This is a genomic window from Paenibacillus sp. FSL H3-0286 (assembly GCF_045040705.1).
GTDB classification, from domain to species: domain Bacteria; phylum Bacillota; class Bacilli; order Paenibacillales; family Paenibacillaceae; genus Paenibacillus_AQ; species Paenibacillus_AQ odorifer.
In genome coordinates this window covers 6,621,742-6,679,412 of record NZ_CP150285.1, presented here as the reverse complement: position 1 = coordinate 6,679,412, position 57,671 = coordinate 6,621,742, and the positions used below count along the sequence as shown (strand labels likewise).

Sequence of the window (57,671 nt, the reverse complement as noted above, 5' to 3'; positions counted from 1 at the left end):
GGGAAACCATTGAGGAGGATTTGCAAAATGAGTACACATACTGTTCCATCGCTCACCGTTCCGGAGGCTTTTAGCCGTTGGTTGGAAAGTCGGGGATTAATATATCAGCTTTTAGTGGATTTTTTGGGTAGAAAACCATCACTCTCTCTAGTGGCTCAATGGAGCCGCAATCGCCAGATGAGTGTAGCGGCTGAGATGACGGAAGGCGGTCGGGAGCTGAAGCGCTATTTGAGTCAGGAACCGAACAAGCTGCCAATGATATGCGAGAAAGAGAGCAAAGAATATAAACGGCTTATGCAAGAACAGTCCGTTAGTTCTTTTAAATTGCGCGAAGCAGCGATTTTAGGACGCTCGGAGGATTTCTGTAACGTGCTTGCGGATGTGTACACCTCCGCTGGAATTGTATTCAATAAGTGTAATGGTGAAGCCGATGATCATATTGCTATTGAGCTCGAATTTATGGCAGTCATGCATGAGCGTATGCTTTACAATAGCTTTTCAATAAGAAGTGCTATGGAGCTGCTTGATATTCAGGAGTCCTTTTTGGAAAAGCATCTACTGCAATGGACACCGCAGTTCTGTCAGAAACTGAATGCAGCAACGGATAGTCCGCTATATCTAGGCCTCTCACATATGCTTGAGGAATTTCTGCCACTTGATCTGCAAATGCTTCGTTCCTGGAGAGCTTCACTGGAGAGCAGTGCAGCTACAAGCATTTAATATTAGAAAGCCCGGCCTAATTGATAGGTCGGGCTTTTGCGTGCTGGTCAAGTAGAAAAGAAGCGTTGTGTGAAGCACTAAATGATGATTAAATGAAGCACCAACTGAAGCATTAATTGAAGTACCAATCGAAGCGCAGTCTTGTTGCCCAACTGAAGCACCGATAGACTAATTGAGGAATTTATCCCTGGAATATTAGAGTTTCTCGTCATCAGACTAAAAATGAGGGAAAACCTCCCTAAAGTATAGCTGTTTCGGTGGTAATTAAAGAAATCCCCCTTATTATCAGGGAGGAATTCCCTAATTTCGTTCATTTAGAGCGAATATTGGCTTTTTTCAGGGAGTTTTTCCCTAATTAGTTTAAGATCCTCTCCGCACATCGCCCAAACACAGAACGCAGTAAACACAAATGTACGCCGTCCAAACGACCCACGCAGATCACCCGCTGTATACCGCACATCGCAAACGTTCACGGTACATTAGCCTCCACCACGCACAAACGCACATCATCCACCGTTCTCTAATCAGCACCCTAATGGCGTTGAACATTGGCACAGCACACAGTCTATTGGCTAAAGCAAGAATCCGCTGTGCAGCCTTTTACTAAAAAAAGAAGCTGCCTCATAAGTAGAATTCACTACTTTGGAGACAGCCTCTCGTGTGAGCCTATTTACTTGTTCACATCATAGTTCTAATCAATTACCTTTTTGCTGCGGAATTTCATCAGGAATTCATACACGACTGGCACTACTACAAGTGTCAGAAGCGTGGAACTGACCAAACCACCGATTACGGTCACGCCGAGGCCCTTGGAGATAATTCCTGCACTGTTTTCAAGTCCAGTAACCAATGGCAGCAATGCACCGATCGTTGCAAGTGCAGTCATCAGGATTGGACGTAAACGTGTGCCACCTGCTTCAAGCAAGGCTTGACGCGTAGTGAGTCCTTCTTTTTCCTTATGAATAACGCGGTCGATAAGGACAATCGCATTCGTTACTACGATACCAATCAACATCAGCGCACCCATGAGCGAGGACACGTTTAAGGTTTCTCCAGCGATCAGAAGGGCAACGAGTACCCCGATCACTGTGAAAGGAAGTGAGAACAGGATAGCGAATGGTGCTAATCCACCGCCAAATGTAACCACAAGCACGAAGTATACGATGGCAATAGCAGCCGCCATAGCAATTCCTAATTGACCAAACGTATCATTGATCTGCTCGGTTACACCGCCGAAGGTAACAGTTACACCATCAGGCAATTCCATAGCGTCTATTTTTTCTTTCACGCTGTTCGAAGCGCTATTCACGTCACTCGAAATAATTTCGGCAGTAACATCTACCTTCATTTTACCGTCCATACGAGTAATCGAGTCAGGGGAGGAGCCATTTTCAATTTTAGCGACTTGCCCGATTGGCACGGAGATGCCTAGTGGGGAAGTCAAAGTAGCCTCTTCCATTTCTTTAATACTCTTGTACGTTTCTTTATCTGTTTCGATATAGACTTTGTAGTTCTTGCCGTCCAATTCTACTTCTGTGAGCACTGGACGTGTGCCTGCTGGACTCAGCTTCATCGCAATTTGTCCGGCTGTAAGTCCAAGGGAGCTAAGCTTCTGTTGATCCGCTACAATCGTATATTGATCGTAAGCTTCCTTGAGACTTGTTTCTGCGTCTTTGAAATTAGTGGTGTCAGCCTGTACGATTGAGGCAATCTCATCCGCGACTGGCTTCAGCTGATCCAGTTCATCTCCGAATACATTCACGGTCAGAGTGCTTCCACCCATGCCTCCACTCATCAGAGCGGACATGTCACCCCATACACCATCTGGCACTTCTGCGGTCAAACCTTCAATAAGCTTCTCTTTAACAGCTTCAAAATCAGGAGTGTCACTATCATAAACGATGAAAAATAGTCCTGAATTGCTGGATCCACCCATACCCATCGGGCTTCCGCCGCCAATGGAATATTGCATTTTGTCTATATGCTTCTGCGCTAAAATGTATTTTTCAGCTTTCAGACCTTGCTCTTGAACTTCCTCAATCCGTTGTCCAGCCTTTGGTGAATAAGTAAGCATTACGGTTTTATCCTCTTGGGATGGCATAAAGCTTACACCAATAGGTTTGATTAAGAACAAGCTGCCTGCAAGGAGAAGAACGGCAACTCCAAAAGTAACGAGCTTATGAGAAAGACACCAGTTCAGAATCTTTTGATAACCAGCAGAAAGTTTGTCTGGTTTCTCGCTGTGAGTTTTTTTACCTTTCAATCCATTACGGAACAACGAGTGAGCCATTGCAGGAACTAGGGTAATCGCAACTACTAATGAAGCGAGCAGGGCGAAGACCATGGTTAGAGCGAAAGGCAAGAACAGCTCACCAACCATACCACTAACCAAAGCAAGTGGTAAGAACACCGCGATGGTTACAATTGTAGAGGACATGATAGGCACGAACATTTCACGTGTGGCCGCACTGATTAATTCTCTACCCTTCAGTTTCTCACCAGATAAGGAGAGCCGTCGATATATGTTCTCTATGACTACAATCGAGTCATCGACTACCCGCCCAATCGCGACCGTCATCGCTCCCAGTGTCATCATATTAAGCGTAATGTCCATCTGCCGCAGACACAGCACTGCGATCAGCAGGGATAATGGAATAGAGATGATAGAAATAATCGTCGAACGAATATTCCGCAGGAACACCAAAATGATAATTACTGCGAATAAGGCACCAAATACCGCTTTGGACAACATCGTATTTACGGAGTCCTCAATGGGCTTACCTTGGTCAAGTAGAACAGTAAGGTCAATGCCTTTATATTGTGCTTTTAATTCTTCAGTTTTGTCTTTAACGCCATTTACAACATCAACAGTGTTGGCATCATTGGCTTTGACAATCTGAATACCGATCGATTCTTTACCATTTGTACGGGAGATGGATTCGGAATTGCCCACAACCTCAATCGTGGCCAGCTCTCCGAGCTTCACGGTTGGAAGTCCCATACTTGCAGCTCCGCCAGGAACAGCATTTCCAGCACCAGCACCAGCAGCTCCGTTAGCAGCACCAGCATCAACGCCGGCAGCTCCAGTAGCTCCAGTAGCTCCAGTAGCTCCAGCACCAGCAGCGTTAGCGCCAGTTGGCATTACCGGAATGGTCACATTTTTAAGATCCTCAACGGTAGTGATGTTGCCATCCACGACAACTGCCTTTTGAGCCTTGTCCATCTCGAATAGTCCGAGTGGAACACGGAGGGAAGAGCCTTGAATGATACCTTTAACGGTATCTTCGGTCAGTCCATATTGATTAAGCTTATCTTGATTGAATTTGAGTGATACTTCTTTGACGTATTGACCAGAGATTTGGATAGAAGCGACACCCTCAACATCCTCCAGGGCCGGGCGAATATCGTTCTCAGCAATACGGGTCAGTTCCTCAAGATCCTGGGTATCCCCGTTAGAAAGACTGAGGGAGACAACAGGCATTGAGCTAAGACTAAAGCGGGAAATGGAAGGCTTCTGCACATTGTCTGGCAATGAGACTTCATTTAGTGATTCGCGCACTGCTGCTGTAGCATTATCCAGATTTGTTCCATAATCGAATTCAATTTGGATACTGGAGGCATTCTCCAAAGAAGTGGAGGTGATCGTCTTTACACCATCCACATTGCGGAGCTTTTGCTCCAACGGTTTGCTGACATCATTAACGACGCCTTCTGGTGCGGCCCCCGGATAAATGGTTGTTACGCTAAGATAGGGTATACTAATATTAGGCAAGGTTTCTTGCTTCATCGTCAGTCCGCTATATAAACCGGCAAACACAATAATTATCGTCAGAAGCCAAATGGCAAATTTGTTCCTGAGCGAGAAATTAATTAAGCTTTTCATAAGTTTCGTTTCTGCTCCTCTCGGCCCTCTTCTTTACGAAATAGGGCGCCATTATAAAAAATCATAATACTCACTATCCATGACTTTCTCTCTACCGAACTCTTCTTAGAGTCAATTAACGAAATACACATGAATTGTGCGGAATTGAGGCAATTAGCTTCCTCAGCTCTTCCAATTCTGCTGTGAGCTCAGAGCAGGATTGGAGGTTGGACAGCATCCCCTGAATGATTGCTTTTCGCGGGTGAGGGATAAGCACTTCACCTTCCAGAATGTTGAGCGATTCCAGCAGATCGGCTGCTTCTTCGGATGCTATACTATCTAGTTTACTGATCGCAGTCTTCATTTCTTTAATGAGCTGTAATGGATTTTTTCGTTTGTTCTCCTCATTCTCCGCCATCCAGTTTGCTAAAGTAGCAGAGTTGATTAGTGGAGCCTGTTTACTAGTAAGCAAGCCAGACACGATCATATCCATTAAATTCATTAGATGATCCGCCATATCGGCAATAGGTACCTGCGTATCCTTACGAAAAATAACCGCAATATAAGATTTGATGAGACCATGTCCGATCATACATAAATCTCCGGTATAGGGAACGACGTCTTTTCCGTAGAGCAACTCCATTTTTACCTGGAACCATCTTAAGAAGGAAGCGTTGTTTCTACGCAGCCAGTCCGGGACTTCAGTATCAAATCCTTTGCCCGCAACCTCCTGAATTTGACGCTGCAAGAACTCACGTAATTCGTACACATGACTTAGCAGAATTTCTATCTGATTCCTAAGCTTCTCACGTGGTGTTCGTCGGGTTTCCTGTTCTTCACGTAACAAGGGATCCCGAATCATCCGATAACAATAAAGGAAGATACTGCGCTCCAGTTCTTCTTTTGATTTAAATACCAGATATAAACTGCCCTTCGAAATCCCGCATAATTCAGCTATCTCTTGCATGGATGTGGACGAGGAGCCTTTTACAGCGAATAACTGCATAGCAATCTTAATAATCTGCTCCTGCTTATCAACAGTTTTATCATTCATTAAAGGATTAACCTCCTTTCTGACTACCCGGTTCTATAATTGACTAGTTGGTCAGAATAATTATATTCTATACAACCAGGCATTACAAATATCGGAACAGAAGGGTTACAGTTTTGTCGTAAATAGACTTTAAACAGTAATTTGCTAGGAAGAAATGTGTTCTTCATGTAATATATAAAATGTGTCAATTTCGTGTTGCTTGTATGAATAAGAAGGTAGGTAGAGTATGAGAAGAGGACTTCAATCTATAATTATCATTGGGGCATTCATAGCATTTTATTATTTTGGTTTCGGCATTTTTGGGAGTACTGCGGGAACGATTATTAGTATCTTCTCCACTCTGACAGTCATTTCGATTAGCTTGGCTATTTTTATGGAGAACCGTAATCCTTCTACAACAATGTCATGGATCTTATTGCTTGCGTTGATCCCGGTGCTGGGACTGGTCTTCTATTTTCTATTTGGGCAAAATGTGTTCAAACGCCGTAAATATGATAAAAAGGCACAAAGAGACCTTATGGCCTACGAAAGAATTGAGAATGACGCTTTACGTACGCACCAAGATTGGTCAGTCTTTGATCCCTCGCGCCAAAAACTGCTGCTGTTATCCAAAACTTTAGCACGTACTCCTATTTCCTTTGCATCAGAAACACGTATCCTCACTAATGGTGAAGAGACGTTTGGTACGTTATTGTTGGAGCTCCGTCAAGCTAAACATCACATTCATATGGAGTATTACATCTTCCGGGCGGACCACATTGGAACACGCATTAAACAAATTCTGATCGATAAAGCTCGCGCCGGTGTTGCAGTCAGATTTATGTATGATGCCGTTGGCAGTTTTCAGCTTTCCAAAGCTTTTTTGAAGGAAATGAGTGATGCCGGGGTTCAGGTGGCTTCGTATGGAAATTCAACCTCCTTTTTTTCCAGCCGTGTGAATTACCGGAATCACCGTAAGATTGTTGTGATCGACGGCGATGTCGGATTCATGGGGGGTCTCAATGTAGGCGATGAATATTTAAGCCGCAGTAAGACTTATGGATTTTGGCGTGACACACATATGTTGGTTAGAGGCGAAGCGGTACGGACGATGCAAATTATTTTCCTGCAAGATTGGATGCACACTACGGGCGAAAAAATACTGGAGCAAGACTATCTTACTCCGCAGCTTCGCTTTATGACAGGTGATGGTGCCGTACAGATTATTGCTAGTGGGCCGGATAACGAACGTCGTGCGCTCAAAAACATTTTCTTCTCCATGATCACTTCTGCCGAGAAATCGGTGTGGATTGCCAGTCCATATTTTATTCCTGATGAGGACATCTTAACTGCACTGCGTGTAGCTGCTGTTTCTGGTTTAGATGTGCGATTGTTATTCCCGGCTAAGCCGGATAAATGGATTCCGTTTCTGGCTTCACACTCTTATTTTCCGGCGTTGCTGGAAGCTGGCGTGAAGATTTATGAATATGAAAAAGGATTTATCCACTCGAAGCTGCTTATCGTTGATGGTGAAATAGCGACCATTGGCACGGCCAATATGGATATGCGCAGCTTCCACCTTAACTTTGAAGTGAATGCACTACTGATTCAGACGGAGAGCGTTGCTCGTATTGTTGCTGATTTTGAACGGGATTTATTATCTACCAGCTTAATTGAGCATGAGGAATTTATGAATAAGCGTATGGTGATCCGTATACTGGAATCTGCTGCTCGGCTTATGTCACCGTTACTATAACCCAAAAACCACCGCAGAGGGTGTTATCCCTCATCTGCGGTGGTTTTTGCTTTAAAAAGTAGTTAAACCCAAGGTGGTCTGCAACCGGAACAGAATGTACTTGAACCAAGTTACTTCCCCCTGATAAGCTTCAAGAGGCAGAGTATACTCATGGTCCTCGTTATTCCACATTCGATTGAAGTAGGTTTCCATCTCGGTATAAAGAGGCTGATCTTGTTTTACAGATACCCACAGATTGTTCTCCAGGTTGTAGTCATTCAGATTGCGTGTCGTGAAATTGGTGGAACCGCCAAGAATGATGGAATTTCCAGTCTGTTTGGCAATGAAGAGCAACTTTGGATGATATTGCTCTTTGGTCGTATTGTACCAGCGAATAGAGATCTCTCCGTTCGTGCGCTTGTTCAAGTTCATGGCAACTGGACGGTTAGGAATGCCGATTTTATCACGGCCGAAGGCGTTCTGATTGGGGTCCAGTATCAATTTTACCGTAGCCCCTCGTTCGGTAGCCTCTACCAATTCATCGAGAATGGCATCATCGGCAAGGTAGAACATACCCATCCAAATGGTGTCACCCTTCTGCGCAGATTGGAGGGCTTGCCGTGCATATTTATATACCTTTCCTTCCGTTAAATAGCGGACCTCCATAGATTCTTCAGAGTGCTGATCCTTCTCCTTGGTGAAGTCTGGCTCATAAGTGAGTAGTGGCCCTGCATCCGAAAGATTGGCCGCGGCTTGTTCCGTCTGGAGAATATCAGCAATAATTGGGCCTTGTACTTCCAGAGCGATATTGGAATGATAGGCGCTGGCATCATGGATATTTCCTGAGGAGACTAGAGCGGTATTCTCACTAACAACTACCTTACGGTGGTTAGCCTTCACATTAAGTAGCTTCAAATAAGAACGTGCGGTAATATCCGGTCCTCCGCTGGCCATAAGATTGGGAATCCGGCCTTCGCCCGACTGTCCGAACCATTGAATAAAGGTACGCCAGACAGCGGAATAAGCAGGCGTAGAATCGCGTAGAGCATTTACATCGGTCAAAATCACTTTAATCCCCGCAGCCTTCAATTCTTCCAGAAGATGATTGGGTGCAGAGTTGTAATTGGTATTAACCTCATCTGTAATGAAGACGATCTCCATCTCAGGATAAGTTGTTTTTTGTAAAATAAGCTTGTCCGTCAACATTCGGCTGACCGGAGGAAATGACTGATCTTTATGGGTATAATCATTGAAAAGAAAGAGGTCAATCACCAAAAATTCTTTGGACTCCTCGATAATTTGTAGAATCCTCGAAAGAATCTGACTCTCTTGAGTGCCCGTGGCTGTACCGTCCGAATAGGTCAGGTCGTGCCAGAAGGATACATGATTCGTTTTGTATATAGGGCTTTCATAGGAAATGCCGCTGGGTAAAGGTTTGTGCGTCTGGTAAGTCATTACGCCGATTAGCCAGAGGATTAGAATGAAGACAGTCCATAACGCCATTCTGCGGCGGCGTGAACCGGAACGTTTCTTCGTAGTTAAACCGGGAGCGTAGTTTATTTCTTTAGGTTTATAGGGGTGAACGGGTTGCTGACGATCTGAATTCATGGAAGTTCCTCCTGAAATTATTGCAGAGCACTTCCTTGTGATTGTTATGCTCCGGTGTATTACCAACCTATTAACACCTAGTGGAGCGAAATGAAGCAGCCCAAATATCCTTAACAGTAATGAAATAACATTCGGCTAGCTATAATGAGTTTGAGCAATTAGTACGATGTTTATGAAATTAATGATTACGAAACCGGAGAATTGTAATCGCTAACCTCATATTGTAAATTCATCTGTAGGGATATGTTATAATAAATCGAGTTTGGAAATAGGAGGAACGCAGCATGAATCATACGCCAGAAGAGGCCGTGCCATATGATGCGACTAGGCAGTCTGGCGCAGATCATGGCAAGGACCTACCGGCTGCAGAGGCTTCTGACAAAAGATCTTTATTGCCTACATCGAAGACAGGCGAACGCAAAATTGAACATGTACGCCTTTGCCTAAATGAGGAAGTAGGTGGCGTCGGTGTGACTACAGGGTTTGAACATTACAGATTTCAGCATAATGCTCTGCCAGAGCTGAATTTCGACGATATATCATTGCAGACTACGTTTTTGGATCGTAAGCTGCGTACGCCGCTGCTCATCAGCTCGATGACAGGTGGCAGTGCAGCTACAGGAGCGATTAATGCCCGGTTAGCCGCAGCTGCGCAGCGTCGGGGTTGGGCGCTGGGTGTAGGTTCGGTTCGGGCGGCAGTGGAGCGTTCTGAGCTTACGGCAACCTTTTATGTGCGGGATCAAGCGCCTGATATTCCGGTTATCGCCAATATTGGTGCTGTACAGCTGTCCTATGGTTTTGGGATTGAGGAATGTCGCCGGGCTGTGGATATCGCAGGTGCTGATTTTCTTGTACTACATCTGAATGGCCTGCAAGAGGTCTTTCAACCGGAAGGGAACACTGGTTTTGCCTCTTTGCTATCGCAGATAGAGAAGGTATGCCGGGCACTTGAAGTCCCTGTAGGTGTGAAAGAAGTAGGCTGGGGCATTGATGGAGATGCAGCTGCACGTCTTTATAATGCAGGAGCGGCTTTTATTGATGTTGCGGGTGCAGGCGGGACATCATGGAGTCAGGTGGAGAAGTTCCGCAGTGTAGATCCTATACGGCGGGCAGCGGCGGAGGCTTTCGCGGATTGGGGCACTCCAACAGCTGATTGTATCACAGAGGTGCGTGCAGTTTCTCCGCAGGGCGCTTTGATTGGCAGCGGCGGACTGAAACATGGCGTGGATGCAGCGAAAGCATTGGCACTTGGAGCTGATCTGGCAGGCTTTGGCCGCAATCTGTTAGGGCCGGCTGTCGATTCTGAAGAGGCGCTGGATGCTGCATTAGCACAGGTAGAACTGGAGCTGAAAATAGCAATGTTTGGTATTGGCGCTCCAGATTTAGCAACTTTACGTGGAACTTCCCGTTTAATACGTAAATAGGATGGTAAATATTGAAGCGAGGAAGTGAGTAAGATTATGATTAAACTGATCCATATGGATGAGTCGGCCTTTCAATTTTTCTTAGGTCAAGCTACCCGGGATTATGCGGAAGATAAGATCAGCGCCGGTGCTTGGGATCCAGAGATCGCGATGAAGCTGTCTGAGGAAGCTATAACACGCTCTTTGCCAAAAGGGCTGCACACAGATGGTGCTTATCTATATTCCATAGTAGAAATAAGCAGTGATGAACAGGTGGGTTATATCTGGTTTAACGTAAGTGAAGGTCGTGGTGGCCGCGAGGCTTTCATTTATGATTTTTATGTTTTTGAACCGTTCCAGAGTAAGGGTTATGGCAAGCAGGCTATGATCGCACTCGATGAAGAAGCCCGGGAGATGAATGTTACCAAAATCGGGTTGCACGTCTTCGGCCAGAACAATCGCGCTTTTGAGCTATACAAAAAAATGGGGTATATCGTAACTGACATCACGATGTCTAAAGATCTGTAGTCCATAAGTGTGAGGACCTCGAAAGAGGTCTTTTTTTTGTTGTTCTACTGAATTATTATGTAAATAATTGTGATAAATATATTTGATTTAGGATGATTAGGAAAATATGATTAAAAAATAACTTCCTGAAAATGGATTAAGTCATAAAGAGAGAAAAGGGGGGATTAAGGTGAGGCCAAGGACTGTATCGTGGGTGGTTGTTTCCGCAGTAGTATTACTATTACTGGTTAGCTGCAACAGTGGCGATTTACCAGGAAAGAAGAAATCTGAGTCTGAGCAAGTTCAGGCAAGTCCGGTTGCACCGCTAGCCTCTTCAGCTGTAGTTGAAGAACAATCGAAAGTAGCGTTGCCTTCATTGACAGTGGAAAAAAGGCTAGAAGATTTTGATTACATGTGGAAGATTATTGAGGAGAACTATCCTTTCCTAGAGGTGAATAAACGTCTCAATGGAGAGGATTGGCTTGCTAAAAAAGAGGAATACCGCAATAAAATAGCAGCCGTGAAATCGGATGATGAGTTTTTGAGACGAATGAGATTTGTCCTTAGCAGATTAAACAATGGGCATACGAATTTTATATCCAAGGAGGAATATCCTTGGTATCTACATACCTATGTTCAAGCAGGTTTTGGTTATGAACCTTGGATCGACGTGGTTCAACAGCCTAACGTATTGGCCCGTTACAACCAGAAACCTTTAACGGAGCAGCAAAACTCTAATGATATCAATAACGATATGCATAATGGTGGAGATGGAGTAGGAGATGTAACAAAAAAGACTTCTGGGAATGTAAAAAAAGTCATTATAGAGCCCGATCGAATCGCTTATCTCGGTATGCAAAGCTTTGACGGGAGTCTCATGGAGATGGACAGCTCCGAGATCCATGATTTTTTAATAGAGGTAAAGGACTATAAGACATTAATATTAGATATCCGCGGAAATGGGGGAGGAAACAGTAATTATTGGAGAATTCATATTGTTCCTCTGTTGATTAATAAACCTATCGAATATAATACATACTTCCTTTATACAAGAGGCAAATATGCGGAGACTTTTATGCAGGCACGTCAGATCACAGCCGGGCAACAACCTATTTCCGGCATCAAAGATGAGCAACTGCCTAATCTGCCATCTGAGGCTTTAAAGATGTTCAAGACATATAGAAAAATAAATGATGTAGTAACTCCTAATAAATCTGTTGGATTTGAAGGGAAAATCTATTTGCTGGTTGATAGCTCTGTGTATTCATCAGCGGAAGGTCTTGCAGCCTTTGCAAAAGGCACCGGGTTTGCAACGGTTGTAGGCGGCAGGACAGGTGGGGATGGACTAGGGATAGATCCGCTTGTTGTTGCATTGCCAAATAGCGGTTATGTATTCAGGTTTTCCTTTGAAATGGGTCTGAATTCTGATGGAAGTTGTAATGAAGAGGTAAAGACTGTGCCTGATGTGGAGGTTGATCCAGATAAATCTAAGCCATTACTGGACCAGCCGGCGATAAAAAAGGTATTAGAGCTTGCGCGTTCGGACACATCTGCTTGACATCCGGTGTTGCTGGCGAATATGTTCTAATATATAATGGTTTAGATCGTATAGCTTATTCGGATGATCAATTTAGCTGAAAATAGGAGTTGTCATATAAATGGCTTTGAAAGCTGGAATCGTCGGACTTCCTAACGTAGGAAAATCCACATTGTTTAATGCGATAACGCAAGCGGGAGCAGAATCCGCTAACTACCCTTTTTGTACCATTGACCCTAACGTTGGTGTTGTTGAAGTTCCAGATGAACGTCTTGATAAACTGACTGAGCTGGTACAGCCGAACAAGACCGTACCTACTGCTTTTGAATTTGTTGATATTGCTGGTCTCGTGCGTGGTGCGAGTAAAGGAGAAGGACTAGGAAACAAGTTCCTGGCCCATATCCGTGAAGTAGATGCTATCGTGCATGTGGTTCGTTGTTTTGAAGATGAGAACGTTACCCACGTTGATGGAAAAGTAAATCCGATCAGCGACATCCAGACCATTAATCTGGAGCTGATTCTTGCTGATATTGAGAGCATTGAGAAGCGGATTGAGCGTTCCCGTAAGAATATCAAAGGCGGCGACAAGAAATACGCTCAAGAAGTTGAACTGCTAGAACGCGTCAAAGAAGTGCTCTACGAAGATAAACCTGCACGCAGTATAGAATTGTCTGATGACGAGAAGCTTATTATCCGTGATCTTCATTTGTTAACATTGAAGCCAGTGCTGTATGCGGCGAATGTAAGTGAAGATGAAGTGGCAAGTGCTGAGGACAATCCTTATGTACAGCAAGTTCGTGATTTCGCAGCTACTGAAGGTGCAGAAGTGGTTCCGATCAGTGCTAAGGTGGAAGCAGAAATTGCTGAGCTTGAAGGCGAAGATAAAGCTATGTTCCTGGAAGAGCTGGGACTGGAAGAATCCGGCCTTAACCGGTTGATTAAAGCGGCTTATAAACTGCTTGGCTTGTATACGTATTTCACAGCAGGCGTTCAGGAAGTTCGGGCGTGGACGATTCGCCGCGGCACCAAGGCACCTGGAGCTGCCGGTGTGATTCATACAGATTTCGAACGCGGATTTATCCGTGCTGAAGTAGTGGCTTACGCGGATCTTGTGGCAGCTGGTTCCATGAACGGTGCGAAGGAACGTGGTCAACTACGTCTTGAAGGTAAAGAATATTTGGTGCAAGACGGCGACGTAATGCATTTCCGTTTTAACGTTTAAGAAGGTTTAAGTGTACGAATGATAAAGGGGTCATCTCGAGCAGTGGGAGTTTCTATTGCTGGGATGATCCTTTTTAAAAATATAAGCTTTTTATTAAGGTATTGTGCGTACGGAACTGTAGCCATTTCACAATATCTTTGGTATAATATAAAGTCGTATATCTATTTTTATGACAGTACAAATTTGATGTTATATTTGCGAATTTGAAATTGAATCAGGAGAGGTGAATTCCCTTGTTGGACCGATTGCAATCCCTGGCGGACCGCTATGAGAAGCTCAGTGAACTGCTTTGTGATCCGGATGTTGCAAACGACAGTAAGAAACTGAGGGACTATTCCAAAGAACAATCAGACCTACAGCCCGCATTTGAGGCGTATACTGAATATAAGAGTGTAATGGAAGAGCTTGAAGCTGCTAAGCAGATGCAAGGCGAAAAGCTTGATGATGAGATGAAAGAAATGGTCAAGATGGAAATTGATGACCTTTCCAAACGTCAAGTGGAGCTGGAAGAGAGAATCCGCGTATTGCTGCTGCCTAAAGACCCGAATGATGATAAGAACGTAATCGTTGAAATTCGTGGTGCAGCGGGTGGAGATGAAGCAGCATTGTTCGCTTCAGACCTTTACCGGATGTACACTCGTTATGCTGATGCACAAGGATGGCGCGTTGAGTTAATGGATGTTAACGCGAGTGATCTTGGTGGATTCAAAGAGGTAATCTTCCTTATTAACGGCCGTGGTGCATACAGTAAGCTGAAATACGAAAGTGGTGCGCATCGCGTACAACGTATCCCAGCGACCGAATCCGGAGGTCGTATTCATACCTCTACTTCTACGGTGTCTGTGATGCCGGAAGCTGAGGCTTTTGAGATCGAGATCCATGATAAAGATATTCGCGTGGATACCTTCTGTTCAAGTGGTGCAGGCGGACAGTCTGTAAATACGACCAAGTCTGCAGTACGTGTAACCCATGTACCTACAGGCATCGTTGCTACCTGTCAGGACGGTAAGTCACAGAACTCCAATAAAGAAAAAGCGCTGCAAGTGCTTCGTGCCCGTATCTCTGATATGAAACGGCAGGAAGAAGAAGCGAAGTATGCTGGGGAACGGAAGAGCAAAGTAGGTACGGGTGACCGTAGTGAGCGCATTCGGACGTATAACTTCCCGCAGAGCCGGGTTACAGACCATCGTATTGGCCTGACACTGCACCGTTTGGAGCAGGTTATGAACGGAGAAATCACTGAAATTATCTCAGCCCTTTCAATCGCTGAACAAGCTGACTTGATGGATAATATGGATAATGGAGAATAATGCTTTGAACGATGGCGTATATGTCATGTCGGAAGTCAAAAGCATCCGGGAAGCCTTTGCGGAGGCTTCTTCTTTTTTGAGCCGGAGCGGCTGCAATGAACCGCAGCGCAGTGCACAATTGCTGCTGGAGCATGTGCTTGGAGTGTCTGGCGCAGCTTATTACATGGCGCTGGCAGATCCTTTTCCAGCTGCGGTTAAGGAAGCATTTGAGGCGGGAGTTACCCGCCGGGGCGCTGGTGAGCCGGTGCAGTATATCATCGGCGAGCAAGAATTCTACGGGCGGCCTTTTGAGGTGACGCCTGACGTGCTTATTCCGCGGCCGGAGACGGAGCTGCTCGTCGAGGCGATTTTACGTTACGGCGCGGAGCTTTGGCCGGACGGCATCGTAACGCCGGGCGAAGCGGCGCTGGATAGCGCGGGCGGCGCGGGGGACGTGCGCGCCGCAAGACCGCTGACCGCCGTCGATATCGGCGCCGGCAGCGGTGCGATCTCCGTCACGTTGGCGGCGGAAGCGCCGGCGTGGCGGGTCTGCGCCGGCGATATTTCGCCGGCGGCTCTGGCTGTGGCCGAGCGCAACGCTTTGCGCAATGGCACAGCTGTGGACTTTCGGCTCGGCGATCTGCTCGAGCCGTTCGCGGGGATGGAGACGGATATTCTCGTCTCCAACCCGCCATACATCCCCGGCGAGGATATCGCCGGGCTGCAGCGTGAGGTGCGCGACCATGAGCCGCGCACTGCGCTGGATGGCGGAGCGGACGGGCTGGACCCGTACCGCCGCATGATGGAGCAGCTGACGCTGCTCCCGGCACCGCCGCGCCTGATCGGCTTTGAGCTTGGCTTCGGTCAAGCTGAGCAAGTCGCTGCACTCCTTGCGGCAGCGGGCCATTGGACCGAGATTATCACCATTAATGATCTGGCTGGAATCCCGCGTCATGTGCTAGGCATAACGAGATAATATTGCCTGCTATGCAGAGGGTTCATTTTGTCCGGAGTAGAGAAATTGTATTTTCAATCCGACTTCCTTTACAATAGAATTTAGCAGGATTTCTTAGGGGATCATAAAGAAAGCCCAGATATAGAGTAGGGAGGCAGAGCGTGCTTCAGAAGATTAAAAAGATTGATGGTGCTATTGTAGTCGTTCTGTTATTACTCATGGTGGTCAGCATCTTCGCCATATATAGCGTTACTCATGGAAGAGAGAAGCTGGACGGACATCATATTCGTATGATGATGTATTATGCTATTGGTTTTGTAGCTTTTATTGGAATGACCTTTTTGGATTACAGAATATTAGTGAAATATGCGATATATATTTATCTGTTTGGGATAGGGATGCTGGTGCTCGTCAGCTTTTTGGGCGAGACCAAAAATAATGCGCAAGGCTGGTTGACCCTGCCGGGGGGCCTGAGTCTGCAGCCTGCAGAGCTGTTCAAGCTGATATTAATTCTTTTTCTGGCAGCCATGCTTGTCCGCAAGAATAAGAGTAAGCTTCTGTTCTGGCGGGATGTTGTGCCGCTCGGCCTTCTGACCTTGTTTCCGTTCCTTATTGTCCTTACCCAAAATGACCTTGGGAATGCCTTGTCTTACGTTGTGATTCTTGCGGGTCTGTTGTGGATTGGCAATATTAAATACACGCATGCATTAATCGGGCTGGTCATCGTGGCTAGTTCTGCGATTGCGGGAATTATGAGTTATATCCATTATCATGATGAAATTAAAACCTTTCTTACGGATATTGGACGATCTCACTGGATTGAACGTTTTGATCCTTGGCTTGTTCCAGACAAGGCAACAGCCAAAGCCCTTTATCATACTAAAAACGCCAAGCTGGCGATTGCATCAGGTGGAATGAGTGGCGAAGGCTACATGAACGGCAGCTCCGTTCAGACGGATCGGGTGCCATATACGTATTCAGATTCTATCTTTGTGCAGATTGCCGAAGAATTTGGGTTTGTAGGTTCGGCGTTTGTGTTGCTGCTGTACTTTATTTTGATTCACCGGATGATTCTGATTGCGCTGGAGTCTAGGGATAGAGCTGGCCCTTTCCTGATTGTCGGTGTTGTCGCGATGATGTTGTATCAGATTTTTGAGAATATCGGCGCATTTATCGGCTTGATGCCATTGACTGGTATTACGTTACCTTTCATCAGCTTCGGGGGTACATCACTGCTTATCAACATGGCCAGCATTGGTTTGGTAATGAGTGTGCGCCTGCACGGGCAAGAAGTGGAAGAGGATTTTCCTAAACCTACTCCTTATGCAACTGCCAAACAGGTGTAACCATGAAATAAAGTAGAACCGTCAGGTCCTTATTGTTTAATAGGGGTGCTGGCGGTTCTTTTTGATGGAGGACGGCTTCGTCGGATTGGTGTAATACGTAATACGGGCCGTTTCAGGTAAGCAGGCTGGAAGCAATTCGTATTTGTATTTGTATCGTATTCGTATTTGTATTTGTATCCTGACTCGGACTCAGATGCCCTTATACTCGAATATTAACTACGTATTGGATAGTATCGGACCGCAAAGACGTTATTTGATCAAAAAGACTGGATTTACTGCAAAATGGCAAGTAATAACGACTCTGGAGTCCGCAAAAGTTCCCGTGAAGCAATAAATCCATAAATAAAGTCTACGGAGTCCGTTAGGTTTGGATCATAGAGTAAAATCACGTCAGAGTATAATTTTAATAGAAAGATATTTTATAGATTGGCTACATAAATTTGGAATTATATTCACGAATGTTCTACAATAGAAAGGAACGACTTTCCCTGAGAGAGGAGAGTTGAAACCTTAACAGAGTAAGGGGCTTGCAGATGCTTCAAAAGTTCAAAAGGATTGATAAGGTAATCGTTACTGTTCTGATTATGCTGATGGTGATTAGTATTTTTTCAATATACAGTGTAACCAATGGAAGAATAACGCCTCCGATGAAATTGGATGGATTTCATTTACAAATGCTTAAATACTATATTTTAGGTTTTGTAGTTTTTATTGTGCTCGCTTTTGTGGACTTTAAGATATTTGTTAAACATGCACTTTATATTTATCTCTTGGGCTTAGTCTTGTTAGTGTCGGTTAGTTTTATTGGTAAAGTAGAGAACGGTGCTCAATTGGGACTTGAGATCGGTGGACTTAGGTTTCAGCCTGCCGAGCTGTTTAAATTGGTATTGATTCTTTTTTTATCATCGATCTTAATTCGAAAACAAGGGTCTACCTTAACCTTCTGGAAAGGGATTGTTCCTCTCACCATTCTTACGTTCATTCCATTTGGTATAGTCATTATGCAAAATGATTTGGGAAATGCCCTTAGCTACATCGTAATATTGATTGGGCTTCTATGGATCGGGAATATCAAACTGTCGCATGCGCTCATCGGTTTGCTTATAGTGGGTGGGATCGGCCTTGCTGGGATTTTGAGCTACATAAACTATCATGATGAGGCAGTCAAATTTTTTGAAGGCATTGGTAAGGATCATTTAGTGGAGCGGTTTGACCCTTGGCTGGTACCTGATTTAGCGACAGATAAGGCAAGCTATCACACGAAAAATGCCAAAATAGCTATAGCCTCCGGGGGAATGAGTGGAGAGGGATATATGCAGGGCAGCTCTGTGCAGAATAATCGTGTCCCATATACCTATTCGGATGCGATATTCGTGCAGATTGCCGAGGAGTTTGGATTTGTGGGGTCTGCGCTACTGCTCTTGCTCTTTTTTATTTTGCTGCATCGGATGATATTGATTGCTCTCGAGAGTAAGGAGCGTAGCGGACCATTTCTAATCATTGGAATTACGGCTATGCTGTTGTATCAAATTCTTGAGAATGTTGGAGCTTTTATCGGCCTGATGCCGTTGACAGGAATAACACTTCCGTTTATCAGTTATGGAGGCACGTCTCTTCTGATTAATATGGCCAGCATGGGGGTCGTGATGAGCGTGCATCTTTATGGGCAGGATGTAGAGGAAGATTTGCAGCTGCATAAGGAGCTGGCATTGAAGTTATAATTTTAATAGATTCATAGGTTTGCAGTCTCTTATCTCCGGGCATACTACTAGCATGAGAGTTAAGAGGAGAGGGGCTGCAACAAATGAACGATAATCATATGGATAAAAGAGATTCCTTACGTGTAACTTTTAAGTATACTGCCATTTTAATTTGTTTTTTTATGGTCCTCATGATGGCTTGGGAAGGTCAAAAAACCGATGCTGCAGTAGCTGAAGTATCTATTCCCCAAGAATCTATCCGGTTACGTATTCTAGCTAATTCTGACGGAGCGCAAGATCAGCTGGTGAAACGGCAAATTCGCGATAAAATTGTGGAGCAAATGAACCAGTGGGTATCCGCTCTTGAGGATCCACAGAGCTTGGAGCAGGCACGTGCTCTGATTAGAAATCATCTGCCGGAGCTTAACGCGTTGGTTGGATCAGAGCTGGAGAAACGGGGCATTGAATATTCCTATAAAGTGGAGCTGGGCGTAGTCCCTTTTCCAACCAAATTATACGGTGGCACCGTCTATCCTGCTGGGGAGTATGAAGCTGTTCGGGTCACACTTGGTGCGGGCAAGGGGCAAAATTGGTGGTGTGTACTGTTTCCTCCGCTTTGCTTTATCGATGCAGGCTCTGGAGATGCGGCAGCACCTGCTGCTGACAAAGGTACAAAAACAGTGTCCGCTGCTGGTGCGGATAACAGTGCTAAGGTGAAATCAGCAGCTGCAAAAACAGTGCAGGCTGATTCCTCGGCAGGAAGTGCTTCATCAGGAGAAACTGCTGCTGAGCCAGAGGTACGGTTCTTCGTCTGGGAGCTGCTGCAAAACCTTTGGAACTGGATCAGTGGATTATGGTCGTAAGACCCCAGATGTGTTACTATTTTATAAGCAGATCTATCACGGCTCCCTACAGGGGCCGTTTTTTTGCTAAGCTAAATTATATCTTCTAGAAAGCCTGTGATGAGAATGAATGAACACAATAATCCTTTATTCGCCGTTCAGCGGCGGAGTGGAAATAGAGATGAGACTGTATACTGGAAGTTGAATTCCGCTGAGGGAACGAACTCTGAGGTATTTCAGCCGAATGAAGCTGACAAGCTGGCGATAGCGGAGGCAGCAACAATGCTTCGTGAAGGCGGAACCGTGGCTTTTACAACCGAAACCGTCTACGGGCTAGGGGCGGATGCCCGAAATACGGCGGCAGTTGAGGCTGTTTTTGCGGCAAAAGGACGGCCCTCTGACAATCCGTTAATTGTGCATATTGCGGATACGGCAGCTTTGGACGAGCTTGTTGCAGAGGTGCATCCTAAGGCGGCCGCGCTGATGGCAGCTTATTGGCCTGGTCCGCTGACAGTTGTGCTTCCTGTTCGTGAAGGTGTACTGTCGCCCTGTGTGACGGCGGGTTTGGATACGGTTGGTGTGCGGATGCCGGATCATCCGGTAGCTCTAGCACTGATAAGTGCCGCAGGTTGTCCAGTTGCGGCGCCCAGTGCTAATCGTTCGGGTCGCCCGAGCCCGACATTAGCTTCGCATGTGATGGAAGATTTGGCTGGATACATTGATGGCGTCCTTGATGGTGGTGCTGCTGGAGTTGGACTAGAGTCAACAGTCGTGCAGGTACAGCCTGACGGAAAAGTTGCTGTGCTGCGCCCCGGCGGGATTACTTCGGAACAATTGGCTGCAGTGGTGGGAGCAGAGGTAGTAAGCTCAGAGCCCGGTAAAGCTGAGGCAACTGTTTCAGCAACCGCAGCCGCTACTGTCATGGCTAATTCGGGGACGACAATCTCTGTTGTTGATTCCAGTACTGCTGAGCCAATCACAGCTAAAGCAACTACAGCACAATCTTCAGCGGATTGCCTGAATGTTAACAATCGTGAGCCTTTCGAAAGGGCTTCCGCAACTATTGAGCAGCATGGTGCGGATGCTGCTGGCGACAATTCTGCACCGCGCGCGCCGGGCATGAAGTACACGCACTACGCGCCGCGCGGCTGGCTTGCTGTAGTGCGCGGCTCTTCCCCGCAGCGCGTGGCGGACGAAGCCGCAAGTCAACTTCAGGCGGCGCAGCTAAACGGCGAGGTCACGGGCTTACTCCTCTTCGATGAGCATAAGGCCCTTTATCCCGCCGACCCTGCCGCCTGTGTCCTTTCCCTCGGCTCGTTATCCTCGCCGGAGGAAGGGGCTCGCTCCCTATATGCCGCCTTGCGGCGCTTCGATGAAGCGGGAGCGACTTACATCTTAGCCGAGGCTTCTCCGTATACCGGCCTCGGCGCTGCAATCATGAACCGGCTTATGAAAGCCGCCGGCGGATCTGTCATCGACGCCGGATAACCACGGCATTGCTTTTTCGTATATGACTCCCATATGAAGTCATGATTACCCCCTTGTCCGCATATCGTTGTTGTACAAGATATTTCGGACTTGGGGGGTTAAGCATGGGCTTAGGAGATGTATATACCGAATGGGGGCAGATTGTTACCATTACTATAATGGCGGTTGCATTAGGGATGGATGCCTTTTCGCTCGGTGTAGGGATCGGGATGAAAGGTATTCGTCTGCTGCATGTTCTGCAAATGAGTCTGCTCATTGCTGTTTTTCATATGCTGATGCCTCTCCTGGGTTTATTGACAGGAAGTTATGTCGGACACCTGTTAGGTCAAGTAACGACTTATGCTGCTGGAGGTCTTCTAGTTCTTTTGGGCGGGCATATGGTGTACAACTCCTTTCGTCCGGATACAGGAAGCTCACGAGCTATGGATCATCGAACCTTGTGGGGGATGATTCTTCTTTCGCTCAGTGTCAGTATTGACTCTTTCTCCGTGGGTGTATCACTGGGGATGTTTGTGAATGGAGTACTTTTGACCATCTTAGCTTTCGGTGCTTGCGGGGGACTAATGTCGATTCTAGGGTTGCTAATTGGACGGCATGTCAGTCGTGGTCTCGGGGATTATGGAGAAGCGCTAGGCGGTGCAATACTTCTTGGGTTTGGCTTGCTATTCATCTTTTGATACAATAACGGCATTAGAATATTTAATTTCATGGGGGTGCAAAACATGCTGCATATTTTATTCGTCTGCACCGGGAATACATGCCGAAGTCCTATGGCTGAGGGGCTTTTACGAAAGCTCGCGAAGGAACGTGGAATCGACCTGGAAGTGCGGTCTGCAGGTGTATCCGCCATTTCCGGTACTTCTATATCAAGACATGCTGCGGCTATACTGCAGGAAGAAGGAATTCATGATTCAATGGAGTCGTCACAATTGACAGGTCAAGCTGTCGCTTGGGCCGACCTTGTGCTGACCTTGACGGGTGGGCATAAGCAGCATTTATTGCAGTATTTTCCGGATGCTGTAACGAAAACCTATACATTGAAGGAATACGTGCATGATGAAGATGCGGTGACGGAAGATATCAAGGAATTGGACAGCCTTTACGCAGATGCGGAGTTGAGCTTAGCCCTTGGTGGTGAACCGAATGCAACGGATCTGCAGCGGATGATAGAGATTCGCCAGCGTATTCCGAGCTTCGATATTTCTGATCCATTTGGTGGCACGCGTGAGGACTATGAGCTAACTGCTGCTGAGATTCGCACTGCGCTATTCAGTTTGCTGGATAAGCTGGAAACCTTCCGCCATTTGTAAATGGTTGATTTTCAGTTCACTTTGCTTTAAGATGAAGTTACAAATAATCGGTTCCGATGTAACTGGCGACAAATGTGGATCAAACCACGATGGAGCATCGGAATAAACGGCCGGTCGCCTGGGCAAAAGAGCAAATCCGCAGCTACCTGCGGACTGCTCTTTTTTGTTTAAAATAAGCTTGTTTGAAGTTTGAGGAGGTAGAGTGATGGACGAAGTTGTGGAGCTATCATTAACTGAAGCCACCGTCACTGTGTTAAGGGAGTTGGCGGAGGCTGGTAACCTTGGGTCAGGCAAAATTGTTGTCGTCGGAGTGAGCACAAGTGAGGTTGCTGGTGTCCGGATTGGAACTGGTGGTGCACTTGAAGTTGCAGAACAACTGCTTGAAGGTGTTCGTTTAGTAGCAGCGGAAAAAGGATTTCATCCGGTGTATCAGTGCTGCGAGCATTTAAATCGTGCACTTATAATGGAACGCTCTCTGCTAGAGTCACTTGGTCTGAAGGAAGTATCAGCTGTACCTATACGAGGTGCTGGAGGTTCGATGGCTACGGCTGCTTATCACGCTATGAAAGATCCTGTTTTGGCGGAAACGATAGAAGCTCATGCTGGTTTAGATATTGGCGAGACACTGATAGGAATGCATTTACGGCGGGTAGCCGTTCCTTTCCGTCCGACTCTACGATACATTGGAGCAGCCAGAGTGAATGCGGCATGGACCAGACCGCCACTAATTGGCGGGGAACGTGCGGTATATCGTGCTCCAGAACAAAGTGGTTCACAGTTTTGTGATTAACGAACTTTAGTTTTTATATTTTTTGCAGAAACGTAGACCTAAGTCTCTTTATGGCGGGCAAATCGTTTCTACTTAAATACAACATATCTACACACACTAGGGAGGAAATAAGAACATGGAACAATTGCGTAAGAGTGACCCGGCAGTACTGGAAGCGATGGAACTGGAACTGAAACGTCAGCGTGCCAACATTGAGCTTATTGCCTCAGAGAATATCGTTAGCGAAGCCGTAATGGAAGCTATGGGCTCCGTGCTTACGAACAAATATGCAGAAGGTTATCCAGGCAAACGTTATTATGGCGGCTGTGAAGATGTAGATATCGTTGAGAACCTTGCTCGTGATCGTGCAAAAGAATTGTTTGGCGCGGATCATGTCAACGTACAACCACATTCCGGCGCTCAAGCAAATATGGCAGTTTATCTGGCTGCACTTAAGCCTGGCGACACTGTTCTTGGAATGAATTTGGCTCACGGCGGTCATTTGACACACGGTAGCCCAGTTAATGCTTCAGGATTGCTTTATAACTTCGTTGCTTATGGAGTACAAGAAGATACTTTCCTAATTGATTATGATGAAGTACGTAAAGCAGCCTTCAAACACCGTCCAAAAATGATTGTAGCTGGTGCTAGTGCCTATCCGCGTATTATTGATTTCGAAAAACTTGGCGCTATCGCCAATGATGTGGGTGCGCTATTTATGGTAGATATGGCCCATATCGCAGGATTGGTTGCTGCTGGTCTTCATCCGAGCCCGGTTCCTCATGCTCATTTCGTTACAACTACTACGCATAAGACTTTGCGCGGTCCCCGCGGAGGTATGATTATGTGCAGACAGCCATGGGCAGCTGCTATTGATAAAGCGGTATTCCCTGGTTCCCAAGGTGGACCTCTGATGCATGTAATTGCTTCAAAAGCAGTCGCATTTGGTGAAGCATTGCAGCCATCCTTTAAGACTTATGCTCAAAATGTAGTGAAGAACGCTAATGTTCTTGCAGAAACGTTGATCAGCGAAGGGGTTAACATTGTATCCGGAGGTACAGATAACCACTTGATGCTGCTGGATACCCGTAATCTGAACATTACCGGAAAAGATGCGGAAAAAGTACTAGATTCCATCGGGATTACTGTGAATAAAAACGCAATTCCATTTGATCCTACAAGTCCTTTCGTAACAAGCGGTATTCGTATTGGTACACCTGCAGTCACATCCCGTGGTATGGACGAGCAGGCGATGGTCACTATTGGACGTATCATTGCTAATGTTCTAAAGAATCCGAAGGATGAGGCAAACTTGGCAGAATCTGCTCGTCAAGTGGCTGAGTTGACTGACCAATACCCTCTTTATCCAGAATTGAAATACTAAATCTTTGCTTCTAATAAGAAATGATTCTGCCTCCATCCATACCCTCTTCCGGGTTTGATGGAGGCTTTTTTGTTGCATATTGTTCACAAATATTACAGTAGGTATTAGATGAAATTGAATGAAATTAATCATGAAAGTTCATGGAACTTTCAATAAAATTAGTGAAAATAATGTGAATAGTATGAAAAAGCCAAAGTTGCACAACATAATCTAGGTTTTATAAGTGATTGGTTTCCTAATTAAGCCAATCATTACCTTTAAAAACAAGGAAATACAAAGGAATATGTTCAATGTGAGTTCAAGTACCATTCTGAGGTGAAATGCAGCGGCGGGAGTGCTATAATAGACAGGATTTAGCCACTGAGAAGCAAAGCGCTTTCTATGGCTATAGACAAGACTTACAATTACCGGAGGGACAGTAAATGGGAAAATTGGTGATTTGCGATCATCCTTTAATTCAACACAAACTAACATTTATTCGCGACGTTAGAACAAACACGAAGGATTTCAGAGAACATGTTGACGAAGTTGCCACATTGATGGCTTATGAGATTACACGTGATATTCCACTAGAGACCATTACGGTACAAACACCGGTCACTGAGACGGAAAGCAAAGTGATTTCGGGAAGAATGCTGGGGCTTATTCCTATTCTTCGTGCGGGTTTAGGTATGCTTGAAGGTGTACTGAAGCTTCTACCTGCGGCTAAAGTAGGACATGTAGGGCTTTTCCGTGATCCAGACACTCTTCAACCAGTGGAGTATTATATCAAGCTTCCAACGGATGTACAGGAACGTGAGTTGATAGTAATTGACCCGATGCTTGCTACAGGCGGATCCGCAATTGCTGCGATTACCTCACTGAAGAACCGTGGTTGTACACAGATCAAAATGATGAACTTGATTGCAGCGCCAGAAGGTGTTGCTGCAGTTCAGGAAGCTCATCCGGATGTTGATATTTATGTAGCAGCGCTTGATGATCATTTGAATGAACATGGTTACATCGTGCCAGGTCTTGGTGATGCTGGTGACCGTCTTTATGGAACCAAGTAATAAGTAATTAAGTATTAAGTATAGTAATGCGAGAATATTTGATGAGAGGGTAGGGGTTATGTCCAAAATCAAAGTAATGACTATTTTCGGAGTGCGCCCCGAGGCGATCAAGATGGCTCCTCTGGTTCTTGAACTGAAGAAGCATCCTGAGCATATCGAATCAATAGTATGTGTAACAGCACAGCATAGAGAACTGCTCGATCAAGTGTTGGAAGTGTTTAATATCACCCCTGATTACGATTTGGACGTGATGAAGGACCGTCAGACCTTGAATGAGATTACTATTCGTGTGCTTGAAGGTTTGGAACCTGTACTGAAAGAAGTTAAACCTGACCTCGTGCTGGTGCATGGGGACACCTTAACAACGTTTTTAGCTAGTTACGCTTCCTTCCTGCAGCAAATTCAGGTTGGGCACGTAGAAGCAGGACTTAGGACATGGAACAAATTGTCTCCGTATCCTGAAGAAATGAACCGTCAACTCACAGGTGTGTTAGCTGATCTGCATTTCGCTCCAACCGATTTGTCAGCTAACAATCTGAGACACGAGAACAAAAAAGAATCAAGTATTTATATCACAGGCAACACCGTAACTGATGTGTTTCAATATACCGTACAGCCGGATTACCGGCATCCTGTTTTGGATTTTGCTTCAGGAAAAAGACTTATTTTGATGACCGCTCACCGCAGAGAATCTCAAGGTGAACCGCATCGTAATATCTTCCGAGCTATTAAAAGAATCGCTGATGAATTCGAAGATGTCGCCATTGTTTACCCTGTGCATCCGAGTCCTGCCGTTAAGGAACCTGCGCATGAGATACTGGGAGGACATCCGAGAATTAAGCTGATTGATCCGCTGGATGTCGTGGACCTGCATAATTTTTATCCGCATACCCACTTGATATTGACCGATTCCGGCGGTCTGCAAGAGGAAGCTCCTTCTTATGGAGTGCCTGTTCTTGTGCTTCGTGATACAACGGAGCGTCCCGAAGGGATAGAGGCTGGAACGCTGGAACTTGTGGGCACGGACGAGGAGAAGGTGTATCAACGGACACATGCTCTTTTGACTGATAATGAGCTCTATCAGTCGATGAGTCGGGCCGCCAACCCGTATGGAGATGGCAAGGCTTCCCAACGGATTGTCAATGCGATTTTGCACCATTTTGGTGTTAATAAGGAACGTCCTGAAGAGTTTCACAGAATGTTCACAAAAAATAAATAATTTCAATTAAACTAATATCTGATCTGATTAAAATCAACATACAGTGAAACTGTACGGTTTATATGGTTTTGGAACGTTTTGCTGTGATTATTTTCATGTTTTCAAGGGTTTTTAGGCAATGTTCAATGAATTGACAAAGACTCAGGAAATTCAGTAAAATTAGTTGGGATTGTAGCCCATGAAAGAACAAAATAGCAAGGACAGCTTGTTACAGACCGCACTTGTCATTGGAAGTGCAGGCACTTTGCTTGCCGCTTACATTCTTATTGGTTTTTTTGCGGCAAGATGGCTGAAAGACCTGATGGAGGGGCCGAAATATTGGCTCGCCATTGGCACTATAACTGGAATGATTCTGGGAATTGTGAATGTCGCCTTGTTAATTAAAAAATTTTTGGGGGAGCAGAATGGATAATATGACTCCCATGATCAATACCGTCACTAGAGTTACGCTCGTCCTTATGGCAGGACTCTTAATGGGCTGGGTGCTTCATCATGAGACCCGGGCAATTACACTGGGCATGACTCTGGGTCTGGTGGCGGGATTGGTAAACTTTCGTTATCTGGCCGTCAAGGTTCGACGGGTTACGCAGTCGATTGCGAGCAACGAAGGGAATGCCTTCAGCCTCGGTTTTGTTACACGGATTAGCTTCGCAATTTTGGTCACCATGTTCTCGGTCAAGATTGAGCATTTCTCCCTGGTAGCAACTGTTTCGGGCGTATTCATTCCTCAGCTTCTCGCCATTCCTGCGGGGATATATCTGAGTGTGAAGAATAAGCTTTAACCAGATTAAAGAGAAAGGGGGATGATACTATGCATGACATGCCGAAAATATTTGTCGGGGGAATACCGATAGATTTATCCGCCGTGTTGATGCTTCTGATCAGTTGTACAGTGGTGTTTGTTCTGGTTATGCTTTCGGTTCGTAAGCTTTCCGTTGAAAATCCATCCAAGCTTCAGAACTTCATGGAATGGGTTGTGGAATTTGTAGAGGGTGTCATAAGCAGTGCCATGGATCTGAAGAAAGGAAAACCTTACATATCTTTAGGGTTGACATTGATTCTGTTTATCTTTGTTTCCAATCTACTTGGATTGCCTTTCTCCGTTGTAACTGAGGCGCATGGACCTGTAACAGTGTTTGGCCACGTGATTGAAGCAACTAAGAACTTGGCGAATGGTGAGCATGCAGAAATTTTATGGTACAAGTCGCCAACTGCTGACATTAACGTCACTGCAGGACTGGCAATCATAGTATTTGTACTGATGAACTTTCTGGGCATTAAGCTCAACGGCAAACATTATTTCAAACACTACATCGAGCCGTTTCCAATCTTTTTGCCACTGAACATTATCGAAAACCTGGCAAAACCTGTAGCGTTGGCTATTCGTCTATTCGCTAACATTTTCGCCGGAGAAGTACTGATTACAGTCATTTTGAAGCTGGGGATTCTCAGTATTCCGTTCCTGGCTGTATGGCAGGGCTTCAGTATTTTCGTCGGGGCACTACAAGCGTTTATCTTTACAATTCTGACGATGGTTTATATCGCACAGATGACGATTCACGAAGAAGAAGCACATTAATGAACTGCTGCGAAGAGAACGGCTATCGTCTGATTTTCCTTCGTGGGAGATATCTTATATCATTAAACACAAATATGAACCGAAATTAAAGGAGGATATTTACAAATGGAATTTTTAGCAGCAGCAATAGCGGTTGGATTGGGTGCACTTGGCGCAGGTCTTGGTAACGGTATGATCGTTAGTAGAACAGTTGAGTCCATCGCTCGTCAACCAGAAGCGAAAAATGCTTTGCAAACAACAATGTTTATTGGTGTAGGTATCGTCGAAGTTATTCCGTTGGCAGCAACAGTTATCGCATTCCTGATTATGTTTACTTAATAAACCGTAGTTACGGTTTGGCGGGGACGGCCGATGCCATCCGCGCCTTACTTTTGTATACGTCCGCATGACGCGGTAACGGAAGGGAGTGACCTCAGTGGATATTGTTTGGACAAACATAGTATTTTCAATTGTCGCCTTTGGGATTTTATATTTCTTGCTTAGCAAGTATGCGTTCAGCAAACTTTTTGCAGTTATGGAGAAACGCCGTGAGCTGGTAATGCAGCAAATGGACGAAGCTGCGAAGACTAGAGAACAAGCGGTCGCGTATGTGGAAGAGCAGAAGCAAGCGCTGAACAGTGCACGCCAGGAAGCTCAACAGATTATTCAACAATCGCAAATCACAAGCAATCTACAGGTAGAACAAACTTTGGCACAAGCCAAAGCAGATGCAGCACGTGTCAAAGAAGAGGCCGTGCGCGATATCGAGAACGAAAAGAACAAAGCAGTGGAAGAGTTGCGCAGCGAAATTGGAACGGCATCTGTTCGTATTGCTTCTAAACTTCTTAAGAAAGAAGTTAGTGCTAACGGCGAGCAGGAGCAACTTGTGAACCAATACCTCAAAGAGGTAGGAGGCCAATCATGAGCCGCGATACGGTAGTTGCCAAGCGCTACGCTAGAGCATTGTACAGTGCAGCGGTAGAGAAAGGGATTACCCTTGAAGTAGAAGAAGAGCTCAAGGCAGTGGTTGGATTATTACATTCCGACCAAGAGATAAAGCGGTTTATTCTTGCACCGCGCATCTCGGAGTCCGACAAGCTGAAAGTGCTGCGCACAGCGCTTCAAGATAAGCTCTCTCCCATCGTGATGAACATTGTAGAATTGTTAGTAGAGCGAGGCAGAACCGATATTTTTGCCGATCTGCTGGATACGTATATCAAGATTGAAGGAGACGCTCTTGGCATTGGTGATGCTAAGGTATACTCTGTTTATTCTTTAAGTGAAGAAGAAAAAGCAGCTGTAGCTGCAGAATTCGGCCAACTCGTAAACCGTAAAATCCGGATTACGAATGTGGTGGACCCAAGCCTGTTGGGAGGACTGAAAGTTTATATCGGCGATACGCTGTATGACGGCAGTCTGTCTAACAAATTGGAGCGTCTCGAGAAATCCTTTAATGATAAGCATAGAAGATAGGGGTGAGGATATTGGGCATCAGACCTGAAGAGATCAGCACTTTGATCAAAAGTCAAATTGAGGAATATAAAGCCGATATCGAAGTTGCCGAAGTCGGCACCGTCATTCAAGTCGGCGACGGTATCGCCCGTGTCTACGGTCTGGAAAACGCAATGGCTGGCGAATTGCTAGAGTTCTCCAACGGAGTAGTGGGCATGGCGCTCAATCTGGAAGAAAGCAACGTCGGTGTTGTTATTCTGGGTGAGTACAAGGAAATTCGTGAAGGCGATCAAGTAAAACGTACAGGACAAATTATGCAAGTTCCTGTTGGTGAAGCTCTGCTCGGTCGTGTAGTTAACGCACTTGGTATGCCGCTTGACGGCAAAGGCCCAATTGCTACAACTGAATTCCGTCCTGTAGAAAATAATGCACCAGGTGTTATCGATCGTAAATCGGTACATGAACCGATGCAAACAGGTCTTAAAGCCATTGATGCGATGGTACCAATCGGTCGTGGACAACGCGAACTTATCATTGGTGACCGTCAAACAGGTAAGACTGCAATCGCAATTGACGCGATTATCAACCAAAAAGGCAACGGCATGAAATGTATTTATGTTGCCATTGGTCAAAAGCAATCCACAGTAGCACAGGTTGTAGAAACTCTTCGCCGTCATGGCGCTTTGGAATATACAATCGTTGTAACTGCATCGGCTTCCGAGCCGTCTCCATTGTTGTATATTGCTCCATACGCAGGTTGCGCAATGGGCGAATACTTCATGTACAAGGGCGAGCACGTACTGATCATTTACGATGACCTTTCGAAACAAGCTTCGGCTTATCGCGAATTGTCCTTGCTGCTTCGTCGTCCACCGGGTCGTGAAGCATTCCCAGGTGACGTATTCTACTTGCACTCCCGTCTTTTGGAGCGTGCAGCTAAGCTTAGTGATGAGCTTGGTGGTGGTTCATTAACCGCACTTCCATTTATCGAAACACAGGCATCTGACGTATCAGCTTACATTCCTACGAACGTAATCTCGATTACAGATGGTCAAATCTTCCTTGAATCCGATCTGTTCTACTCTGGTCAACGTCCGGCGATCAACGTCGGTATCTCCGTTTCCCGTGTAGGGGGTTCCGCTCAAATCAAAGCGATGAAGAAGGTAGCCGGCTCGCTCCGTTTGGATCTTGCCCAATATCGCGAACTTCAAGCCTTCTCACAGTTCGGCTCAGATCTTGATAAATCTACACTTGCCCGTCTGAATCGCGGGGCACGTATGATGGAAGTTCTGAAACAAGGTGTGAATCAGCCGTTGTCTGTTGAGCATCAAGTGCTTAGCTTGTACACAGCTGTAAAAGGATATTTGGATGATATTCCAGTTAAAGACGTAAAACGTTTTGAAAAGGAATTCCTTGCTTACATGGATAGCAGTGCTGCTGATGTAGCTCAATCCATCAGGGATACAAAAGATTTGACAGCTGATAACGAAGCCGCTCTTAAAGCAGCGATTGATACCTTTAAAAGAGGTTTCGCTACTAGCTAATATAGATGACTTTAACGGATTTTACTAAGTGAGCTTTGGCTCTGCCGAAGCTCAGGCTGTGCTTATGAAGTAGCTTTGACTTCGTCAAAGTTAAGAGAATGCTTACGAAGTTAGCTTTGACTCCGTCAAAGCTCTAAGGTGGTGAAATCATGGCAAGAAGCATGCGTGATATTAAACGTCAAATTAAGAGTGTTCAAAACACAAGACAGATCACAAAAGCGATGGAAATGGTAGCCGCATCCAAGCTGAGAAAAGCTCAGGAGAAGGCAATTGCCGCCCGTCCTTATGCTGAGAAGCTAAAAGAGGTTGTATCGAGCATTGCTGCTGGCACCGAAGGTGTTCAACACCCTATGCTGGTTAGCCGCCCTGTGAAGAAGACTGGTTATCTAATCGTTACCTCTGATAGAGGGCTTGCAGGTGGCTACAACGCTAATATTTTGCGTAAGGTGACGATGCTCATCGCGGAGAAGCATAAGTCCAAAGATGAGTACGCATTATTTGTTATTGGTCGTAAGGGCCGTGACTTTCTACGTCGCCGTGAATATCCGATTGTACAGGAAGTCACTGAGCTATCGGATGCGCCGAAGTTTGCTGACATCAAGTCGATCGCGAATTCGGCAGTACAGCAGTTTGTAGATGGTACGTATGATGAGTTGTATGTTTGTTACAATCAATTCGTCAATGCTATCACCCAGATCCCAACCGTTGAGCGACTGTTGCCTATGGATGGAGTAGGGAATCAAGAGCATCATGAAGCTTCTGCAAACTACGAATATGAACCTTCACCGGAAGGCGTGCTAGAAGTATTGCTTCCAAAGTACGCTGAAACTTTGATTTATAGCGCTATTCTGGATGGCAAGGCCAGTGAGCTGGGGGCGAAAATGACAGCTATGGGCAGTGCAACGAAGAACGCGTCGAAAATGATCGGAGAACTTACCCTTACGTACAACCGTGCCCGTCAGGCGGCAATTACGCAGGAAATTACCGAGATCGTGGCCGGAGCGAACGCGCAGTCTTAAAATACAAGAAAAGTTAAACTAAGTGCTTAACTTGTCTTGTGTTTTACGAGAAACAGTGTCGCTTGCTTAGGGTGCATAGCTCCTTAAGAACGGCACTGTAAGTTCTTCTTAAAATATAAGAAAGTATGGTTTTACACTATACAAAATGCTTATATTTCTACGAGAAACGGTTGTCATCTTTATATGACGACAACGTCGTTTCTTCTTGATGTAACAGCTTTCGAGGAGGGAAAAGAAGATGAACAAAGGACGCGTTGTAAGCATTATGGGTCCGGTTGTCGATATTGAATTTGAACGCGGCCAGTTGCCCGAGATTTTCAACGCTATCAAAATTGAAACCGTCTTGGACAATGGTCGTCAGCTTAACCTAACACTTGAGGTTTCCAATCACTTGGGAGACAATCTGGTACGTTGTATCGCGATGTCTTCTACTGATGGTCTGGTTCGTGGACTGGATGCAATCGATCAAGGAGGTCCAATTTCGGTTCCTGTAGGGGAAGCGACATTAGGCCGTGTATTTAACGTACTTGGTAATCCAATTGATAACGCTGGTGAAGTTCTTGCTGAGAAAAAGAACCCGATTCACCGTCTCGCACCAACATTTGACGAATTGTCAACACAAGCGGAAATCTTGGAAACAGGTATTAAAGTTATCGACTTGCTCGCACCTTATGCTAAGGGTGGTAAAGTCGGCCTCTTCGGCGGTGCCGGCGTAGGTAAAACAGTAACAATCCAAGAATTGATTAATAACATTGCCCAAGAGCACGGTGGTATTTCCGTATTCGCAGGTGTCGGTGAACGTACTCGTGAAGGTAATGACCTTTATCACGAAATGACGGATTCCGGCGTTATTAAGAAGACAGCAATGGTCTTCGGACAAATGAACGAGCCTCCAGGTGCACGTCTTCGTGTAGCTTTGACCGGTTTGACCATGGCGGAATATTTCCGTGATGTGGAAGGCCGCGATACGCTGCTCTTTATCGATAATATATTCCGCTTTACCCAAGCGGGTTCCGAAGTGTCCGCTCTTCTCGGCCGTATGCCATCTGCGGTTGGTTATCAGCCGACTCTGGCTACTGAAATGGGCCAGCTGCAAGAGCGTATCACATCGACTAAAAAAGGTTCAGTTACATCGATTCAAGCAATCTACGTACCGGCGGATGACTACACTGACCCTGCTCCGGCTACAGCGTTTGCTCACTTGGATGCAACAACTAACCTTGAGCGTAAAATTTCCGAGAAGGGGATTTTCCCAGCGGTTGACCCACTGGCTTCCAGCTCGCGTTTGCTCGCTCCAGAAATTGTTGGTGAAGAACATTACAACGTGGCACAAGGTGTTAAACAATTGCTGCAACGTTATACCGAGCTTCAAGATATCATTGCCATCTTGGGTATGGATGAATTGAGTGAGGATGATAAGGTTATCGTAGCTCGTGCTCGTAAAGTTGAACGCTTCCTGTCGCAGCCATTCCACGTGGCTGAACAGTTCACTGGCTTTAAGGGTAAATATGTACCAATCAAAGAAACTGTACGCAGCTTTAAGGAAATCCTGGATGGTAAGCATGATGATCTTCCAGAAGCAGCTTTCCTATTTGTAGGTACGATTGAAGAAGCAGTAGAAAAAGCGAAATCGATGTAACCTGAGCTTAGCTAATGCTTTCGATGCAAGCTTTACTTCGTAAAGCTTAGTGCATGCTTTCGAAGCGAGCTTTACAATGTAAAGCTTTAAGGAGGAATGGAAGTGAATACCTTTTTGTTGGAAATTGTCACGCCGGAGCATCTCGTTTACTCCAAGCAAGTGAATAGCTTGATTGTAAGAGGGGTCGAAGGCGAGTTGGGTATTTTGCCGGGACACATTCCGCTTGTGACTCCACTTCAGGTTGCTCCGTTATCCGTCAAATCGGACGGTGTTACGATCTCCATCGCTGTTCATGGCGGGTTCGTTGAAGTGCATAAGGACAAAGTAACCGTGCTGGCTGAAAGTGCCGAGCTGCCAACAGATATCGATGTTGAGCGCGCCGAAGCGGCTAGAGAACGGGCTCAACGCCGTCTCCAGACTCGGAGCAAACAAGATGATATCGATCACCGCCGTGCGGAATTGGCGCTGCAACGCGCTGTTACACGGATTAAAGTGTCCACTGGAAAAGGACAACAGTAGGATAAAAGCAGTCAAGCCTTAGGGTTTGACTGCTTTTTATTATAGTAATCTATTGAAAAAAGGTTAAAATTTCTTCATTATTTTGGATAATGGCGTTGAATTGTTTAAAAATTTGTAAAAGTACTGGATTCTTTTGCCCTTCACAAGTATGATATAAGAGTCGATTTCCGAGTAATACGAACACGGAGGGTTAGCATGGAGGATATATTGTCGGGTGGGTTGTCTAGCGCAGTTGGAACCAGCAGTATGGTCTCAATGATTGTATCTTTGCTCAGTGTTGTATTATCTTGGTGGGCATTGCAGAACCTTAAGCTCGATTTGGTCATAAGATATCCCAAGAGTCCTCAGGGAAGGCTGCTGCACTTGCTGTTGGCCATTGTACTTGGTCGTTTTGTAGCGGGGTTCTTCCTGGATTACCTGAGCTGGAGTGGGATGATCCGATATATGTTTTAAGGGGATGTAGTTTGGTTATAAGTGTCTTAGGTCGCAGTGGTCAAAAGGTGTCGAATAATAAGGTTTTATTATGTCAACACTGAACTTTAAGGAACATGCCCGAGTAAATGGGCGTATTGATGGAGTAGAGAACTTTTTTGCAATTACTTTAATCTAAAAAAATAATTTAAGAAATAATGGACGCGGAGGGAAACCGAAAATGAGCAAATTTATCGTCCGCGGTGGCAACAGATTGACCGGGAGCGTGAAAGTTAGCGGCGCAAAAAATTCCGTATTACCGATCATAGCCGCCTCTCTATTGGCAGAAGAAGGAGTAAGCGTCATTGTAGACGCACCTCCGCTTGATGATGTGATGACGATATCAAAAATGCTGGAATCTCTGGGTGCAGGGGTTACATATCAGAACGATATTATCCAGGTGGATGCTACAAATATCACATCCTGTGAAGCACCTTATGAATGGGTTCGAAAAATGCGGGCGTCTTTTTTAGTCATGGGCCCACTGTTATCTAGACTTGGTCAGACAAGAATTTCCCTGCCAGGCGGCTGTGCCATTGGTACACGACCGATTGATCAGCATTTGAAAGGGTTTGAAGCACTGGGTGCGGAGATTAGTCTCGGCCAGGGCTACATTGAAGCGAAAAGCAACGGACGCCTGCGCGGTGCCAAAGTGTATTTGGATGTAGCAAGCGTAGGTGCGACCGAAAATATAATGATGGCAGCTACATTAGCCGAAGGCGTGACCGTTATCGAGAATGCGGCTAAGGAGCCTGAGATTGTCGACCTGGCCAATTACTTGAATGGTATGGGCGCAATCGTACGCGGTGCGGGAACAGGCGTTATCCGTATTGAAGGGGTAGAACGTCTGCATGGGGTCAAACATCATGTAATCCCTGACCGTATCGAAGCAGGTACGTACATGGCGGCTGCAGCAATTACCGGGGGCGATGTATATGTGGAAGGCGCAATTGCTGATCACTTAGGTCCTGTTATTGCTAAGATGGAAGAAATGGGTGTAACCATTATTCCCGACGAGAACGGTATTCGTGTAATCAGTGACAAGCCTCTCAAAGCTGTTGATTTGAAGACTTTGCCGTATCCAGGTTTTCCTACGGATATGCAGTCGCAAATGATGGCATTATTGCTGCGTTCTGAAGGTACTAGTGTCGTTACAGAAACCGTATTTGAGAACCGGTTTATGCATGTGGATGAATTCCACAACATGAATGCTGAGATTAAGATCGAAGGTCGCTCGGCGATCGTTACAGGTAATGCACAATTGGTCGGAGCTAAGGTTTGTGCTACGGATCTGCGTGCGGGAGCTGCGCTTATTTTGGCAGGTCTGGTTGCTGAGGGCACTACTGAAGTAAGCGGAACTCATCATATTGACCGCGGGTATGTTCATTTGGCTGAGAAACTGTCCGGATTGGGTGCGGAAATTTGGCGCATCTCCATGGAAGATACTTCAGCGCAAACCGTGAAGGATGAAGTTCTTAAACCGGAAGTATCCAAGAGTGAATCGACTAAAAACGAAGAGGTTAAACCACGCTTTCAGGTTCAACCAACTTGGGTATAATATCAATCATTAGGAGAGACCAGGCTGCAGTTTGCAGCTTGGTCTTTTTTTATGGAATCCTCATTTGATGGGGATTTTTTTGTATGCAATTTAATAGCCTGTGGTCTAGTAATAGATTGAGGACAGGAACTCTCTTTCTCTCAAATTGTGTTCTAGCAGTTGCTGCAAATTCATATCTATAAGAATCACCAGTGATTCACGGAAGGAGCCATAGAGATGAAAGATTTCCGCTACTTGCGAAGAAACAAGACAACGCGCTGGCACTCGCGTCCCCTTGCTCCCCGGCGCAGGCGACTCATCCCCGTTGCCTGGCTCGCAGCGCCTTTCCTGGCGGCGCTGCTGATTCCGCTGGCGGTTGTCCCGCTACACCGGGGACAACCGGCGCCTGTGGCCGTGCCAGCAGTCACGGCCCCTCCGGCGGCGCCGGAGACGGCTGCGCAGGAAGCGCCGCAGCCGGACGTCTCTGTCTATTTGTCACACAGCGGACAAATAGAGACATTGCCGCTGGAGGACTACGTCCGCGGCGTGCTTGCGGCCGAGATGCCGGCCGACTTTGAGCTTGAAGCGCTCAAAGCGCAGGCCGTAGCTGCCCGCACCTTTATCATGCGCCGCCTGGTGGCTGGCGACAGAAGCGGCGTACCCGTTCCGGAGGCGGATGTAACCGATACGGTAAGCCATCAGGCTTACATATCTAAGGACACGCTGGAACGGCAATGGAAGCTCGGCGGAAGAAGCGCCGACCTCGCAAAGCTGCAGCGCGCGGTCCTTGAGACGCGCGGAGTGATCATGACTTATAAAGGGCAGCCGATAACGGCCTCCTTTTTCGCCTCCAGTGGAGGATATACTGAGAACTCAGAAGAGTATTGGAATGCAGCGATTCCCTATCTGCGCAGCGTGACGAGTCCTTGGGAGAAAGAGATTACCCCAAACTATGCAGTGACTAACACCTTTACTGTTGCTGAAATACTTACTAGATTGGGTCTGAACGATAAAGTCATTCCAGCCTCCAAAGAAACTACCAATTCAGGAACTACAACGAAGATTTCATCATCTTCGAGATTACCTATGGAAGTGTTGTCTCTTACCACTGGACATCGGATTAAAGAAATCTCAATTGGAGGCTCTATATTTACTGGACGTGAAGTGAGAGAGAAGCTGGGCCTACGATCCAGCCAATTCAGTTGGAGTCGTAAGGGGAATAAGATCTTAATCACGACCTTCGGAAATGGGCATGGAGTAGGGATGAGCCAGTGGGGGGCAAATGGGATGGCTAAAGAGGGTGGAACTGCTACCCAAATTCTCAAACACTATTATAGTGGTATCTCATTTACACAAATCTCAACTCTTCTGAAAAAATAACTTGAAAGATACGTATAAAAGAGAAAACCCCGGTAACACTGGTTACTGAGGTGATAACCATATGAATGAACAAGACAAAAACAAAACAAACCAAGATGAATCTCTCAAAAAAACTCAGGGAGATTTACCTGGTGCAAAACCTTCTTCATGGAACAGACTGGTATCTAAGCGTTGGGTATTCCCAGCAGTCTACACGGCGGCAGCGGCAATTATACTAACCTTGGTGTGGGTCTATCAGGATGCCGGCCAGAAGCCGCTCAACCAGGACACCGCCGCCACTTCGCAGCAAGTAGGAACTTCCGCTAACGAAGCTGGTACAACAACCGGAGGTCCAGATGCACTTGAAGTTGTTGCTTCAACGGAAAGTATGGCTTGGCCAGTAGCTAATCCAGGTGAAGTAGAAGTAGTTAAGCCGTATTATGATGAGAATGGTACAGAGGACAATCACGTTGCCGCTATGGTGCAATATAACGACAAATTTATTCCTAATGTCGGAATCGATATTGCCCGTGAAGACAACAATACGTTCGATGTTAAAGCAGCGCTCAGCGGTGAAGTGACCAGAGTGGAAGATGTTGCGGTATTAGGTAAAGTGATTGAAATTACCCATCAAGGTAATTTGAAGACTGTATACCAAAGTCTTGGTGAAACAAAAGTTAAACAAGGCGATGTAGTGAAGCAAGGAGATACTCTTGCCACAGCTGGTCGCAGTGAGATCGAAAAGGACCTTGGAAATCATGTACACTTTGAAGTGTACGAAGATGGCAAAGTAGTCAATCCATCGGATTTACTGCCACAGCGATAAAAATTTCTATAGCAGGGGGCGAAAGCCCCCTATTTTTTTGTGTATATAAGGATTTTTAAGGTTGTGTTTGTGATGAGCCTTTTGTTTACGCGGGAAACGGTTGTTGACCTAAAGGGAGAACGACGGCTTTTCATCATGCTAATAACACGGGTTATTAGGTTGTCCATTAAATAAAATGAGCCCTCCATAGCTTGTCATGTCTTGAAAGCGCGAATATATAAGCCCGCCCCTCATATAATGTACCAAACTATCCACAGTTGGGAGGCGGGAGCGTGCACGATTACATCAAGGAACGTACGATCAAAATCGGACGCTGCATCGTGGAAACCAGGCATACGGTCCGGACCATAGCCAAGGAATTTGGCGTTTCAAAGAGCACGGTGCATAAAGATTTAACTGAGCGTCTGCCAGAGATCAACCCTGATCTGGCCGATCAGGTGAAGCACATTCTCGAATATCACAAGTCCATCCGACATCTTCGGGGGGGAGAAGCCACAAAAATCAAATATAAAAAATCGACGGGGAAAAAACGTGAGGTTGCTGTAGCATCAAAGCCATGAGATTTTCGGAAATTTAAGGAAATATTCAGCTTTAATACATTGTGTACTTCCCCTAAAGTATGGTATTTTTAAATTTAGTACTAACTGCTGTTTTTTCAATTAAAATAACACTTTGGGGGCTCTTTCATTATGTTTAGCAAGGATATCGGAATCGACCTCGGCACGGCCAATGTGCTCATACATGTTAAGGGAAGGGGAGTCGTTCTGGATGAACCTTCCGTGGTCACACTTGAAAGTGATACGAAGAGAGTCCTTGCGGTGGGAGAACAGGCACGTCGCATGGTTGGACGTACACCTGGAAATATTATAACAATCCGTCCTCTCCGGGATGGTGTCATTGCAGATTTTGAAATCACAGAAATGATGCTCAAGTATTTTATCGACCGCGTTGGCGGCCGGTCCTGGTACGCACGGCCCCGTATTCTGATTTGCGCCCCTACAAATATTACATCTGTGGAACAGAAGTCCATACGGGAAGCGGCGGAGCGGAGCGGGGCTAAGGAAGTTTTTATGGAGGAAGAGCCAAAAGCCGCTGCAATCGGAGCGGGAATGGATATTTATCAGCCTAGTGGGAACATGGTCGTCGATATCGGTGGCGGAACGACGGATGTAGCCGTACTTTCTATGGGCGACGTCGTTACCGCTTCTTCGATTAAAGTCGCAGGAGACAAGTTCGATGAGGCCATTTTAAGATATATTAAACAAAAGTATAAGCTGTTAATCGGTGAACGTACGGCAGAGGATATTAAGGTTACAATTGGCACCGTGCGTCCAGGCCTGATGCAGGCTGAAATGGATATTCGTGGTCGTGATATGGTAAGTGGACTCCCTCAGACGCTCACTATTACTTCAGGCGAGGTAAAAGAAGCACTATGGGATCCGGTTTCTTCTATTGTGGCAGCTGCTAAGTCCGTTCTGGAACGTACACCGCCTGAGCTATCAGCAGATATTATTGACCGGGGTGTTGTTCTAACTGGTGGTGGCGCTTTACTTAATGGATTGGACGAGCTCCTCTCAGAAGAATTACATGTTCCGGTGTGGATAGCGGAAGACCCGATGCATTGTGTAGTTAAGGGAACCGGAATAATGCTAGATAATTTGGACAAGGTCGTTAAGAAAAAGTTCTAAGCAGCCGATATAAAAGGTAGCAAAAGATTCGGAAGGGGACTACCTTCATGATAAGAGGATTATATACAGCCGCTGCAGGTATGGTTACACAGCAGCGTAGACATGATACGGCAACACAGAACATCGCTAACTTGAATACAACGGGGTACAAGCAGGTTGACAGTGTCAATCATGCTTTTCCGGATGTACTGATCTCTGCTATGAGTAATGGCAATACAAAGCCAGTGGGGCGCCTTAACACTGGGGTTTTTGCAGAACAATCGATATCCCAATATTTACAGGGTGATTTAAGGGAGAGCGGCAAGACCATGGATTTTGCTTTATCTACGGATTTGCAAGTAGCTGATCCTGTGACAGGTCAAAATATCTCCTTTGATGGTTCAGGCAAATATGTAAGCCCTGAGGGTGAGGTTGTTTATCGTCCACAGGCCTTCTTTACTGTACAGGATGCTGAAGGGAATAATCTGTATACGCGAAATGGGAGCTTCTCAATAAACGCGGCTACAGGAGAGGTACTGAGCAGTGGTGGCTTCAAGGTTCTTGATTCCACAGGCAAGCCCCTTGTCTTGACAGGAAATCAGGACACCCTTAAAGTGGACGGGCAGGGTAATTTGCTTAATCCAGTAACAGGACTTCCGACAGGGACCAAGCTTGGTGTGAGTGTAGTAACAAAGCCACAGGAGCTTGTACGTGACGGTAATGGTGTATTTCACGCTGATGATGTAGAGGCGGCAGATATCCGTTTCTCTAACGGAACAGATAACATGCAAGTACGCCAAGGTTACCTGGAAAGCTCCAATGTAGATCCTACTCAGGTTACTGTGGATTTGAATGCCGCCTATCGGGCTTATGAAGCGAACCAGAAGATTGTTCAATATTATGATGGCAGCTTGCAGAAGGCTGTAAGTGAAGTTGGCAGGGTATAGGCAGTGCTTAGGAATGAGCTTTACAGGTAGAGCTTATAGGAGGTTTGATCTATGAACAACTCAACGATTAGTGCAGCAGTCTCCATGTCGAGCCTTCAGCAGCGGCTTGATATTATAGCGGATAATCTAGCCAACATGGATACCAATGGTTATAAGAGCAAGCAGGGCTCTTTTGAGGACGTGCTGACTCGTGTACAACAGCAATCAGATGATTATGACCAACCGGGCCGTTCTACACCTCTAGGCTTTAATATGGGTTTTGGGACTTATGTACCTTCGATCTCAACGAATTGGGAAGAGGGACCCCTTAAAGAAACAGGGAGTCCGACCGACTTAGCCATTCAGGGCAACGGGCTTTTTGGTGTTCAGGTCAATGGTACTACGGCGTACACTCGTCAGGGTGATTTTCACTTTATTCCTGACACGACTGATGCCAAAAAGATGGTATTGGTTGATAACACAGGAAACTCGGTTTTAAATACAGAGGGCAAACCTCTAACGGTTCCTGTAGGTGTGAATGCTGCTATCGATGAATCCGGTCGTGTGTTAACGAAAAAGACGGAGAATGGACCTGTTCAGGTAGCGGGTACTATAATGATAGTAGAACCTAAGACACAGAATGCCTTAAAGGCTGTCGATGGTAATTTCTATATGCTTGCAGATGGAGTTACAGCACGGCAGGCTTTTGTACAAAGAGCGGCAGGCGAGGCATCTGGAATTGGAGTGCGCTCAGGATGGCTGGAGCAGTCGAATGTCGATATGACCTCAGAAATGACAGAAATGATGCAGATTCAACGCACGTATCAACTCGTAGCTCGGGCACTTTCGTCCAGTGATCAGATGTTTGGTCTAGCCAATAACATGCGCGCGTAGAGGTGAAGGAATGGATCGACAGGAAAAAGTTAAATCGGAAGAGAAGAAAGAACCCTCTCCACGAGGGATCTCCAAATGGACCATGATACAATGGGTTCTTATTCCCTTGCTTCTCGTAGCTGCACTTGGAGGCGGTCTGGCCGTCGGTTACGTTGTCCTGGGTAAGAAAGAGTTAAGCGATGCTCTGCAGTGGAGCACGTGGAGACATGTATATGATTTGGTTTTTGCTCCATAAATGAAGATGATTTAACCACTCCCTTGTTATATAAGGGAGTTTTCTTTTTTATGCTGAAAAATGTATAATGGTGGGGGGCCTCGGGCAGCAAAAAGGGCCCTCTCCGCCATGCTGCCGCATCCGGTGGAGAAAGCCCCTTATCTCAACCTCCACTTCTGCAGTTGGTGAAGGATAAATATAGTTTTTACCGAACCTGCCTAATTTTATGCATTTCGGCAAAGAATAAAAGAAAATGTGCAACATCCGAAAGGAGTTTTGTCATAATGCTGGATATCAACCAAATTCAAGAAATCATCCCCCATCGGCCTCCATTTCTGCTGGTGGACAAAATTATCGAGATTGAAATGGGCAAAAAAGCTGTAGGAATCAAAAATGTAACGATCAATGAACCGTTCTTTGTAGGTCACTTTCCGGGCTATCCGGTAATGCCGGGTGTACTGATTACAGAAGCCCTTGCACAAGTGGGTGCGGTTGCTATCCTGGGAGTAGAAGCTAATCGCGGCCGAATCGGTTTTTTAGCTGGGCTGGACGGATTCCGTTTTCGTGGTCAAGTGGTACCGGGCGATACACTTACTCTTGAAGTAGAGATCACCCGCCTTAAGGGCAGCATCGGAAAAGGACAAGCTACTGCTTCCGTTGAAGGTAAGGTTGTAGCCTCTGGAGAAATTATGTTTGCTCTGAGCTAAATATTTTATTTTTCTATAAATATATCTAAAGGAGAGATTCATATGACTCAATTAAGTGCGAAAGCGGCAGACACATTATCCCGCTGGTTGCAGGACCCTTCTGTTGACGAGGCTACAAAGGCAGAGCTTCGCGCTCTGGAGAATGAGCCACAGGAGCTTGAAGAGCGTTTTTACAGAGACTTAGAGTTTGGTACAGGCGGCTTGCGTGGGGTTATTGGTGCGGGCAGCAATCGTATCAATCGTTATACTGTTGGCAGAGCTACACAAGGCTTCGCTAATTATATTCTAGAAAAGCATACTGGAGAAGGCAGACCTTCGGTTGTTATCGCGCATGACTCTCGTCGCTTCTCGCCTGAATTCACACTTGAGGCTGCTCTTGTACTGGCTGCTAATGGCATCGAGGCGCATTTGTTTACCTCCCTTCGATCAACACCACAGCTATCATTCAGCGTGCGTTATTTGAAAGCAACGGGTGGTATTGTAATCACCGCGAGCCATAACCCTCCTGAATACAATGGTTATAAGGTCTATAATTCGGAAGGCGGACAGCTTGTACCACACGAAGCCGAAAAGGTCATTTCTTACATACTAGAGGTTGACACTTTTGATGGTGTAAAGCGGATTTCGCAAGAAGAAGCTGAAGCTCAAGGGCTGTTGCACTGGCTAGGAGAGAAGGATGACGAAGCGTTTACCGATACTGTTGCTGCAGTCAGTCTTGCAAGTGAAGAGATTGCCTCTACGCTTGGGAAAGATTTTAAAATCGTATACACTCCGCTGCATGGTACAGGTAATTTGCCAGTCCGCCGTGTACTTGAGAAAATCGGCTTCACCCAGGTGCATGTTGTACCTGAGCAAGAGCAGCCGGATTCTGAATTCTCTACAGTGAAATCTCCGAACCCGGAGGAACGTGAAGCTTTTACGCTAGCTATGAAGCTGGGCGAAGAGTTGAATGCTGACCTTTTGATTGGTACAGATCCTGATGCAGACCGTATGGGTGCGGTAGTTCGCGACAATGAAGGTAAATTTGTTGTTCTGTCCGGCAATCAATCCGGAGCACTGATGATTCATTACTATTTGAGTCGTTTGCAGGAACAAGGAAAGCTGCCTAGCAATGGTGCGGTTGTAAAGACTATCGTTACTAGCGAAATGGGGGCTGCTGTAGCTTCTCATTATGGTGCAACTGTATTTAATACGCTGACTGGCTTCAAATATATTGGAGAAAAGATGACCCAGTTCGAACAATCCGGAGAATACACTTATCTTTTCGGATATGAAGAAAGCTATGGTTATCTTGCAGGCAATTATGCTCGCGATAAGGATGCTGTTCTTGCTGCTATGCTTATCGCTGAAGCAGGTGCTTATTATAAAGCTCAAGGCAAAACATTATATGATGTTCTTCAGGAATTGTACGAGCAGTTCGGATACTTCTTGGAAAGCTTGGAGTCCCGTACGCTGAAAGGCAAAGATGGCGTTGCGCAAATTCAAGGAATCATGAATGATTGGCGTTCTAATGCACCACAAGAAATTGCTGGATCTGCCGTAACAGAAATTCAGGATTATTCCCTGGGCTTAAATGGACTGCCGAAGGAAAATGTACTGAAGTATTTGCTGGCTGACGGATCTTGGTTCTGCCTGCGCCCTTCCGGCACAGAACCTAAGATTAAGGTTTATTTTGCAGTAGTGGGTGACTCCCTGCAGAATGCTAAGGATAAGGTTGCTGCACTGTCGAAACAGGTTATGGCTCGCGTTGACGGGGGACAATAATAAATATAGAGTGCTTTCTATATTGTGAATTATATTTTACGTAGAAACGGGTACCGTCTCTAAAAGGATGACGATCCGTTTCTACTTTTGTTAAAAGAGTTTTTAAAGCGAAAGAGGAGGTACTTTTGGTGCGGCAAAAATGGCAACGTTGGAATATTACTTCCCGAAAGTGGCTGTGGATCATAGTTGTGGTTGGCGTTATAGCAGCCTTGCCAGTGGTCTATGATCGACTGCAGACGGAGAAGTCTTCCAAAACAGTAGAATTTGTGTTTGATTATCGTGATCTGGTTGATGTAGCCAGCTATCGTGCAAATCCACAAGATTATATTTCCGAACAGTTAGATCGCCTTAAAGACGCTGGTGTTCAGAGTATGGCGATTTACGAAAGCACATTGGAAGATTATCGTAAGGCGCGTCGTCTTATGATATGGGGTGCGGCTGATATAGCTAATCTTACGGACACAATCATTCCTGAAAATGAGAACTATACCTATATTCTTTTTACCAGTGCTGATTACAGCGAAACTTTAGCGCCTGTAATTAAAGAAGCATTTAGTAATCTTGGGATTAATTCAAGAGACTGGAGTTTCCGCGGACAGCAGGGTCTTATCATTGAGACCCCGCTAGAAGACGCTACATTGAAGCCGCTGCAGCCCGATCCATTTACACTGGACATGCTGCATAACAAGGGATTCAGTATTGTACCTCGTCTTGTGGATTCTCTGACTTATAATGAAGCCACGGTAAAGAAGCTGTTGGATCGTTATGAGGAATTGGGTGTTAAACGGATTCTATTTGAAGGTGAGTCTGTTAAAGGGTTTAATGATGATGCCGATACTGGCAGTATCACTGACTTTGCTAATCTCCTTAAGGAACGTGGAATGGGGATTGCAGCAATTGAGAATATTAAAAAACAGCAAAAGGGCTTTAACAGGCTCGCTTATTTGCTGGATTATAATGTGACACGTTTATATTCCCTTAGTGAGGGAGATTCTGCCTTAGATCCAAAAGTAATTTCGGACCGTTTCGCTCTGGCAACAAAGGATCGGAATATCCGCATGATCTACTTAAACACGATTCCTGCAAGAAATACTGCTAAGGCACAGGTTACAGATACATTAGATAACCTTATTACCAGCCTAAGCGAACCAGGCGGAGCAGTTGAGCAGATTAAAGACAATGGATTTAAACTGGGACAAGCTACGGCATTTGAGGTTGTAGATTCCTCTTATCAACGTTACTTTAAGCTAGTTGCGGTGGTTGGAGCAGTGTCTTTAGTGGCTCTGCTGGTCTCTTACTTCATTCCACAGCTCACGCTTGCTGCCTGGGTGTTAGGTCTGATTGGAAGTGCAGGCCTGATGCTAGTGAAGCCTGAAATGTTTGAACAAGCGCTCGCGCTTGCCGCTGCGATAAGTGCACCAACGCTTGCCGTTGTGCTTGCCATTCGTAAGGTTAATGAAATGGGGCCACCTCTACGGAGCAATCCCCTTACCTATAAGGCTATGAGCCCGCAACGCCGGTTTACACATAGCTTAGTGCTTTATTTTAAGACTTCACTGATCTCTTTGAGCGCTGTGCCGTTTATGATAGCACTGCTTAATAATGTAACTTATAGCCTGGTTCTCAACCAGTTCCGTGGTGTCAGTCTGCTTCATATGGCACCTATCGGTCTTGTGGCACTTTACGTGCTTTTGTATCGTGGGGATTTTGTCTTTAACAAGACAGGTAAGCTACTGCGGACACCAATCACATTTGCGATGATTATCATTGCCTTTGTTTTGGCGGTTGTTGGCTATTATTACATGACCCGTACAGGTAACGGTGGCAGTGTGAGTCCGTTGGAAATGGTTTTACGTACATTCTTGGAAAATACGGTTGGCGTTCGACCGCGTAATAAAGAGTTTTTGCTAGCGCATCCGTTATTAATTCTTGGCGCATTCTTGGCCTTTAGATATCGGAATGCAGCGTTTATCATGATTATTGCTGTAATCGGTCAGCTCTCGATGGTAGATACCTTTGCTCATATTCACTCGCCAGTTCTGATCTCGCTCATTCGTGGCTTGCTCGGTCTTGGATTAGGACTGATCATTGGTGTGATTGCCGTAATCGTATGGCAAATTGCAGAAGGGTGTTGGAAACGATGGTCGCCACTCCTAAAAAGATAGTTATTTCCGGTTATTACGGTTTCCATAACAGCGGGGATGAGGCGGTACTGCAATCTATATTGATTGCACTGCAACAACATGCTCAAGCTGCAGGTATAGAGATCGAACCCATTGTCTTGTCCATCGATCCTGAGTGGACTAGCGCCACATATGGAGTGAAATCTGTGCACCGGATGAAGCTGGTTGAAGTCCGTCAAGCTATTTATGAGAGTTCTGGTCTGATTAGCGGTGGAGGCAGCTTGCTGCAAGATGTAACAGGAAGCAAGAGTATTCCTTACTATTTAGGTATTATTAAGCTTGCGCAGTGGATGGGTAAACCGACCTTTATTTATGCTCAAGGTATCGGACCTGTGCATCGTAAGCTTTTCCACCCATTAATCAAATCAGTGTTTCGCAAATGTACTTATATCTCTGTGCGGGATGAACAATCCCGCGAGCTTTTACTTTCTATGGGATTAGAACAGAAGAACATAGAGGTTGTTCCTGACCCGGTGATGGGCTTATCTTTACCTGAAGAGACTGATGCTGCTGAATTACCAGAGTCTTCAGATTCACTTCCGGTAGTAGGTATTTCGGTACGTTATTGGGAACAAGATCGCAAGGAGCTGGACGCTCTTGCTCAAGGCTTGATTAAGGCGAATCTTGAAAAACCATTGCATTTAAGATTCCTTCCGTTTCATCTTCCATCTGATATTGAAGCCTCACGTTATGTGATGGAGAAGCTGGAAGAAAATATAAGCCAGCATGGGGGGCAGGTCAGTATTTGTGAAGATGCTAGTCATCCGCAACACATGCTGCGGGAAGTAGGGCAATGTGAAGTGCTGATCGGAATGCGTCTTCATAGCCTGATTTATGCCGCAGGGCGGCGAGTTCCGCTGATTGGTATCTCTTATGATCCGAAAATTGATCATTTTCTAGACAGAGTTCGGTGTCAGCCTGTGGGCACGACCCAATCATTAGATGCTGGACAAGTTGCTGCTGAGATAGGCCATCTTTTGGAAACAGCAGAGGGATGGAGAAATGAGCGGGAGACGATCCTCTCCTCGTTGATTCAAGAAGCAGGGGCTCCAGCACGGCAAATCGTAGAATATTTCCACCATAAAGGATGATCTAAAGTGAAAGCAGAAAGCGCGGTACCTACAGTTCCTATTTTTGGGATTAGAGTCTCCAAGGTTGATATGGCAGCAACTGTTGCATATTTGACAGAGGCGGTTCATACCCGTATCCCGCATCAAGTGATTACAGCTAATCCGATTATGGTTATGGCTGCTTTGGAAGATCCAGCTTATATGGAGATAATGAAGTCAGCTGAATTAGTTGTCCCAGATGGAACCGGTGTGGTATGGGCTGCTAATTATTGTAAGGAGCCTGTAACCGAACGGGTAGCTGGTTTTGACCTGTTACATGAATTGATGCAACAGGGTGAAAGATATGGATGGAAGGTATATCTCCTTGGTTCTACACCTGAGGTGATTCAGGAAACCGCTGAAAGGTTACAATTGCAATATCCGCGTGTTATTATTGCAGGATATCATGACGGTTATTTTGGTCCGGAATCGGACGATGAAATTATTGCTGGAATTGTTAAAACCAATCCTGACTTATTATTTGTGGCCAGAGGCGCGGATAGTCAGGAACCATGGATTGCAAAACACAAATCCAAGTTAGGTGTTCCGATCATGATGGGGGTCGGCGGCAGCTTTGATGTAATTTCTGGCAAGAGCAAGAGAGCACCAAAAGTTTTCCAAAAAATGAGAATTGAATGGTTGTACCGTTTATTAAAAGAGCCTACGCGGTACAAAAGAATGCTTGCGTTGCCGAAATTCGCATTAAAAGTGGTGCGTGAGAAAGATAAAGTAACAAAAGTCTAGTCAAATGCCGATATTCACCTAGAAAATCAGATGAATAGCCTAAAAAAGGGATTGGAATTTGTTTTTGTAACAGCGTATAATTCAATGCGGTAGAGAAATGGGGGTCGACTGATCAAATGTTAATCATATACATCGCTGGATTTATCGTATGCATGGGACTCGCACTTGGCCTCACACCTTTGGTGAAGAAATTCGCCATTAAGATTGGTGCGACAGATGTGCCGAATGCTCGTAAAGTGCACACGAAAATTATGCCCCGCCTTGGCGGATTAGCTATTTTTCTGGCGTTTGTGTTAGGCCTGCTTGCCGTATTGCCGATTATTCCATATGAGTTCACTCCGCGGGAGGCCAACTTCATCAAAGCGCTGCTGTGTGGCGGCGGACTGATTGTACTTATCGGAGGTTTGGATGACCGATTTGAATTATCAGCAAAGTTGAAGCTGCTGGGCCAAATTGTTGCAGCATGTATTGTAGTTTTCGGTTTTGGTATTACTGTAGATTTTGTGAATATTCCATTTAACAATACGTATTCTTCATTGGAAAGCTGGATTGCTATCCCGCTTACGATTTTCTGGATTGTTGGTGTCACCAATGCTGTTAACCTGATTGACGGGTTGGACGGGCTTGCTGCTGGGGTATCAGGGATTGCGATTGCTACGATTGCGGTAATGGCTTTCTTGATGGGTAACACGATGGTTGCCATGTTATGCCTGTTGCTTCTGGGTAGCATAATCGGATTCTTGTTCTTCAACTTCCATCCCGCCAAGATTTTTATGGGGGATACGGGATCGCTGTTCTTAGGCTTCTGCTTAGCTTTACTTGCTTTGCTAGGGTTTAAACAGATTGCCGTGGTTTCGTTTATTACACCTTTGCTTATTATTGGTGTACCGTTGTCGGACACGTTCTTTGCGATCGTGCGCCGTAAGCTGCAGAAAAAACCAATCTTTGCACCAGATAAAGGTCACTTGCATCATTGCCTTCGCGAGCTAGGCTTTAGTCATCGTCAGACTGTGCTCATTATTTATGGTATTGCTGCATTTTTCGGAGTTTTAGCTGTTATTCAATCCTCTGCCGCTCTTTACGAGGCGAACTGGGTTACCTTTGTAGTCATCTGCATCATGCTCTTCTTCTTGCAGATCGGTGCGGAAGTTACAGGTTTGATCGGTAAGACTAAACGTCCGCTGATTGATTTCTTTTTAAGAATTCGTATGAAGGCTAATCCGGAAAGAGGTTCCAAATCTTAATTTATTAATGGTATTATTCTAATATTTTCTATAACTAACAAAACTCATCCCTTTTCGGATGAGTTTTTTGTTGTTTTCCCTAAAAATATCGCTTCCTATGACCGATAAAGAACAAAGTGAAGGTTTACGAGAATTTATACTCAAAGGAGAGATATAACACATGCAACGCTTTAAGAGACCGTTCGTTTGGCTGATGCTGGCGGCTTTGATCGTTTCTATGTTCCCAGGTAAATACACGCCCATAGCGGCAGCGGCTACCACGAGCTCCACGACTTTCTTCAGTCCGGATGATCTCACATTACGTAATACTGTTCTGTTGAAACAGGATGTTGTAGCAACAACAGCTAATCCTAATCCTGAGGGACTTATTGACCGTTCTAGTGTTTACAAAGTAAGTAGCCCTACCTTTTCAATTACAGGAACCTACTCTCAGGTAACATCTTCCACGATGAAGGTTACTGTAGAGCAGCTTACAAAAGATAGTCAATCTAATAAATGGGTAACAGATGCTACTCACCTGACTACGGGAGCGGTAACAACAGATACCAATAGCCCGGATAACCGTTTTGTAGCATCTGGTCTTGTTTTGTATACAGGGTTTAATAAGGTGACCTTTTCTGGTATGCAAGGGAATCTCCAACGTTCAGAATCATTTTATGTTCTTTATGATAAAGTTCCCTATGTAACAGAATTAAAAGTTTTGGGTGGTCCTTCTGCGCTTAATTTAAATGAAGGAACACAAGTTGTTGTACCAGTATCTACAGTTACTCTTCAAGGTAAAGTAACGAATGCCACTAAAGTCAGTGTCTCCGTGAATGGAGGAACTGCATTACAAACTTCCCTATTGGAAGACGGAACATTTTTCACCCCCGCTCTGAACTTGAGTCCGGGATTAAGTACGCTTAAGATTGTTATTCAAAATGCTTCGGATTCAATAACAATAGACAGATCCGTATATTTCTTTGATAAGGATCAACCGTACGCTTCTTTGAACATCAACCACGACAATGCGGACTATAATATCTTAAATGATAATGTGCCTACGTTGACTGCTGATTTGACTCCAAGTGTTGCAGGTTTTACTGGACAGATCTTAGTTCCATATAACGTGGCTCCGTTTGCAACAAATGCTGTGCTAACTCTTAATAAAGGTAATAGTTCCGAAAAAGTTGTAACGATTAGTGCTGTGACAGAAGAATTAACAATTCCTGGTCCTGATGGCGTTACGCCAACGTATAAATTGGTTAAATTTAAGACTGCAGCTGATTTAGAAATCTTGGCGGGTGTAAATGACTTTAAATTGTCTGTAGATTATGGCAGCCACAGCAGTTCTCATCTTTATTCATATAAATTTTTGAAAAATGAGACTGTTATAACAGAAATGTACTACCTTCCTGGATATACAGGCTCAGGTGATCTTACCAATATCTCTAAATTGCCTTTGAATGGCCAACAGTTAGAGACGGATAGTTTCTATATAATGGCGAAGACAAATAGATCAACAACCCCAGAAGATATAACTGCGAACTATTTGCCATTGAGTAATAAACCACTATCCATAGATTATGTAACTGCAGGCACAGGAACAAATGAATATATTTATAAAATATCAGGGTTCTCTAATGGTCAACAAAAGGTACAATTCCGTTATAAAGGATCCGAATCCTTCTATAATGCTGATATTTCATATGTATCGAAAAACTATATATATGTAAGTAATCTGCAAGATGGTCAGACCTACGAATTCGATTCCAGTGTAGAAAAAAAACTTAATGTCGCTGGGGAATATATCGGGTTCGAAAATATAGAAAATGCACAAGTGCAAATTAACGGTACAGACAGTAACTCATTATCTAGCAATCCTTTTAAGCTTGAAGTAGAAAAAAACTCAACAGTAAATAAAACAACTTTTAATTTCACTGTGACAATCAGTCAGACGGGACCACTGGTATACGGTGAGAATAAAATCGTGTTTACTGGAGTCTCAAGAGATAATGCTGGTAACCAACGTATTATCAAAAAAGAACTTAAAATTTACATCATTGATACCAACATTTCTGGGATAAAACAATTCCATCCTACTTTAGGGGATAATCGTTTACCTTTTACAACTACAACCCTTTCTAATGAAGTCGAGCGTAATGCCATGCTGGCATTGCCAGCTGAGATTGTATATAAGGATGAAAAATATACAACAAGCAAAGATAAATTCGACTTGGTACTACAAGGTAGTGGTGCTACAACGCTGAATCTATATCAGGGCTCTACTTTGGTGTTTACTTCGACGGGGCAGGATAAGCTGCTAATTGACGGTACGGAATCCGATGGACCTATTGGTCCTAAACGTTATCCTGATGAAGTGGCTGCAAATGGTCTGTATTATGACTACATTGGCAGTGCTAAAAACTTTATTTTAAGATTACGTGACATTAAATTTGATGCCCCAGGAAGTCAAGTTTATACCCTAGAGCTTATTAACAAAACAGGAGCAAGAACTACACAACGTCTTGAAGTAGTGCGGGAAGTTGCTCCATATCGTCTTCTGTCACCTGTAGCGACGGTAGGTGAGCAAATTGTTGTTAACAAAAACTTTGTTCGTTTTGATATTGAGGCTGAAGGTGCCACTAAAGTAATAATTGGCAAAGAAGAAGCAATTAAACGTACGGATTTGCCAAATCAAGATCGCTTCACCTATGATTATGTGGGCTTAAAAGCAGACAAATCGAATCCCATTAAGATACAAGTGGTTCGTGCTAACTCCACAATAAGCGATACTATAAATGTGTATTATGCTAGTGCAGTGCAGATTGATACACAATATATGGCGGAGAAGGTAGCTACGAAGTATAGTGTCTTTAATAAAACCTTGGAATTGAACTTCCCTAAAGGCACGATTATGAAGGGATATACTAGCTCTGGTGCTGCAAAATATTATCCTAATACAAAACTGTTGTTTGGTATTGCGGATCCCGCTGATGGCGTTGTTGAACGTAAGAATGATTACGGGAACATTATCAACGTAACGGGTAGTGACGACAGAACCGAAGGCGGGGGCGGGCAGCTTGTGATTCCACAGGATCTTGCTCTGCGCTTTACATCAACCGTCTCTACTAATAACTTTTCGAGAGTATCGGATATCTATTGGCTCAGTGGTGGTCTAGGAAATGATGGCGTTAATCTTGAGACCAACGGGGTTACCCCGCATTTCGTGGATGCCAGTGGAAAGACTGGATACTTTACACAGTATAGTCAAACAAGAAAAATCGTACCTTCTCAACGTGGTGAATTGACGCTTACTTTCAACTCCAGCATTGTGGATGAAGTGGGATCGACTATTACAGTATTCCGATATACAGATTCAGGTAAGTGGGAGAACTTGGGCGGGGTCGTAGATACGAAAAAACATACCATCACCGTTCCATTCGATGAATTTGGTTATTACACTGTTATGAAGCTGCGCCGTGGTTTTGTTGATATTACGAATCATCCATGGGGCAGAAATATAATGAATGGATTGTATTCCAAAGGATTTATGACCAATCTTCGAGCAGATGCATTCGGAGCCGACGATTTGACCACTCGTGGTGAATTTGCTACATTGTTGGTGAAATCATTAAGTATTCCTTTGAACTATGATGCTAATAAACAAACCTTCTTTGATATTGTGCCAGAAGCCGTAGCGGCTACATGGGATTTCAAACACATTGAGACAGCTGCTAGGGCAGGTATTGTTACAGGCCTCAGTGATGGCTTCTTTGGGCCTGATCAAGCCTTAACACGTGAACAAGCCGCAGTAATGATAGCTAGGGCGTTGAAACTCAAGATGTCTTTGAATGACAGTAAACTGCTGGCAAGCTTAAGCAAATCATTTGTTGATACAAGTAACATGGATTTCTACTCACGTCCTGCAATTGAAGCTATATCTAAAGCTAAGATTATGGAAGGAAGCGCTGTGACCGTTACAGGCCAAAAGAAGCCCGTCTATAACTTTAACCCGAAGGGTAAGTTGACTAGAGCAGAGGCTGGTAAGATTACTGTGGCACTCTTACAGAAGAGTACAAGCATCTTCCCTAAGAACTTTAACTAAAGAATAAAAAAGTGCTCCGGCCTGCGAAAAGTATTCGTAGGTCGGAGTTTTGATGTAAAGATAACAATTACCAGCGACATAAATTTTGTAATCTGCACCGATTTACGATACAATAATGTAGAAAATATTATTTTCTGAAAGGTGAAAGCCATCGATGAAACCGATTTTATCAAAAGCACAGTTGGATTACATGAAAGCCAAGAATATGTTTGAGAATAGAGCAAAAGTGTTGGAGAAGGAAATTGCAGCTAAACGGGCACTACAGGAGATCACTCAAGAGGTCATGGAAGAACTGGTGCAAGCAACAGGATTCCACGATTCATACAACGAGCTTGTTGTTACTGAGAATGCTCTGATCGAATGGTCTCATACTACAATCAAGCATGAGAAGAGCTACCGCGAGAACCGCACAGCTATTGATGCAATGTATGACAATGTGAACTCGAGTCCTGAGAAGCGTCAGGAATTGATCCAATTATCTATGAAGATTCGTTAGAAACAATGTAATAGAAGCAAGCGTCGGCAACGGCGCTTTTTTTGTTTTTTGTAGGAATGTTTAAATTAATAGTACAAGTGTTAATGATTCTTAGTAAATATTGCATAATGACGTTTAGAAAGCGACTATGATATACTGTTTTCCGTAGGCACCCATGATTAACAATAGTTAGTAGAACATACATATGTATCTTCTAATGGGATCACACCGGAAAATATAAAAAAGAAGATTTTTTTTGAGAAACCGCAACTTTTTCAAATCTTCTGCGTTTAAGGTGTAGAGTCATTTACACAGGGGCTGAAATTAACCGCTGGTAAAGCCAATTTAACAAAATGGAAAAATTAGCTTTACGTGACTTGAGGCACATTGTATAATACTTAGGTATAATTAGGAATCTAGTATTGTCATGTCCTAAATTCGTTTACCAGTTTCTGTGATACCCGTCACAGACATTATTTATACTTAATTTGCTCAACTCGGGAAAGGGGGTGCATCGGCTAATGAGTGACATGAGCTACTCAACTAAAGAAAAATCTCAGTTTATGAACGTCCAAGGAGGAGAAAAAAAGGTTATGAAGAAAATTTTATCCGTAGCATTATCTACAGCAATGGCATTCTCGATGTTTGCCTCTGTAGCGTTTGGTGACGCAGCAACAACTCCGCAACAAAAATTTGATGCTTTGGCAGCGAAAGGTATTCTCAACGGATACCCAGATGGTCAAGCTCACCTTGAAAAAGATCTTACTCGTGCTGAGTTCGCGAAGATCGTTACTAAATTGTTCGACCTTACTGAAGTAACTAACAAATTGTCTTACAAAGACAAAGGTTACAACGCATCGAACTGGGCTGTGCCTTACATCGAAGCTGTTACTGCAGTAAACTACATGCAAGGTAAAGATACTGTTAAAGGTATCTTCGATTACAACGGTAAAGTAACAGTTGAAGAAGTTGCGGCTGTATTGTTCCGCGCTTTGAAACTGGAACAACCAACTACAACTGACAACTCTGCATCCGCATGGGCTAAAGGTTACGCTCAAGCAGTAATCGACGCAGGTTTGGTTGCTAAAGACACTAACTTCAAAGCTAACGCTAGCCGTTCTTTGGTAGTTGAAACAGCATATGCTGTTGATCAATTGGGTCAAGCAGCTACAATCGCTTCTGCTGAAGCAGTAAGCCCAACTAAAGTAGTTGTAACTTTCTCTGACAAAACTACTACAACTGTTGAATTGACAACTGCTCTTGTAGCTGGAGTTGAAACTACAATCAACTTCAAACACAACGATCATGATTACACTACTAAAGTAACTTTGGCAGCTCCTAAGGTTGTTTCCGCAACTGCTCCAAATGCTAAACAAGTAGTAATCAAATTCAACCGTTCGATCGATGCAGATACACTGGCTGAATCCAGCAAAGTTATCGACGGTGTTGTAAAAGTAACTAAAGTTGGTAGCAAAGATGATGAAGTAGCTAACGCTTATGTAACTTTCAATGCTGACAACACAGAAGCTACTATTACTGTGCCAGGAACTAAAGGTCTTAAAGGTAACTACACAGTTGTTGTGAACGATGCTGTGAAGACAACTGCTGGTGAAGCTGTTCCAGCATTCACAACTTTGCTTCCTATCGCTGACACTGTAGCTCCAACTGTTGCTACTATTAGTTCTACAGCTAAAGCAACAACTAAAGACGTATACGTAACATTTAGCGAACCAGTTAAAACTACTGGCATCGTGGCTTATGTAAATGGTTCTTCTGCTTCCGCGACTGTACAAAATGACACTTACACTGAGTTCAAACTGAGTGGAGTATCGTTGGAAAGCGGTAAATCATATGATGTATCCCTGCTTAATGTAACTGACTATGCAGGTAATGTTGCTAATCCAAACCCAATCAAAACAACTGTAACTGTTGTTTCTGACGTTGCTGCTCCTGTAATCAAGAGCGTAACTCCAGTTAGCGACAAATTCGTTGAAGTTGAGTTTGACAAGAACGTTGACCGTGCATCTTTGGTTGGTAATGTTCGTCTCTTGAACTCTGTTGGAGAAAGCCAAGGTACATTTAGTGTTATTACTACTGGTAATGGCAAGAAATTCACCTTGCAAAGTCCTCTGAATAGCTTCCCATCCACTGGTACTTTCACTGGAACCGTTGTATTCGGAGCTACTGTTAAGGATACATTGGGTAACACATTGGGAACTGCTTCAAGTCAAGCGATCACTTTCACTAAGGACACTGTAGCTCCTACAGTTACTGGCATCACTTACTCAACTTCAACTTCTGTTAAAGGTCTAAAATTGACTTTCTCTGAAGATGTTGTAAACACTGGAGTAGGTTCTGTAGTACTGATCAATAACAAAACTGGTCAATCTACTGCGATTGCTAACACTACAAATGGTAGCGGAAAAACACATACATTAACTGCTGTTAATGTAGACACTGGTGAGTACACTGTTCGTCTGCCAGAAGGACTCTTTAAAGATAAATCTTTCTCTGGCAATAAGCTTGCTGCAACTGTATTGACTGTGAAAATCGGATCAGAATCTACTGATGGCGATGCTCCAGTACTGTTCAACAACGGCATTGTAATCAATGACAGCCAAAAAGTTGTAACTGCAACTGGAACTGTTTATGGTGATGCTACTGTCACTGTTGATCTGAAAGATGCAAGTGGTCTTAACGTTGCTTCTGTACTAGATGTTAATAGCTACACATTGGACGACAAGGCATTGCC

At 44.9% G+C, this 57,671-nt stretch carries 49 protein-coding genes and 1 riboswitch (1 of these 50 running past the window's edge); of the genes, 46 read left to right on the top strand and 3 right to left on the bottom strand.

The features are described 5' to 3' along the window. The first annotated feature begins 27 nt into the window (after positions 1-27). The gene (locus MHB37_RS29815; protein ID WP_076123947.1) at positions 28-720 is read left to right on the top strand and encodes a molecular chaperone; all 693 of its coding nucleotides are present in this window, start codon (positions 28-30) and stop codon (positions 718-720) included. Positions 721-1,411: 691 nt separating this feature from the next. Here the strand turns inward: MHB37_RS29815 and MHB37_RS29810 are convergent. Together MHB37_RS29810 and MHB37_RS29805 are read right to left on the bottom strand one after the other, a co-directional pair. Then, positions 1,412-4,603, bottom strand: coding sequence for an efflux RND transporter permease subunit (locus tag MHB37_RS29810; protein ID WP_405168785.1), 3,192 nt, complete (start codon positions 4,601-4,603; stop codon positions 1,412-1,414). Positions 4,604-4,718: 115 nt separating this feature from the next. Beyond that, a complete protein-coding gene (locus MHB37_RS29805; protein ID WP_076276923.1) occupies positions 4,719-5,636 on the bottom strand; it encodes a TetR/AcrR family transcriptional regulator in 918 nt (305 codons plus the stop codon). A 226-nt stretch (positions 5,637-5,862) separates the two neighbouring features. Here MHB37_RS29805 and cls point away from each other — a divergent pair, with 226 nt between their 5' ends. Then, positions 5,863-7,371 (top strand): cardiolipin synthase, encoded by a 1,509-nt coding sequence (gene cls, locus MHB37_RS29800; protein WP_076123942.1) that lies wholly within the window; start codon positions 5,863-5,865, stop codon positions 7,369-7,371. 51 nt (positions 7,372-7,422) lie between these two features. On the opposite strand, the gene MHB37_RS29795 is transcribed toward cls, so the two are convergent. Beyond that, a complete protein-coding gene (locus tag MHB37_RS29795; protein ID WP_405168784.1) occupies positions 7,423-8,958 on the bottom strand; it encodes a phospholipase D family protein in 1,536 nt (511 codons plus the stop codon). Positions 8,959-9,242: 284 nt separating this feature from the next. On the opposite strand from MHB37_RS29795, the gene fni reads away from it, so the two are divergent. From fni to MHB37_RS29575, 44 genes are all read left to right on the top strand, one after another. After that, positions 9,243-10,382, top strand: a complete 1,140-nt coding sequence (gene fni / locus MHB37_RS29790) for a type 2 isopentenyl-diphosphate Delta-isomerase (RefSeq protein ID WP_081383175.1) — start codon at positions 9,243-9,245, stop codon at positions 10,380-10,382. Between the two features lie 36 nt (positions 10,383-10,418). Then, positions 10,419-10,889, top strand: coding sequence for an N-acetyltransferase (locus tag MHB37_RS29785; RefSeq protein ID WP_232061473.1), 471 nt, complete (start codon positions 10,419-10,421; stop codon positions 10,887-10,889). A gap of 169 nt (positions 10,890-11,058) precedes the next feature. Further along, positions 11,059-12,426, top strand: a complete 1,368-nt coding sequence (locus tag MHB37_RS29780; RefSeq protein ID WP_143762346.1) for a S41 family peptidase — start codon at positions 11,059-11,061, stop codon at positions 12,424-12,426. Between the two features lie 100 nt (positions 12,427-12,526). Next, a complete protein-coding gene (gene ychF / locus MHB37_RS29775) occupies positions 12,527-13,627 on the top strand; it encodes a redox-regulated ATPase YchF (protein WP_036681604.1) in 1,101 nt (366 codons plus the stop codon). Positions 13,628-13,860: 233 nt separating this feature from the next. After that, on the top strand, positions 13,861-14,937 hold the full coding sequence (gene prfA, locus MHB37_RS29770; RefSeq protein WP_036681601.1) for a peptide chain release factor 1: 1,077 nt from the start codon (positions 13,861-13,863) through the stop codon (positions 14,935-14,937). A 25-nt stretch (positions 14,938-14,962) separates the two neighbouring features. Then, positions 14,963-15,892, top strand: a complete 930-nt coding sequence (gene prmC, locus MHB37_RS29765; protein ID WP_405169630.1) for a peptide chain release factor N(5)-glutamine methyltransferase — start codon at positions 14,963-14,965, stop codon at positions 15,890-15,892. A 140-nt stretch (positions 15,893-16,032) separates the two neighbouring features. Further along, positions 16,033-17,217 (top strand): FtsW/RodA/SpoVE family cell cycle protein, encoded by a 1,185-nt coding sequence (locus MHB37_RS29760; RefSeq protein WP_405168783.1) that lies wholly within the window; start codon positions 16,033-16,035, stop codon positions 17,215-17,217. Between the two features lie 533 nt (positions 17,218-17,750). Further along, a complete protein-coding gene (locus MHB37_RS29755; protein ID WP_076123936.1) occupies positions 17,751-18,938 on the top strand; it encodes an FtsW/RodA/SpoVE family cell cycle protein in 1,188 nt (395 codons plus the stop codon). Between the two features lie 98 nt (positions 18,939-19,036). Next, positions 19,037-19,780, top strand: a complete 744-nt coding sequence (spoIIR, locus tag MHB37_RS29750; protein ID WP_076099806.1) for a stage II sporulation protein R — start codon at positions 19,037-19,039, stop codon at positions 19,778-19,780. A gap of 105 nt (positions 19,781-19,885) precedes the next feature. Then, positions 19,886-21,247, top strand: coding sequence for an L-threonylcarbamoyladenylate synthase (locus MHB37_RS29745; protein WP_405169629.1), 1,362 nt, complete (start codon positions 19,886-19,888; stop codon positions 21,245-21,247). 104 nt (positions 21,248-21,351) lie between these two features. Then, on the top strand, positions 21,352-21,924 hold the full coding sequence (locus MHB37_RS29740; protein WP_038573646.1) for a manganese efflux pump MntP family protein: 573 nt from the start codon (positions 21,352-21,354) through the stop codon (positions 21,922-21,924). Between the two features lie 45 nt (positions 21,925-21,969). Further along, on the top strand, positions 21,970-22,557 hold the full coding sequence (locus MHB37_RS29735; protein ID WP_036681588.1) for a low molecular weight protein arginine phosphatase: 588 nt from the start codon (positions 21,970-21,972) through the stop codon (positions 22,555-22,557). 48 nt (positions 22,558-22,605) lie between these two features. Next, a riboswitch (ZMP/ZTP riboswitch) is annotated at positions 22,606-22,688 on the top strand. Between the two features lie 74 nt (positions 22,689-22,762). Further along, positions 22,763-23,347: a TIGR01440 family protein gene (locus MHB37_RS29730; protein WP_405168782.1), complete on the top strand. Its 585-nt coding sequence runs from the start codon at positions 22,763-22,765 to the stop codon at positions 23,345-23,347. 115 nt (positions 23,348-23,462) lie between these two features. After that, entirely contained in the window at positions 23,463-24,710 is a 1,248-nt protein-coding gene (glyA, locus tag MHB37_RS29725) for a serine hydroxymethyltransferase (RefSeq protein ID WP_038573642.1), read from the top strand. 422 nt (positions 24,711-25,132) lie between these two features. Further along, entirely contained in the window at positions 25,133-25,762 is a 630-nt protein-coding gene (gene upp / locus MHB37_RS29720) for a uracil phosphoribosyltransferase (RefSeq protein ID WP_036681583.1), read from the top strand. A gap of 58 nt (positions 25,763-25,820) precedes the next feature. Then, on the top strand, positions 25,821-26,981 hold the full coding sequence (wecB, locus tag MHB37_RS29715) for a non-hydrolyzing UDP-N-acetylglucosamine 2-epimerase (protein ID WP_076123932.1): 1,161 nt from the start codon (positions 25,821-25,823) through the stop codon (positions 26,979-26,981). Positions 26,982-27,159: 178 nt separating this feature from the next. Continuing rightward, complete coding sequence (locus tag MHB37_RS29710; RefSeq protein ID WP_036681579.1) at positions 27,160-27,393, top strand: AtpZ/AtpI family protein; 234 nt, start codon at positions 27,160-27,162, stop codon at positions 27,391-27,393. Beyond that, a complete protein-coding gene (locus MHB37_RS29705; RefSeq protein ID WP_036681578.1) occupies positions 27,386-27,763 on the top strand; it encodes an ATP synthase subunit I in 378 nt (125 codons plus the stop codon). The genes MHB37_RS29710 and MHB37_RS29705 overlap by 8 nt, the downstream gene beginning before the upstream one ends. Before the next feature lie 29 nt (positions 27,764-27,792). Continuing rightward, the gene (gene atpB, locus MHB37_RS29700; RefSeq protein WP_036681575.1) at positions 27,793-28,560 is read left to right on the top strand and encodes a F0F1 ATP synthase subunit A; all 768 of its coding nucleotides are present in this window, start codon (positions 27,793-27,795) and stop codon (positions 28,558-28,560) included. 105 nt (positions 28,561-28,665) lie between these two features. Further along, a complete protein-coding gene (gene atpE, locus MHB37_RS29695) occupies positions 28,666-28,878 on the top strand; it encodes a F0F1 ATP synthase subunit C (RefSeq protein WP_036681574.1) in 213 nt (70 codons plus the stop codon). A 97-nt stretch (positions 28,879-28,975) separates the two neighbouring features. Then, positions 28,976-29,464 (top strand): F0F1 ATP synthase subunit B, encoded by a 489-nt coding sequence (atpF, locus tag MHB37_RS29690; RefSeq protein ID WP_076123930.1) that lies wholly within the window; start codon positions 28,976-28,978, stop codon positions 29,462-29,464. Continuing rightward, positions 29,461-30,012, top strand: a complete 552-nt coding sequence (locus MHB37_RS29685) for a F0F1 ATP synthase subunit delta (protein WP_076123928.1) — start codon at positions 29,461-29,463, stop codon at positions 30,010-30,012. The genes atpF and MHB37_RS29685 overlap by 4 nt, the downstream gene beginning before the upstream one ends. 11 nt (positions 30,013-30,023) lie before the next feature. Then, a complete protein-coding gene (atpA, locus tag MHB37_RS29680; RefSeq protein ID WP_036681566.1) occupies positions 30,024-31,535 on the top strand; it encodes a F0F1 ATP synthase subunit alpha in 1,512 nt (503 codons plus the stop codon). 149 nt (positions 31,536-31,684) lie between these two features. Further along, positions 31,685-32,554 carry an ATP synthase F1 subunit gamma gene (gene atpG / locus MHB37_RS29675; protein ID WP_036681564.1) on the top strand — a complete coding sequence of 290 codons (870 nt, stop codon included), beginning with the start codon at positions 31,685-31,687 and terminating at the stop codon, positions 32,552-32,554. Between the two features lie 238 nt (positions 32,555-32,792). Next, positions 32,793-34,193: a F0F1 ATP synthase subunit beta gene (gene atpD, locus MHB37_RS29670; protein ID WP_036681562.1), complete on the top strand. Its 1,401-nt coding sequence runs from the start codon at positions 32,793-32,795 to the stop codon at positions 34,191-34,193. 102 nt (positions 34,194-34,295) lie between these two features. Next, the gene (locus MHB37_RS29665; RefSeq protein ID WP_036681559.1) at positions 34,296-34,712 is read left to right on the top strand and encodes a F0F1 ATP synthase subunit epsilon; all 417 of its coding nucleotides are present in this window, start codon (positions 34,296-34,298) and stop codon (positions 34,710-34,712) included. Between the two features lie 195 nt (positions 34,713-34,907). Further along, positions 34,908-35,165 (top strand): DUF1146 family protein, encoded by a 258-nt coding sequence (locus tag MHB37_RS29660; protein WP_036681556.1) that lies wholly within the window; start codon positions 34,908-34,910, stop codon positions 35,163-35,165. Positions 35,166-35,364: 199 nt separating this feature from the next. Then, positions 35,365-36,741 (top strand): UDP-N-acetylglucosamine 1-carboxyvinyltransferase, encoded by a 1,377-nt coding sequence (gene murA, locus MHB37_RS29655; protein ID WP_076123926.1) that lies wholly within the window; start codon positions 35,365-35,367, stop codon positions 36,739-36,741. A gap of 216 nt (positions 36,742-36,957) precedes the next feature. After that, entirely contained in the window at positions 36,958-38,100 is a 1,143-nt protein-coding gene (gene spoIID, locus MHB37_RS29650) for a stage II sporulation protein D (RefSeq protein WP_341172239.1), read from the top strand. A 61-nt stretch (positions 38,101-38,161) separates the two neighbouring features. Then, complete coding sequence (locus tag MHB37_RS29645; RefSeq protein ID WP_312151113.1) at positions 38,162-38,905, top strand: M23 family metallopeptidase; 744 nt, start codon at positions 38,162-38,164, stop codon at positions 38,903-38,905. Between the two features lie 272 nt (positions 38,906-39,177). After that, positions 39,178-39,465, top strand: coding sequence for a sporulation transcriptional regulator SpoIIID (spoIIID, locus tag MHB37_RS29640; protein ID WP_036681548.1), 288 nt, complete (start codon positions 39,178-39,180; stop codon positions 39,463-39,465). A gap of 129 nt (positions 39,466-39,594) precedes the next feature. Continuing rightward, the gene (locus MHB37_RS29635; RefSeq protein ID WP_036681546.1) at positions 39,595-40,593 is read left to right on the top strand and encodes a rod shape-determining protein; all 999 of its coding nucleotides are present in this window, start codon (positions 39,595-39,597) and stop codon (positions 40,591-40,593) included. A 47-nt stretch (positions 40,594-40,640) separates the two neighbouring features. Beyond that, on the top strand, positions 40,641-41,519 hold the full coding sequence (locus MHB37_RS29630) for a flagellar hook-basal body protein (RefSeq protein WP_038573634.1): 879 nt from the start codon (positions 40,641-40,643) through the stop codon (positions 41,517-41,519). A 51-nt stretch (positions 41,520-41,570) separates the two neighbouring features. Further along, on the top strand, positions 41,571-42,392 hold the full coding sequence (locus MHB37_RS29625) for a flagellar hook-basal body protein (RefSeq protein ID WP_076182078.1): 822 nt from the start codon (positions 41,571-41,573) through the stop codon (positions 42,390-42,392). Positions 42,393-42,402: 10 nt separating this feature from the next. Beyond that, positions 42,403-42,627, top strand: coding sequence for a DNA-directed RNA polymerase subunit beta (locus MHB37_RS29620; protein ID WP_036681538.1), 225 nt, complete (start codon positions 42,403-42,405; stop codon positions 42,625-42,627). A 263-nt stretch (positions 42,628-42,890) separates the two neighbouring features. Beyond that, positions 42,891-43,313 (top strand): 3-hydroxyacyl-ACP dehydratase FabZ, encoded by a 423-nt coding sequence (gene fabZ / locus MHB37_RS29615; RefSeq protein WP_036681536.1) that lies wholly within the window; start codon positions 42,891-42,893, stop codon positions 43,311-43,313. Between the two features lie 42 nt (positions 43,314-43,355). Beyond that, positions 43,356-45,077 (top strand): phospho-sugar mutase, encoded by a 1,722-nt coding sequence (locus MHB37_RS29610; protein ID WP_076123920.1) that lies wholly within the window; start codon positions 43,356-43,358, stop codon positions 45,075-45,077. A gap of 128 nt (positions 45,078-45,205) precedes the next feature. Next, on the top strand, positions 45,206-47,242 hold the full coding sequence (locus MHB37_RS29605; RefSeq protein WP_076192363.1) for a DUF5693 family protein: 2,037 nt from the start codon (positions 45,206-45,208) through the stop codon (positions 47,240-47,242). Continuing rightward, positions 47,218-48,351, top strand: a complete 1,134-nt coding sequence (gene csaB / locus MHB37_RS29600) for a polysaccharide pyruvyl transferase CsaB (protein ID WP_076192366.1) — start codon at positions 47,218-47,220, stop codon at positions 48,349-48,351. The genes MHB37_RS29605 and csaB overlap by 25 nt, the downstream gene beginning before the upstream one ends. Positions 48,352-48,357: 6 nt before the next feature. Continuing rightward, on the top strand, positions 48,358-49,113 hold the full coding sequence (locus tag MHB37_RS29595) for a WecB/TagA/CpsF family glycosyltransferase (RefSeq protein ID WP_036681526.1): 756 nt from the start codon (positions 48,358-48,360) through the stop codon (positions 49,111-49,113). A gap of 116 nt (positions 49,114-49,229) precedes the next feature. After that, positions 49,230-50,357, top strand: coding sequence for a glycosyltransferase family 4 protein (locus tag MHB37_RS29590; RefSeq protein WP_036681523.1), 1,128 nt, complete (start codon positions 49,230-49,232; stop codon positions 50,355-50,357). 160 nt (positions 50,358-50,517) lie between these two features. Then, positions 50,518-54,444: an S-layer homology domain-containing protein gene (locus MHB37_RS29585; RefSeq protein ID WP_076192369.1), complete on the top strand. Its 3,927-nt coding sequence runs from the start codon at positions 50,518-50,520 to the stop codon at positions 54,442-54,444. A 154-nt stretch (positions 54,445-54,598) separates the two neighbouring features. After that, the gene (locus tag MHB37_RS29580; protein WP_076192371.1) at positions 54,599-54,940 is read left to right on the top strand and encodes a hypothetical protein; all 342 of its coding nucleotides are present in this window, start codon (positions 54,599-54,601) and stop codon (positions 54,938-54,940) included. A 572-nt stretch (positions 54,941-55,512) separates the two neighbouring features. Next, positions 55,513-57,671: the 5' portion of an Ig-like domain-containing protein gene (locus MHB37_RS29575; protein ID WP_179088736.1), read on the top strand. The gene runs 583 nt beyond the window's last position; the window shows 2,159 of its 2,742 coding nt (coding positions 1-2,159); its start codon is at positions 55,513-55,515; its stop codon lies beyond the right edge, outside the window.

Coding starts and splice junctions, on each gene's coding strand:
- MHB37_RS29815 (WP_076123947.1), top strand. CDS start 28: ATGAGTACACATACTGTTCCATCGCTCACCGTTCCGGAGGCTTTTAGC.
- MHB37_RS29810 (WP_405168785.1), bottom strand. CDS start 4,603: ATGAAAAGCTTAATTAATTTCTCGCTCAGGAACAAATTTGCCATTTGG.
- MHB37_RS29805 (WP_076276923.1), bottom strand. CDS start 5,636: ATGAATGATAAAACTGTTGATAAGCAGGAGCAGATTATTAAGATTGCT.
- cls (WP_076123942.1), top strand. CDS start 5,863: ATGAGAAGAGGACTTCAATCTATAATTATCATTGGGGCATTCATAGCA.
- MHB37_RS29795 (WP_405168784.1), bottom strand. CDS start 8,958: ATGAATTCAGATCGTCAGCAACCCGTTCACCCCTATAAACCTAAAGAA.
- fni (WP_081383175.1), top strand. CDS start 9,243: ATGAATCATACGCCAGAAGAGGCCGTGCCATATGATGCGACTAGGCAG.
- MHB37_RS29785 (WP_232061473.1), top strand. CDS start 10,419: ATGATTAAACTGATCCATATGGATGAGTCGGCCTTTCAATTTTTCTTA.
- ychF (WP_036681604.1), top strand. CDS start 12,527: ATGGCTTTGAAAGCTGGAATCGTCGGACTTCCTAACGTAGGAAAATCC.
- prmC (WP_405169630.1), top strand. CDS start 14,963: ATGTCGGAAGTCAAAAGCATCCGGGAAGCCTTTGCGGAGGCTTCTTCT.
- MHB37_RS29755 (WP_076123936.1), top strand. CDS start 17,751: ATGCTTCAAAAGTTCAAAAGGATTGATAAGGTAATCGTTACTGTTCTG.
- spoIIR (WP_076099806.1), top strand. CDS start 19,037: ATGGATAAAAGAGATTCCTTACGTGTAACTTTTAAGTATACTGCCATT.
- MHB37_RS29745 (WP_405169629.1), top strand. CDS start 19,886: ATGAATGAACACAATAATCCTTTATTCGCCGTTCAGCGGCGGAGTGGA.
- MHB37_RS29740 (WP_038573646.1), top strand. CDS start 21,352: ATGGGCTTAGGAGATGTATATACCGAATGGGGGCAGATTGTTACCATT.
- MHB37_RS29735 (WP_036681588.1), top strand. CDS start 21,970: ATGCTGCATATTTTATTCGTCTGCACCGGGAATACATGCCGAAGTCCT.
- MHB37_RS29730 (WP_405168782.1), top strand. CDS start 22,763: ATGGACGAAGTTGTGGAGCTATCATTAACTGAAGCCACCGTCACTGTG.
- glyA (WP_038573642.1), top strand. CDS start 23,463: ATGGAACAATTGCGTAAGAGTGACCCGGCAGTACTGGAAGCGATGGAA.
- upp (WP_036681583.1), top strand. CDS start 25,133: ATGGGAAAATTGGTGATTTGCGATCATCCTTTAATTCAACACAAACTA.
- wecB (WP_076123932.1), top strand. CDS start 25,821: ATGTCCAAAATCAAAGTAATGACTATTTTCGGAGTGCGCCCCGAGGCG.
- MHB37_RS29710 (WP_036681579.1), top strand. CDS start 27,160: ATGAAAGAACAAAATAGCAAGGACAGCTTGTTACAGACCGCACTTGTC.
- MHB37_RS29705 (WP_036681578.1), top strand. CDS start 27,386: ATGGATAATATGACTCCCATGATCAATACCGTCACTAGAGTTACGCTC.
- atpB (WP_036681575.1), top strand. CDS start 27,793: ATGCATGACATGCCGAAAATATTTGTCGGGGGAATACCGATAGATTTA.
- atpE (WP_036681574.1), top strand. CDS start 28,666: ATGGAATTTTTAGCAGCAGCAATAGCGGTTGGATTGGGTGCACTTGGC.
- MHB37_RS29685 (WP_076123928.1), top strand. CDS start 29,461: ATGAGCCGCGATACGGTAGTTGCCAAGCGCTACGCTAGAGCATTGTAC.
- atpG (WP_036681564.1), top strand. CDS start 31,685: ATGGCAAGAAGCATGCGTGATATTAAACGTCAAATTAAGAGTGTTCAA.
- atpD (WP_036681562.1), top strand. CDS start 32,793: ATGAACAAAGGACGCGTTGTAAGCATTATGGGTCCGGTTGTCGATATT.
- MHB37_RS29660 (WP_036681556.1), top strand. CDS start 34,908: ATGGAGGATATATTGTCGGGTGGGTTGTCTAGCGCAGTTGGAACCAGC.
- murA (WP_076123926.1), top strand. CDS start 35,365: ATGAGCAAATTTATCGTCCGCGGTGGCAACAGATTGACCGGGAGCGTG.
- spoIID (WP_341172239.1), top strand. CDS start 36,958: ATGAAAGATTTCCGCTACTTGCGAAGAAACAAGACAACGCGCTGGCAC.
- MHB37_RS29645 (WP_312151113.1), top strand. CDS start 38,162: ATGAATGAACAAGACAAAAACAAAACAAACCAAGATGAATCTCTCAAA.
- MHB37_RS29635 (WP_036681546.1), top strand. CDS start 39,595: ATGTTTAGCAAGGATATCGGAATCGACCTCGGCACGGCCAATGTGCTC.
- MHB37_RS29630 (WP_038573634.1), top strand. CDS start 40,641: ATGATAAGAGGATTATATACAGCCGCTGCAGGTATGGTTACACAGCAG.
- MHB37_RS29625 (WP_076182078.1), top strand. CDS start 41,571: ATGAACAACTCAACGATTAGTGCAGCAGTCTCCATGTCGAGCCTTCAG.
- MHB37_RS29620 (WP_036681538.1), top strand. CDS start 42,403: ATGGATCGACAGGAAAAAGTTAAATCGGAAGAGAAGAAAGAACCCTCT.
- fabZ (WP_036681536.1), top strand. CDS start 42,891: ATGCTGGATATCAACCAAATTCAAGAAATCATCCCCCATCGGCCTCCA.
- MHB37_RS29610 (WP_076123920.1), top strand. CDS start 43,356: ATGACTCAATTAAGTGCGAAAGCGGCAGACACATTATCCCGCTGGTTG.
- csaB (WP_076192366.1), top strand. CDS start 47,218: ATGGTCGCCACTCCTAAAAAGATAGTTATTTCCGGTTATTACGGTTTC.
- MHB37_RS29590 (WP_036681523.1), top strand. CDS start 49,230: ATGTTAATCATATACATCGCTGGATTTATCGTATGCATGGGACTCGCA.
- MHB37_RS29585 (WP_076192369.1), top strand. CDS start 50,518: ATGCAACGCTTTAAGAGACCGTTCGTTTGGCTGATGCTGGCGGCTTTG.
- MHB37_RS29580 (WP_076192371.1), top strand. CDS start 54,599: ATGAAACCGATTTTATCAAAAGCACAGTTGGATTACATGAAAGCCAAG.